The sequence below is a fragment of the Bacillus massilinigeriensis genome, from assembly GCF_900111815.1.
Classification (GTDB): Bacteria; Bacillota; Bacilli; order Bacillales; family Cytobacillaceae; genus Mesobacillus_C; species Mesobacillus_C mediterraneensis.
This window is the reverse complement of the sequence record NZ_LT630016.1, coordinates 57,672-114,457: the sequence shown is the minus strand read 5'-3', so window position 1 is coordinate 114,457 and position 56,786 is coordinate 57,672. Positions and strand designations below refer to the sequence as shown.

General features: G+C 41.6%; 59 protein-coding genes, 3 pseudogenes and 1 riboswitch. Of the genes and pseudogenes, 42 read left to right on the top strand and 20 right to left on the bottom strand.

Annotation, left to right across the window (positions count from 1 at the left end; all coding sequences use genetic code 11):
• The 3 genes and pseudogenes from BQ5796_RS16840 to BQ5796_RS16830 all read right to left on the bottom strand — a co-directional run.
• Positions 1 to 723 (bottom strand): DUF1672 family protein (locus BQ5796_RS16840; RefSeq protein WP_071461522.1); only part of this gene is annotated, 723 nt, incomplete at its 3' end.
• Positions 724 to 991: 268 nt separating this feature from the next.
• Entirely contained in the window at positions 992 to 1,936 is a 945-nt protein-coding gene (locus tag BQ5796_RS16835; RefSeq protein ID WP_071461336.1) for a DUF1672 family protein, read from the bottom strand.
• Between the two features lie 227 nt (positions 1,937 to 2,163).
• Positions 2,164 to 2,482, bottom strand: a pseudogene (locus BQ5796_RS16830) (SA1320 family protein); the annotation flags it as partial.
• A 127-nt stretch (positions 2,483 to 2,609) separates the two neighbouring features.
• Here BQ5796_RS16830 and BQ5796_RS16825 point away from each other — a divergent pair.
• Positions 2,610 to 3,962, top strand: coding sequence for an IS5/IS1182 family transposase (locus tag BQ5796_RS16825; protein WP_071461520.1), 1,353 nt, complete (start codon positions 2,610 to 2,612; stop codon positions 3,960 to 3,962).
• Between the two features lie 81 nt (positions 3,963 to 4,043).
• Here the strand turns inward: BQ5796_RS16825 and BQ5796_RS18220 are convergent, their stop codons facing one another.
• Both BQ5796_RS18220 and BQ5796_RS16820 read right to left on the bottom strand, forming a co-directional pair.
• Complete coding sequence (locus BQ5796_RS18220; RefSeq protein WP_159431019.1) at positions 4,044 to 4,220, bottom strand: hypothetical protein; 177 nt, start codon at positions 4,218 to 4,220, stop codon at positions 4,044 to 4,046.
• A 12-nt stretch (positions 4,221 to 4,232) separates the two neighbouring features.
• Positions 4,233 to 5,174: a DUF1672 family protein gene (locus BQ5796_RS16820; protein ID WP_071461519.1), complete on the bottom strand. Its 942-nt coding sequence runs from the start codon at positions 5,172 to 5,174 to the stop codon at positions 4,233 to 4,235.
• A gap of 389 nt (positions 5,175 to 5,563) precedes the next feature.
• Between BQ5796_RS16820 and BQ5796_RS16815 the strand changes: the two genes are divergently transcribed.
• Positions 5,564 to 6,421, top strand: coding sequence for a hypothetical protein (locus BQ5796_RS16815; RefSeq protein WP_071461518.1), 858 nt, complete (start codon positions 5,564 to 5,566; stop codon positions 6,419 to 6,421).
• A gap of 158 nt (positions 6,422 to 6,579) precedes the next feature.
• On the opposite strand, the gene BQ5796_RS16810 is transcribed toward BQ5796_RS16815, so the two are convergent.
• Positions 6,580 to 7,077: a DinB family protein gene (locus tag BQ5796_RS16810; protein ID WP_159431018.1), complete on the bottom strand. Its 498-nt coding sequence runs from the start codon at positions 7,075 to 7,077 to the stop codon at positions 6,580 to 6,582.
• Between the two features lie 391 nt (positions 7,078 to 7,468).
• Here BQ5796_RS16810 and BQ5796_RS16805 point away from each other — a divergent pair, with 391 nt between their 5' ends.
• The gene (locus BQ5796_RS16805; protein WP_071461516.1) at positions 7,469 to 9,391 is read left to right on the top strand and encodes an acyltransferase family protein; all 1,923 of its coding nucleotides are present in this window, start codon (positions 7,469 to 7,471) and stop codon (positions 9,389 to 9,391) included.
• A gap of 168 nt (positions 9,392 to 9,559) precedes the next feature.
• Entirely contained in the window at positions 9,560 to 11,014 is a 1,455-nt protein-coding gene (locus tag BQ5796_RS16800; RefSeq protein WP_071461515.1) for a protein adenylyltransferase SelO, read from the top strand.
• A 63-nt stretch (positions 11,015 to 11,077) separates the two neighbouring features.
• Here the strand turns inward: BQ5796_RS16800 and BQ5796_RS16795 are convergent, their stop codons facing one another.
• From BQ5796_RS16795 to BQ5796_RS16780, 4 genes are all read right to left on the bottom strand, one after another.
• Positions 11,078 to 11,887 carry an alpha/beta fold hydrolase gene (locus BQ5796_RS16795; RefSeq protein WP_234969412.1) on the bottom strand — a complete coding sequence of 270 codons (810 nt, stop codon included), beginning with the start codon at positions 11,885 to 11,887 and terminating at the stop codon, positions 11,078 to 11,080.
• Positions 11,888 to 12,215: 328 nt separating this feature from the next.
• On the bottom strand, positions 12,216 to 12,584 hold the full coding sequence (locus BQ5796_RS16790; protein WP_071461514.1) for a DUF805 domain-containing protein: 369 nt from the start codon (positions 12,582 to 12,584) through the stop codon (positions 12,216 to 12,218).
• 167 nt (positions 12,585 to 12,751) lie between these two features.
• The gene (locus BQ5796_RS16785) at positions 12,752 to 13,519 is read right to left on the bottom strand and encodes an HAAS domain-containing protein (protein ID WP_071461513.1); all 768 of its coding nucleotides are present in this window, start codon (positions 13,517 to 13,519) and stop codon (positions 12,752 to 12,754) included.
• Between the two features lie 4 nt (positions 13,520 to 13,523).
• Entirely contained in the window at positions 13,524 to 13,850 is a 327-nt protein-coding gene (locus BQ5796_RS16780) for a PadR family transcriptional regulator (RefSeq protein ID WP_071461512.1), read from the bottom strand.
• Between the two features lie 313 nt (positions 13,851 to 14,163).
• Here BQ5796_RS16780 and BQ5796_RS16775 point away from each other — a divergent pair, with 313 nt between their 5' ends.
• From BQ5796_RS16775 to BQ5796_RS16705, 17 genes are all read left to right on the top strand, one after another.
• Positions 14,164 to 14,496, top strand: coding sequence for a hypothetical protein (locus tag BQ5796_RS16775; RefSeq protein ID WP_071461511.1), 333 nt, complete (start codon positions 14,164 to 14,166; stop codon positions 14,494 to 14,496).
• A 17-nt stretch (positions 14,497 to 14,513) separates the two neighbouring features.
• Positions 14,514 to 14,795 (top strand): DUF5344 family protein, encoded by a 282-nt coding sequence (locus tag BQ5796_RS16770; protein WP_071461510.1) that lies wholly within the window; start codon positions 14,514 to 14,516, stop codon positions 14,793 to 14,795.
• Positions 14,795 to 15,310, top strand: a complete 516-nt coding sequence (locus BQ5796_RS16765) for a T7SS effector LXG polymorphic toxin (protein WP_071461509.1) — start codon at positions 14,795 to 14,797, stop codon at positions 15,308 to 15,310. Before BQ5796_RS16770 ends, BQ5796_RS16765 begins: the two co-directional genes overlap by 1 nt.
• Before the next feature lie 5 nt (positions 15,311 to 15,315).
• Positions 15,316 to 15,654, top strand: coding sequence for a hypothetical protein (locus tag BQ5796_RS16760; RefSeq protein WP_071461508.1), 339 nt, complete (start codon positions 15,316 to 15,318; stop codon positions 15,652 to 15,654).
• Positions 15,655 to 15,956: 302 nt separating this feature from the next.
• Positions 15,957 to 16,106 (top strand): hypothetical protein, encoded by a 150-nt coding sequence (locus BQ5796_RS18215; RefSeq protein ID WP_159431017.1) that lies wholly within the window; start codon positions 15,957 to 15,959, stop codon positions 16,104 to 16,106.
• Positions 16,107 to 16,128: 22 nt separating this feature from the next.
• Positions 16,129 to 16,863, top strand: a complete 735-nt coding sequence (locus tag BQ5796_RS16755) for a hypothetical protein (protein ID WP_071461507.1) — start codon at positions 16,129 to 16,131, stop codon at positions 16,861 to 16,863.
• The gene (locus BQ5796_RS16750; protein ID WP_071461506.1) at positions 16,856 to 17,125 is read left to right on the top strand and encodes a DUF4176 domain-containing protein; all 270 of its coding nucleotides are present in this window, start codon (positions 16,856 to 16,858) and stop codon (positions 17,123 to 17,125) included. The genes BQ5796_RS16755 and BQ5796_RS16750 overlap by 8 nt, the downstream gene beginning before the upstream one ends.
• A 319-nt stretch (positions 17,126 to 17,444) precedes the next feature.
• A complete protein-coding gene (locus BQ5796_RS18575; RefSeq protein ID WP_074034066.1) occupies positions 17,445 to 17,744 on the top strand; it encodes a DUF6431 domain-containing protein in 300 nt (99 codons plus the stop codon).
• Between the two features lie 47 nt (positions 17,745 to 17,791).
• Positions 17,792 to 18,133: a zinc ribbon domain-containing protein YjdM gene (locus tag BQ5796_RS16745; protein ID WP_071461505.1), complete on the top strand. Its 342-nt coding sequence runs from the start codon at positions 17,792 to 17,794 to the stop codon at positions 18,131 to 18,133.
• A gap of 226 nt (positions 18,134 to 18,359) precedes the next feature.
• Entirely contained in the window at positions 18,360 to 18,941 is a 582-nt protein-coding gene (locus BQ5796_RS16740; protein ID WP_071461504.1) for a hypothetical protein, read from the top strand.
• Positions 18,942 to 19,062: 121 nt separating this feature from the next.
• Entirely contained in the window at positions 19,063 to 19,692 is a 630-nt protein-coding gene (locus tag BQ5796_RS16735) for a hypothetical protein (RefSeq protein WP_071461503.1), read from the top strand.
• Positions 19,693 to 19,753: 61 nt separating this feature from the next.
• A riboswitch (TPP riboswitch) is annotated at positions 19,754 to 19,860 on the top strand.
• A gap of 119 nt (positions 19,861 to 19,979) precedes the next feature.
• Positions 19,980 to 21,734, top strand: coding sequence for a phosphomethylpyrimidine synthase ThiC (thiC, locus tag BQ5796_RS16730; protein ID WP_071461502.1), 1,755 nt, complete (start codon positions 19,980 to 19,982; stop codon positions 21,732 to 21,734).
• A gap of 543 nt (positions 21,735 to 22,277) precedes the next feature.
• Positions 22,278 to 22,835: a hypothetical protein gene (locus BQ5796_RS16725; protein WP_071461501.1), complete on the top strand. Its 558-nt coding sequence runs from the start codon at positions 22,278 to 22,280 to the stop codon at positions 22,833 to 22,835.
• Between the two features lie 64 nt (positions 22,836 to 22,899).
• A complete protein-coding gene (locus tag BQ5796_RS16720) occupies positions 22,900 to 23,361 on the top strand; it encodes a hypothetical protein (protein WP_071461500.1) in 462 nt (153 codons plus the stop codon).
• Positions 23,362 to 23,471: 110 nt separating this feature from the next.
• Entirely contained in the window at positions 23,472 to 23,813 is a 342-nt protein-coding gene (locus BQ5796_RS16715) for a hypothetical protein (RefSeq protein WP_071461499.1), read from the top strand.
• A 69-nt stretch (positions 23,814 to 23,882) separates the two neighbouring features.
• Positions 23,883 to 24,161, top strand: a complete 279-nt coding sequence (locus tag BQ5796_RS16710) for a DUF5344 family protein (protein WP_071461498.1) — start codon at positions 23,883 to 23,885, stop codon at positions 24,159 to 24,161.
• A gap of 4 nt (positions 24,162 to 24,165) precedes the next feature.
• A complete protein-coding gene (locus BQ5796_RS16705; RefSeq protein ID WP_071461497.1) occupies positions 24,166 to 25,101 on the top strand; it encodes a T7SS effector LXG polymorphic toxin in 936 nt (311 codons plus the stop codon).
• Here BQ5796_RS16705 and BQ5796_RS16700 read toward each other — a convergent pair.
• A pseudogene (locus BQ5796_RS16700) lies at positions 25,098 to 26,218 on the bottom strand (IS3 family transposase). The gene BQ5796_RS16705 and the pseudogene BQ5796_RS16700 overlap by 4 nt on opposite strands.
• Before the next feature lie 207 nt (positions 26,219 to 26,425).
• Here BQ5796_RS16700 and BQ5796_RS16690 point away from each other — a divergent pair.
• From BQ5796_RS16690 to BQ5796_RS18555, 6 genes and pseudogenes are all read left to right on the top strand, one after another.
• Positions 26,426 to 26,797: a hypothetical protein gene (locus tag BQ5796_RS16690; RefSeq protein ID WP_071461496.1), complete on the top strand. Its 372-nt coding sequence runs from the start codon at positions 26,426 to 26,428 to the stop codon at positions 26,795 to 26,797.
• Between the two features lie 26 nt (positions 26,798 to 26,823).
• The gene (locus BQ5796_RS16685; protein ID WP_071461495.1) at positions 26,824 to 27,132 is read left to right on the top strand and encodes a DUF4176 domain-containing protein; all 309 of its coding nucleotides are present in this window, start codon (positions 26,824 to 26,826) and stop codon (positions 27,130 to 27,132) included.
• A 357-nt stretch (positions 27,133 to 27,489) separates the two neighbouring features.
• Positions 27,490 to 28,050 (top strand): hypothetical protein, encoded by a 561-nt coding sequence (locus tag BQ5796_RS16675; protein ID WP_071461493.1) that lies wholly within the window; start codon positions 27,490 to 27,492, stop codon positions 28,048 to 28,050.
• A gap of 256 nt (positions 28,051 to 28,306) precedes the next feature.
• A complete protein-coding gene (locus BQ5796_RS18570; RefSeq protein ID WP_071461492.1) occupies positions 28,307 to 28,513 on the top strand; it encodes a hypothetical protein in 207 nt (68 codons plus the stop codon).
• A pseudogene (locus BQ5796_RS18560) lies at positions 28,438 to 29,327 on the top strand (amino acid permease). Before BQ5796_RS18570 ends, BQ5796_RS18560 begins: the two are co-directional and overlap by 76 nt.
• On the top strand, positions 29,311 to 29,649 hold the full coding sequence (locus BQ5796_RS18555) for an APC family permease (RefSeq protein WP_071461489.1): 339 nt from the start codon (positions 29,311 to 29,313) through the stop codon (positions 29,647 to 29,649). Before BQ5796_RS18560 ends, BQ5796_RS18555 begins: the two are co-directional and overlap by 17 nt.
• Before the next feature lie 493 nt (positions 29,650 to 30,142).
• Here BQ5796_RS18555 and BQ5796_RS16650 read toward each other — a convergent pair whose 3' ends face one another.
• Positions 30,143 to 31,036, bottom strand: coding sequence for a LysR substrate-binding domain-containing protein (locus BQ5796_RS16650; protein ID WP_071461488.1), 894 nt, complete (start codon positions 31,034 to 31,036; stop codon positions 30,143 to 30,145).
• A gap of 112 nt (positions 31,037 to 31,148) precedes the next feature.
• Here BQ5796_RS16650 and BQ5796_RS16645 point away from each other — a divergent pair, with 112 nt between their 5' ends.
• The gene (locus BQ5796_RS16645) at positions 31,149 to 32,165 is read left to right on the top strand and encodes a YeiH family protein (RefSeq protein WP_071461487.1); all 1,017 of its coding nucleotides are present in this window, start codon (positions 31,149 to 31,151) and stop codon (positions 32,163 to 32,165) included.
• A gap of 157 nt (positions 32,166 to 32,322) precedes the next feature.
• Here the strand turns inward: BQ5796_RS16645 and rluF are convergent, their stop codons facing one another.
• The 3 genes from rluF to BQ5796_RS16630 form a co-directional block, all read right to left on the bottom strand.
• Positions 32,323 to 33,030, bottom strand: coding sequence for a 23S rRNA pseudouridine(2604) synthase RluF (rluF, locus tag BQ5796_RS16640; protein ID WP_071461486.1), 708 nt, complete (start codon positions 33,028 to 33,030; stop codon positions 32,323 to 32,325).
• A gap of 142 nt (positions 33,031 to 33,172) precedes the next feature.
• Entirely contained in the window at positions 33,173 to 33,370 is a 198-nt protein-coding gene (locus BQ5796_RS17760) for a thioredoxin family protein (RefSeq protein WP_141769963.1), read from the bottom strand.
• Between the two features lie 145 nt (positions 33,371 to 33,515).
• Positions 33,516 to 34,697, bottom strand: a complete 1,182-nt coding sequence (locus tag BQ5796_RS16630; protein WP_071461485.1) for an MFS transporter — start codon at positions 34,695 to 34,697, stop codon at positions 33,516 to 33,518.
• 763 nt (positions 34,698 to 35,460) lie between these two features.
• Here BQ5796_RS16630 and BQ5796_RS16625 point away from each other — a divergent pair.
• Complete coding sequence (locus BQ5796_RS16625) at positions 35,461 to 36,633, top strand: ParM/StbA family protein (protein ID WP_071461484.1); 1,173 nt, start codon at positions 35,461 to 35,463, stop codon at positions 36,631 to 36,633.
• Between the two features lie 15 nt (positions 36,634 to 36,648).
• Positions 36,649 to 37,251 carry a hypothetical protein gene (locus tag BQ5796_RS16620; protein ID WP_071461483.1) on the top strand — a complete coding sequence of 201 codons (603 nt, stop codon included), beginning with the start codon at positions 36,649 to 36,651 and terminating at the stop codon, positions 37,249 to 37,251.
• Between the two features lie 50 nt (positions 37,252 to 37,301).
• Here the strand turns inward: BQ5796_RS16620 and BQ5796_RS16615 are convergent, their stop codons facing one another.
• Genes BQ5796_RS16615 through BQ5796_RS16600 form a run of 4 tightly spaced genes read right to left on the bottom strand, consistent with a single transcriptional unit; the run spans position 37,302 to position 41,079 of the window.
• The gene (locus tag BQ5796_RS16615; RefSeq protein ID WP_071461482.1) at positions 37,302 to 38,375 is read right to left on the bottom strand and encodes an ABC transporter substrate-binding protein; all 1,074 of its coding nucleotides are present in this window, start codon (positions 38,373 to 38,375) and stop codon (positions 37,302 to 37,304) included.
• Entirely contained in the window at positions 38,372 to 39,175 is an 804-nt protein-coding gene (locus BQ5796_RS16610) for an ABC transporter permease (protein WP_071461481.1), read from the bottom strand. The genes BQ5796_RS16615 and BQ5796_RS16610 overlap by 4 nt, the downstream gene beginning before the upstream one ends.
• A gap of 1 nt (position 39,176) precedes the next feature.
• A complete protein-coding gene (locus tag BQ5796_RS16605) occupies positions 39,177 to 39,980 on the bottom strand; it encodes an ABC transporter permease (RefSeq protein ID WP_071461480.1) in 804 nt (267 codons plus the stop codon).
• Positions 39,970 to 41,079 carry an ABC transporter ATP-binding protein gene (locus BQ5796_RS16600; protein ID WP_071461479.1) on the bottom strand — a complete coding sequence of 370 codons (1,110 nt, stop codon included), beginning with the start codon at positions 41,077 to 41,079 and terminating at the stop codon, positions 39,970 to 39,972. Before BQ5796_RS16600 ends, BQ5796_RS16605 begins: the two co-directional genes overlap by 11 nt.
• A 226-nt stretch (positions 41,080 to 41,305) precedes the next feature.
• On the opposite strand from BQ5796_RS16600, the gene htpG reads away from it, so the two are divergent.
• The 9 genes from htpG (at position 41,306) to BQ5796_RS16555 (ending at position 52,428) form a co-directional block, all read left to right on the top strand.
• Positions 41,306 to 43,189, top strand: a complete 1,884-nt coding sequence (gene htpG / locus BQ5796_RS16595) for a molecular chaperone HtpG (RefSeq protein WP_071461478.1) — start codon at positions 41,306 to 41,308, stop codon at positions 43,187 to 43,189.
• Between the two features lie 248 nt (positions 43,190 to 43,437).
• A complete protein-coding gene (locus tag BQ5796_RS16590; RefSeq protein ID WP_071461477.1) occupies positions 43,438 to 44,502 on the top strand; it encodes a M14 family zinc carboxypeptidase in 1,065 nt (354 codons plus the stop codon).
• A gap of 93 nt (positions 44,503 to 44,595) precedes the next feature.
• Positions 44,596 to 45,711, top strand: a complete 1,116-nt coding sequence (locus BQ5796_RS16585) for an NAD(P)/FAD-dependent oxidoreductase (RefSeq protein WP_071461529.1) — start codon at positions 44,596 to 44,598, stop codon at positions 45,709 to 45,711.
• 85 nt (positions 45,712 to 45,796) lie between these two features.
• The gene (gene ypfJ / locus BQ5796_RS16580) at positions 45,797 to 46,645 is read left to right on the top strand and encodes a KPN_02809 family neutral zinc metallopeptidase (protein WP_071461476.1); all 849 of its coding nucleotides are present in this window, start codon (positions 45,797 to 45,799) and stop codon (positions 46,643 to 46,645) included.
• 519 nt (positions 46,646 to 47,164) lie between these two features.
• Complete coding sequence (locus tag BQ5796_RS16575) at positions 47,165 to 47,788, top strand: TetR/AcrR family transcriptional regulator (protein WP_071461475.1); 624 nt, start codon at positions 47,165 to 47,167, stop codon at positions 47,786 to 47,788.
• Between the two features lie 18 nt (positions 47,789 to 47,806).
• Entirely contained in the window at positions 47,807 to 48,685 is an 879-nt protein-coding gene (locus tag BQ5796_RS16570; RefSeq protein WP_071461474.1) for an ABC transporter ATP-binding protein, read from the top strand.
• Positions 48,686 to 48,697: 12 nt separating this feature from the next.
• A complete protein-coding gene (locus BQ5796_RS16565) occupies positions 48,698 to 49,498 on the top strand; it encodes an ABC transporter permease subunit (RefSeq protein ID WP_071461473.1) in 801 nt (266 codons plus the stop codon).
• 18 nt (positions 49,499 to 49,516) lie between these two features.
• Entirely contained in the window at positions 49,517 to 50,311 is a 795-nt protein-coding gene (locus tag BQ5796_RS16560; RefSeq protein WP_071461472.1) for an ABC transporter permease subunit, read from the top strand.
• Between the two features lie 431 nt (positions 50,312 to 50,742).
• Positions 50,743 to 52,428, top strand: a complete 1,686-nt coding sequence (locus BQ5796_RS16555) for a glycoside hydrolase family 13 protein (protein WP_071461471.1) — start codon at positions 50,743 to 50,745, stop codon at positions 52,426 to 52,428.
• Positions 52,429 to 52,450: 22 nt separating this feature from the next.
• Here BQ5796_RS16555 and pepT read toward each other — a convergent pair whose 3' ends face one another.
• A complete protein-coding gene (pepT, locus tag BQ5796_RS16550) occupies positions 52,451 to 53,698 on the bottom strand; it encodes a peptidase T (protein ID WP_071461470.1) in 1,248 nt (415 codons plus the stop codon).
• 195 nt (positions 53,699 to 53,893) lie between these two features.
• On the opposite strand from pepT, the gene BQ5796_RS16545 reads away from it, so the two are divergent.
• From BQ5796_RS16545 to BQ5796_RS16540, 3 genes are read left to right on the top strand one after another with little or no spacing between them, the layout of a single operon-like run.
• Positions 53,894 to 54,586 (top strand): response regulator transcription factor, encoded by a 693-nt coding sequence (locus BQ5796_RS16545; protein WP_071461469.1) that lies wholly within the window; start codon positions 53,894 to 53,896, stop codon positions 54,584 to 54,586.
• Positions 54,564 to 55,067: a hypothetical protein gene (locus BQ5796_RS17755; RefSeq protein WP_083413206.1), complete on the top strand. Its 504-nt coding sequence runs from the start codon at positions 54,564 to 54,566 to the stop codon at positions 55,065 to 55,067. The genes BQ5796_RS16545 and BQ5796_RS17755 overlap by 23 nt, the downstream gene beginning before the upstream one ends.
• A gap of 32 nt (positions 55,068 to 55,099) precedes the next feature.
• Positions 55,100 to 56,740 (top strand): sensor histidine kinase, encoded by a 1,641-nt coding sequence (locus tag BQ5796_RS16540; protein ID WP_141769962.1) that lies wholly within the window; start codon positions 55,100 to 55,102, stop codon positions 56,738 to 56,740.
• The last annotated feature ends 46 nt before the right edge of the window (positions 56,741 to 56,786 follow it).

The window sequence follows — 56,786 nt, the reverse complement described above, 5'->3', positions numbered from 1 at the left end:
ATCTTCAGTTTTAAATTTATTAGAGGTGTAAGCCTTTTTGATTTCATCTTCTGAGATATTGGGGTTTTTTAAGTATTCTTCTAATAATGGCTTAAGAGCATGGTTTCGAATACCTATATAAAAAAAGGGTGTAACATAACCGGTGTATGCGAATTTTTGTGTGAATTCAGGGTTCTCTCCTACAATAGGATATTTTTTTGGAAAATTCGCTGTGAGTTTTTGAAGTTGATCGAACGCTTCTTTGTTTGATATTTGATAAAGGGCTGTTTGCATAGCTCTTTCTACATCTCCAGGTTGCGATCGGACCTTATTATAAAAAACCTTGTTTTCTTTGTCGTTAATAGGAACGATTGCATATGTATGGAAATCAAGTAGACCTTTTGATTTTACAAAAACTGTAGCCGCACCATCTGCACCAATCATATGCTGGACTTCTACTTCTGTTTTGTATTGATCTAGAAAAAACTCTTTGACAGCCTTTTCAATTTCTTCTCTGTTTTTTTTCGCAATCTTTTCTTCTTCCTCTCCGCCCTTCATGCGATAGCCTTCGCCGGTATAATCTTGGACGCTGACGTATCGCTCGTCGGTGTGAGTGTTTTTGCTTGTAGCTTTTGGTTTGTCCTCGTTCTGGTTAGTGTTTGATGTGTCCATATTTAAGCAGCCTGCCATTAATAAAGCAGATCCAATGCTTGCGATTAACAAACGCTTTTTATTTTTTGACATAGGTCCTCCTTGGACATAAATGATGTAGTTTAAATATGAGTAAATACGACCCTTTTATCCAATAATTGTATAAGAAAAGGGATTGATTGTATATTAACATGGTAACTGTCTATGCTTATCAAGCAATAAACAGTAACAAAGGCCTAAACTAATGGCTTTATAAATATGAAGTTGATTGTATAGGATTCATTACTTAATCGAGAAAGTGCAGATTACAGCATAGTGGGATTTTTTTATCAAAACAATCTATATACTTTGATAAACCCGCTTACTCCTTCACTATTAGGTGGTTATAATTTGTATCAAGAGAGCCTTTTTTACTTCCAAGGCCAGAAAGTTTGTTTACATAATTATCGTGCAGATGAATCCTGTAGGATCCATCAGGGATGTTATTAGCGTTTTTAATCTCTTCACTGATTTTGTTAAAAACATTAACATCTGGTTTTGCACTTTTTTCCTTCATGAAAAATTGGATAGAAACAAGAATATCATCAGGTTTCAATTTGATAGAATTATTGTAAATGTTTATAATCTCATTTTTTGTTATAACTGGATTATCTAAGTAGGCTTCTAATAAAGGTTTAAGGGAGTCGTTACGAACATTTAAATAGAAGCAAGGTGTAACATATCCAGTATATGCAAACTTCCGTGTAAGCTCAGGATTCTCTCCAACGATAGGATATTTTTTTGAAAAATCATCTGTAAGTTTTTGAAGATTAGTAAATGCTTCTTCGTTTACTATTTGATAAAGTGCTGATTGTATAGACCTCTCCACAGCTCCGTCTTCTGACCCAACCTTGTTATAAAAAACCTTGTTTTCTTTGTCGTTAATAGGAACGATCGCATATGTATGGAAATTGAGAAGTCCTTTTGATTTTACAAAAACAGTAGCGGCACCATCTGCACCAATCATATGCTGTACTTCAACTTCTGTTTTATATTTATCTAGGAAAAACTCTTTAACAGCCTTTTCAATTTCTTCTCTGTTTTTTTTCGCAATCTTTTCTTCTTCCTCGCCGCCCTTCATACGATAACCTTCACCGGTATAATCTTGAACACTAACGTACCGTTCATCGGTTTGGGTATTATTGCTTGTAGCTTTTGGTTTTTCCTCGTTTTGATTTGTGTTTGATGTGTCCATATTTAAGCAGCCTCCCATTAATAAAGCAGATCCAATGCTTGCGATTAATAATCGTTTTTTATTTTTTGACATAGGTCCTCCTTGGATGGTACATAAATGATGTAGTTTAAATGAGTAAATACGATCCTTTTATCCAATAATTGTATATGAAAAGAGCTGGTTGTATACAAATATGGTGACACTGTTTCCGTATTATTCAGTAATTTAGTGACGCACCATCACTTGCTTTTCCATTGCAGAAGCGAGCAAATCTAACTCGTCCTTATTGATTGATATCAATATCTCAGAAAGCCCCTGTGCAACACATTTAAATGTGGATTCTGTACCCCAACGGCAAGTGACAATCCACCGCCAAGAGAATTGCCCGTAATCGAAGAAATCTCGTATTTTTCCGACATCTCTTTATAATAAGCCCGTGCAGCTTTGATTTGTCTCGGCTCTATAGGACTTAGCAACTGAATATCCGTTAAAATATCCTGATTCCCATATTTACCCGCTGCATCTGTGCCAACGAAGACGATTGTTACTTCCTTTGTGACCTCATTCCTAACTGTCATAGCATCTAAGCCGGTGGGATGTTCATATCGAGTATCCAACAACCGTATATTCAATATTATTGAATCAATTTCATAAATCTGAGCCCTTGTCTATCAAGGTTTTTTAGGCATCAAAAAAGGAGTACCTCCCCAAAATCTCGAATTTGTTAAGTAGGACCAAAACAATAGAGATTGGAGGAAGTCTCCCTATGCCTATTATAAGACAAGGAAGCCTGTTTGGTATACAAGATTTATATGATTTGGAACCTACCCAACGATTCCAAGCTGTTTTTTCTGCGATAAACCTGGATTCTGCTGTTTTTGCCGTTTCAAAAAAATCTTGGCGCGGTGCTCCTGCCGAGCTAAATTACGCTGCAATGATCTGTTCTTTGGTCGCCAGACTGGTGGAGCGCATCCCAACTATTAAGGATCTCGTAAAAAGGTTGAAACATGATCTTATCTTTCGCCTTGAATGTGGATTTCTCGTTTCGGACCAGGTCCCTTCCGAAGCGTCCTATTCCCGTTTAATCGATAGACTTTCGGCATCCAACATATTGGAAAAAGAAAAGGAGTCGCTTCTTCTTCAAGCGATAAAGGAAGGCTTTGTCGACGACGAAAATGTGGCAATCGATGCCTCCCACTTCGAGGCTAGGGATCAGTCACCTGCCGCAGAAAAGAAACCTAAGCCGGAACCTAAAAAGCGCGGTCGCAAAAAGAAAGAAGAAAAAGAAAAGTACGACCAGCAAAAAAGGGAAGAAGAACAGAATAAAACCTTGTACGAAAAGACCATCGCCGATCAGTTGGATGTTTCCCTGGAAGAACTTCGCTCGGAAATGCCAGTTGAACCTGCCTGGGGCATCAAGAAAAACAGCGAAGGGAAAAACGTTTTCTGGTACGGATACAAAGCCCATCTAGCTGTCGGGACAAAAAGCCAGTATATTCTTCAGTCCATCATGAGTTCGGGAAACTTGAATGACGGCAAGGCTGCGATTTCTCTTTTAAAGGGCGTTCAAAAGCTGCCCCTTTCTATTCAGCATGGATGCATGGATGCCGGTTATGATTTCGTTCCGGTTTACCAACAACTTTTCGCGATGAAAGCCCACTCCGTCATCGCCTACAACAAACGCGGCGAGGGCGAGTGGGCCGGCTATGACGAGCATTTTGCCCCTACTTGCGTCAGGGAGCATTCGTATCGTTATGACAGCTATGATAAGAAACACCAATCTCTAAAATACGTCCGGCCAAAAGAGTGTGAAAGCTGCCCTTTGGCGAAGGATTCCTTATGCCAGAAAGTCTATAAAGTCCGTATTAAAACAGACCTCAGACGATATACAGCACCAGCCCGTGGTTCCGAAAAGTGGAAGGCCATTTACGCAGAAAGAACAGCTGTAGAACGAGTAAATGCCTATTTAAAAGAATTCTTCCAGTTGAACAATGTGCGTCATCGGACAGGAAGAAAGGCGAAACTCCATTTTGATTTGGTCACCCTTGTTTACAATGCATCAAAATTGGCTGCCGATCGGATGAACCAACAATTGAGTGGTCAACAAGCAGCTGCTTAATAGAACGTTTGGAAAAGGGTGATTGTTTTCAACCTGTGCAAACAGCTGCTCACATTTACAGAAATCATTTTTAAAAAAGGCTTATTTTCTATCAGGAGTCGTTTTAGCTTTTTTAAAAAGAGCAATTATGAAATTGATTCTATTAACTTCAAATTGAGAATTATCAGGTTTATTCAAATACGCATGGTATCCAGCTAGTTCAACTAAATTGGGATCATTAGTAGATAGTTTATTCGTATCTAAATTTTTTACTGCCATTAAAGCCTCCTCCTATTGTTTAACTATTAAATGGTTAAAATTTGTTTCAAGTGAATTCTCTTTATTCCCAAGGCCTGTTAATTTGTTTACATAATTATCGTGTAGATGAATTCTGTAAGATCCACTAGGGATAGCAGCAGCATTTGTAATTTCATCACTAAGCTGTTTGAAGATTTTGGGATCAGGTTTTTCAGTTTTTTCTTTCATATATAAATGGATTGAAAAAATAATATTTTCAGTCTCGAATTGCTTAGAATTGTAAAGCCTTATAATTTCTTCTTCTGATATATTTGGATTATTTAAATATGTTTCTAATAAAGGCTTAAGAGCATGGTTTCGAATACCTATATAAAAAAAGGGTGTAACATAACCGGTGTATGAGAATTTTTGTGTGAATTCAGGGTTCTCTCCTACAATAGGATATTTTTTTGGAAAATTCGCTGTGAGTTTTTGAAGTTGATCGAACTCTTCTTTGTTTGATATTTGATAAAGGGCTGTTTGCATAGCTCTTTCTACATCTCCAGGTTGCGATCGGACCTTATTATAAAAAACCTTGTTTTCTTTGTCGTTAATAGGAACGATCGCATATGTATGGAAATTAAGAAGTCCTTTTGATTTTACAAAAACGGTGGCGGCACCATTTGCACCAATCATATGCTGGACTTCTACTTCTGTTTTGTATTGATCTAGAAAAAACTCTTTGACAGCCTTTTCAATTTCTTCTCTGTTTTTTTTCGCAATCTTTTCTTCTTCCTCTCCGCCCTTCATGCGATAGCCTTCGCCGGTATAATCTTGGACGCTGACGTATCGCTCGTCGGTGTGAGTGTTTTTGCTTGTAGCTTTTGGTTTGTCCTCGTTCTGGTTAGTGTTTGATGTGTCCATATTTAAGCAGCCTGCCATTAATAAAGCAGATCCAATGCTTGCGATTAACAAACGCTTTTTATTTTTTGACATAGGTCCTCCTTGGACATAAATGATGTAGTTTAAATATGAGTAAATACGACCCTTTTATCCAATAATTGTATAAGAAAAGGGATTGATTGTATATTAACATGGTAACTGTCTATGCTTATCAAGCAATAAACAGTAACAAAGGCCTAAACTAATGGCTTTATAAATATGAAGTTGATTGTATAGGATTCATTACTTAATCGAGAAAGTGCAGATTACAGTAAAGAGGGATTTCATGTAGGTGAAACCTGTAGGATCCAAAATATGAGCAAATGTTTGTTGTATAGAAACAAGATTATGGTTGGTAAGGGAAAATCTATTTAATCTAAAAATGGATTATTTTTCAATTGGGATTTATAATCATATTTAAAGAAATCAAGGGAGGGAGCAGGGTGAATCGGTTCAAAACTTTGGCGTTAGCTGGGGTAATGATTATGCTCCTAATTAGTGCCTCAATTTGGTGGTCGAACTCTAAGAGTGGAGATCCTAATGACCCGCTGAATATGCCTTATGCCTTTGTATACAAGGGTGGAAACGGTGATTTTTACTGGTTTGATATAACAAAGCGAAGTGGGAAGGTGAAGGGGAAGTTCCACCAACTGAATGTGGTTGAAGAGAAATCTTCTATTAAAGAAACAGCGTATCCCGTAACCGGGAAGAAAACCGGGAAGGGATATGAAATCAAGATAAGTTTTAAAGGCAAAAAGCAGAGGAGCGATGTTCATTTTTCCGGTAAGAATCTCTTGGTAAAAGAAAAACAGGGAAAGTTTGAGAGATTATATAGAGCGGTCGACAAAAAAGAGTTTGATAGAGTGATAGAGAATTTTCAAGATGAAGCAAAGAGAGCCAACTATAATGAAGAACAATTTTTCAATCATCACTTAGATACCTTTTTCTCGGAATTAGATCGTACTTTCGGCTATCTGTACGCTCGGAAAAATGAATCGCTTCAGCTGCTTCTTAAAATAGACGAGTGGACACGTGAAGGAGATGTGTCAGGTTCACTCCTTGTGAGTACTCGCAGCGATAACAAAAAACCGTACGAGGAAACGAAATATGAAGTCGTGGGAATAACCGATGGAAGCATACTTCAGCTTTATACGAAAGTAGACGGAAAGGAAACCAGGCTAATCGGGCATTTTCATGGAAATGCTTCCAAATTGGAACTATCTTTTTGGAAGACGAAGCATCGTCTAATTTACCGTGCCGTCACAGAGGAAGAATTCAATAAGATAAAAGCACAGAGATAAAATGGAGGAGCTAAACATCATTCGGACGGGTATGCATATTCCGTTCCAACAAGCTTCTGTTTGTTATACTGCTATAGAAATGCTATCTCAAAATAGTATAAATCAGGAGAGGCAAACCATAAAACACCCCAACTAGCTATGCTGGGGTTTCAAAAAAATTAACCTTCTTCTTGCTCTAGCTCTTGCTTAATCTCCTCAATCTGTTCGAGGTGCCGCTTTTCGTGCCAGCCGATAAATTCAATCCATTGTTTTACGTTCAAGTCGCCGAAGGCCGGGTGGAGAAAGGACCGCTGAAGCATTTTTCCTTTATCCGCCCCTGCTACAAATGCTTCTAATGAGTTTCTAGAAGCGTGCAGTTTTTCTTTCATCTCTGCGAGCGTAATGAATTGTTCAGTAGGTTCAAGAATGGAAGGAGCGGAAATTTTACGCTTTCGATCCGTTGATAGGTGAATTGGCTTTGCGTCAGTGTTCGTTTCCTTATCGCTGGCCATTACTTTCTCCACTTGTTTCAGGACGAACCGCTCAACCAAATTTAGATGTTCAAGTACCTGCATGATGCTCCACTTTTCTGCGGAAGGTTTTACATTCAATTCAGAATCGCTTAACCCCATAACACTTTGCAATATTTCTTCCCGTACTTTATGATTATGTTCCAAATTATTACCTCCCTTTTTCCTCATTATGGCATATGCGGACTTGTCCCTACTATTTTAAAGTTCGCATTCGAGCAGATGTTCTTTTTTCACCGCCTACATAGGCATTTTTTGTTTCCCCTAATGATGCGGAAATTTTCCAGCTTGAGTCAGCATACAATGAAAATAGTAAAATATTTCCTCGCAAAAGTTGAAATTTAGATATTTAAGATTAGTATGCAGAGGGTATTTTCAAATGACTTGTTTTTTAAAAAAACAAGGTGAAATTTTTCTGCAAAAAATGCTACTTTTCTACATGCATTGTCGTCATATAAGAGGTAGACTAGAATTTGTGAGATTTTTATAGCCAGCCGTCCACAAGATGAAGTTGCCTAGATACTGGAGGAATTATTTAATGAAAGGGAAAACCCACAAAACCCGTTATATTGCTGGATTGGATGGCCTTAGAGCCATAGCCGTACTGTCTGTCATTGCCTATCACTTTCATTTCAGCTGGGCCAGTGGAGGATTTTTAGGTGTTGATATTTTTTTCGTGCTTTCAGGCTATTTAATTACTTCGATTATTTTGCCTAATCACGATGATCCATTTTCCTTTAGTTTGAAGCAATTTTGGATTGGACGTATTAGACGCTTGCTTCCTGCCGCCTATATGATGATAGCAACATCGTTCGTCTGGGTCGTTTTGTTTCAGCGAGATATGCTGGAAACAGTCCGCGGCGATACGATTGCCTCCATTTTCTATTCAAGCAACTGGTGGTTTATCTTCCATGAGCTTTCTTATTTTGACAGTATGGGTTCACCTTCGCCGTTGAAAAACCTTTGGTCTCTTGCCATTGAAGAACAGTTTTACGTTATCTGGCCGCTTGTGCTTCTTGGCGGATTTTATATATTGAAGGATCGAAGCAAGTTTGCAGCAGTCGTCCTTGGAGGAGCTGCATGCTCGGCATTATGGATGGCGTTTCTATATGAACCTGGAGCCGACCCGAGCCGGATATACTATGGAACGGATACACGTTCATTTGAATTGCTCATTGGCTGCTGGCTCGCCCTTGTCTGGCCAATGAAGCGCTTGTCGGCCAGAAAAGTGCCGCCGCAGCTGAAAAACTCTTTGAATATAGCGAGCTTCGTATCCTTGCTTATTTTTATCCTTTGTGTTGTTTTTGTCGATGAATACCAAAGCTTCCTTTATCGTGGAGGAATGCTCTTTGTTTGCTTGAATGCCGCCGTCCTCATCGCATGTGTCTGCCATCCGAGCAGCACTCTCGGAAGAATGCTTGCTTGGAAGCCGCTTATGTGGGTTGGCACAAGATCATATGGGATTTATCTCTGGCATTATCCGGTAATCGTGCTTGGGACACCTGTTTATGAAATCGGCCATCCAGTTTTGTGGCGGGTAGCGATTCAACTTGCACTTACATTTGGAATTGCGGAGCTATCCTATCGCTACATCGAAATGCCCATCCGCAAAAAAGGATTTCGTGCATTTTTCCGTCAGCTCAAGCCGTCACTGGAATGGAAGCAAGCTTCAGTTGTCCGCCGTGCAGCTACCGTAACCTTAGCTGCATTTCTCCTAGTATTCACGGCAGGTATTACTGGTGTGGTCAAAGGGGAAGGCAATGACAGGGAAGGTGCCCCGAGCAAGCTGAAAATAAAGAATGCCAGCCCGGACTCATCAGAAGTTGAGACCGCTGGAAGCAATGTTTCTAGGAAGCAAAGTGAGAAGGGAAAATCCGAAAAAAAAGATTCAACACAGGAAATTAAAGACGAGAAAGAGTCTGTCCGTAAGAATAAGAATGCCTCTAAGGAAAATACAAAGCAGGATAAGAAGAAGGGTGTTGCCCTTCCTGCTGCTATGAACAAGGAAATACTGGCAATTGGCGACTCCGTCATGCTAGATGCGGCCCAAAGTCTCTTGAACCGGTTTCCAAACATGACGATTGACGCGGAAGTAGGCAGGCAAGTATCACAGGCTATCGGACTTGCCCCGGACTATGCTTCCTTCAATCAACCTGAAAAAGCGGTCATCATCCAGCTCGGAACAAACGGCTATTTCACTGATGAACAAATGGAAGCATTGCTGGATCATTTTCCGAATGCTGAAATTTACCTTGTCAATACCCGTGTCCCTCGTCCATGGGAGCGAAAAGTCAATGAATCCATTGAGAGGATGGCTGCAAAACACGACCATATCACGCTGGTGGATTGGCACGAAACAGGGATTAATCATCCAGAATATTTCGCTCCGGACGGTGTCCATGTAGGTAAAAAAGGTGCGGAAGCTTTAACTGATTTGATTGTCGAGGCAATGACTAAATAAGAAAGCGTTGGAGCAAGCAGCAGGCAGAAGTGGTCTGCTGCTTTTTTCATCATTCATGGTTCCCTATAGTAAAACGGGTATAATAAATGGAAGTGGAAAATGTTAAATAGGTCAGCATAGGTTGATGTATCTACAATCAATATCAAATGCGAAAAAGGAGCTGGGTTGATGGAGAGCAGTGCGGGGTGGAAGCTGGAAAACAGCTATGTAAAACTGCCGAAAATATTTTTTTCTAATATTAAACCAACACCTGTAGAGTCTCCAGAAATGGTGATTCTAAATGAAGAACTTGCATTATCGCTTGGTTTAAATCCGGATGCGCTTAGGAGTGAAAAAGGTGTTGCCGTCTTTGCGGGGAATGACATTCCGAAAGGCGGGGTTCCGATAGCCCAAGCTTATGCCGGACACCAATTTGGCCATTTTACCATGCTCGGTGATGGCAGGGCAGTATTACTCGGAGAGCAGAAGACAACAGAAGGAGTATTGGTGGACATCCAGCTGAAGGGACCAGGAAGAACACCATACTCCCGTAGAGGAGACGGCAGGGCTGCGCTTGGACCGATGCTGCGCGAGTATATCATCAGCGAGGCAATGCACGCGCTCGGAATACCGACGACGAGGAGCTTAGCGGTGGTAACGACAGGGGAAGCTGTCATTCGTGAGCGAAAGCTACCAGGAGCGGTCCTCACTAGGGTAGCTGCAAGCCATCTTCGTGTTGGTACGTTTCAGTTTGCTGCCAATTGGGGAGACATTGACAAGTTAAGGGCGCTTACCGACTTTGCTTTAGAGCGCCATTATCCGCGAGTTGAGAGGAATGAGAACCGCTACTTGCAGCTCCTCCGTGAAGTAATCGATCGTCAAGCTGAACTCATTGCCAAATGGCAGCTTGTTGGTTTCGTCCATGGGGTGATGAATACGGACAACATGACGATCAGCGGAGAAACGATTGATTATGGACCTTGCGCTTTCATGGATCAATATGACCCTGCAACGGTTTTCAGCTCGATAGATCGGGAAGGCCGCTATGCTTACGGCAACCAGCCTGTAATCGGCGGCTGGAACCTTGCCCGTTTTGCTGAAAGCTTGTTGCCATTGCTCCACAAAGAGGAAGAAGAAGCAGTGAAAATTGCCCAGGCAGAAATCTCTCGTTACATGGAAAGATTCCGCAGCTATTGGCTGAAGGGGATGAGGGAGAAGCTAGGGATATTTAATGAGGAAAAAGAAGATATAGCATTGGTGGAAAATCTTCTTGAATTGATGCATAAGTATAAGGCGGATTACACGAACACGTTTGTCGCATTGACTTTTCAAAAGGCGAAACATACGACGCTGTTTCAAAGTGAAGATTTCGCTAAATGGCAAGGCGAATGGCATGCGAGACTTGATAGGCAGAAGGAGTCGAAAGCAGATTCGGAAAAGCTCATGCAGCTCAGCAACCCTGCGGTTATTCCGCGTAATCACAGAGTGGAAGAGACGCTAGAAGCAGCGGAGCGCGGCGACTACAGTGTAATGGAGAGATTGCTGCAAGTGTTGCGTAACCCATACGAGCATGCTCCAGAGCAAGCAGCATACACAACGGTGCCAGAATGCTCCTCACCTTATCGCACTTACTGCGGAACATGAAGAGCCATACAAAGAGGGAAACCCCGCTATCGGGGTTTCCCTTTTAGTGTGCAAGTGAAGATATTAACCGTTGATTGCTTCATTGAGGCGATTGTCCTGTTCCTTAATGAAAGCAATGGAAATGTCGTTGAATTCCTTGTCTTTTTCAATATTACAGACATGGCCGGTATTGGAGAGAATGCTCAATGATATATTTTTATCGCCGCCATAACGTTTTTTGATGTAAGGCAAAAACATATAATCTTCACTACCCATGATATAGATGGAGGGAACTGGATGCTGTTCTTTTTCATGAGTGAAGAGCTTGTTTACTTCCATATGAAGAACACGGTACCAGCAGAAGAATTCGCGCTGTCCTAGTTTGATAGCTTCTCTGATGAAGGTTTTTCGCGCCTCAGCATGGTGTTCTTTTGGCATGAGAATCCAAGCAACGAGCCGGTATACCCACATATATGGGATGAAGTGCTTGATTCCTTCTACAAGCTTTGCGAGCAGAACAAGCGGCGGATGGATGCGTTCGACGGAACCTCCAAGGACCATTGAAGCTACTCTTTCAGGGGAGAAGCGAGCAATATACCGAATAACCAGCGTACCGAGGGAAACTCCGACAAAATGAGCTTGCTTGATCCCAAGGTGATCAAGAAGGTCGGTGACTCGATCGGCAATCGCTTCAAACGATTGATGCTCCATATCCTTGAGACCAGTTTTATTTCCTCCGTGGCCAGGCAAATCGACAAGAAGGAGATTAAAGTGCTTCCGGTATTCTTTAATTTGTTTGAACCAAATGGACGAACTTCCGCCAATTCCATGAACCAAAACCACCCATTCTTTAGAGGCAGAATGGGAAAATATTTTATGATGTAGGATTTCCAAAGCTAGCTCCTTTATAAATAGAAATATTAGGACCATTATACCGGTTTTTACGCTACGTCACCACTATGGGAATAGAGGTAATGAATAGTATTTATTTTATGATGGTATTTGCAGCTCGTACAGAATAATAATATTTGTATATTTGAATCATGGCGGCTTTTTGGCGGGGAAAGGAAGATGCGGATTCTATTTTTGTAAAAAAATACAGCTGCTGTAAAAATCAAAAATTCTATTGCTTCTTTAATAAAACAAGCAAATGAGTAAAATAAACCTATTTTCTTTATCTTTTTCAATATGAAAAGCGCTCCGGATGGAACGCCTTTAGCAGTTATGCAGCAGATGATTGGTTTTCTTTAGGGTTCGGACCATACTTATTGTCGCCAGGCTGGCTGTCAGTACAAGTAGACACGAGCAAGAAGATCGTTCCGACAATAGGTATGTAATACGTTAGTAAGAACCACCCGCTTTTGCCTATATCGTGCAACCTTCGAACATTAACGGCAAAGACTGGTATAAGGGTACCGAGAAAGTAAATACCAAAAATAACATAAGAAATAGTGGTATCTGTAATATCTGCTACAGTAGCTAGCAAAGCTAAAAAAATCATGTAGAACAAATAAAACATCCAGTACTCTTTACGACGCGCACGGCCCTTAAAGTTAGCATAATTCTTAAAACCTTTTATAAACCATTCCATGCTACCTCCTCCTTTCGCATTAATTTATGTCCAAAATGAGACAATATGAATACATAATGGAAAAGGTGCCAACTTTGATGGAAGATTAGCCGATTGTATCCACAAATTCAAAGAAGCTTGGTACTTCTAACTCTTGACGGCCTTTTCATGGTGATATATTTGAAAATTTACTGTTCAGTTAACTTTTTATCTTTGCTTTTCTCCAACTTCAAAACGGTGAGGGCATAAGCAGCAAAGCAAACTGGGGGAATAATTCCGCTTAAAATTATTTTTGTGCTCTCTTCAAGACTGAATTTATTTATAATAAATTCTGGCAAGAATAAAATTATCGGAAGAATAATAGATACCCATGTTTTGCTCCAAATCGCAATTCCAACGAAAACTACAATTGAAAAAACAATTGCAATAAAATTTCCAATAACCCCAAACTGAATAGTTGGTGTATCATAAAATCTATCCAGAAAGATTAGTGCAATAAATAAAGGCAATGGAGTAGAACCAACGATTCCAAACAATAACCACTCTTTGGTTTTTGTGATTTTGTTGCTTGCAACATATTTAAATAAAACAGATGTAAGTAATAAAGAAAGTAAGAAGATAAATGGATAACCAATCATATCAATTAATGAGTATTCCAATTCTCCCCGTATGGCATCTCCCATTAAAATATATGAAAATGCACCTATAACGATAATCTGTATATATTTTAACAAACCCTTAATATCAACAGGCATTTCATTTGCTATTTGTTCCATGTACTCTTTAGGACTTTTACCAATTATATCTTCAACGTTCTTCCCGTTCTGTTCAGCTTCAGATAAATGATCTTCTAATTCGCCAATTATTTCTTCTATTTCCTTTTCCTTTTTACCACTTGAAATTAAATAAAACCTTAAATTTTCTAAAAACTCTCGGCTTTCACTTGAAATTTCCATAACATTAACCTTCCTCTCCCAATAAATTATTTACACTGTTAGCGATATCACTCCAACGCTCTCTGAACGCTTCTAATTCCTCTTTTCCTTTAGCTGTTAAGGAATAATATTTTCTCTTTGGACCTCCCGAAGGAAGTTCTTTTTGGCTTGTCGTGACAAGCCCCTCTTTTTTCATACGAAGTAATAAAGGATATATACTGCCTTCGCTTACCATTGTAAAACCATAGCCATTTAATTTTTCCATCATTTCATAACCATAGGTTTCTCCTTTAGCAATAATTGATAGAAGACAGCCCTCTAAAATTCCTTTTAGTATCTGACTGGAAGACATATAATCCCTCCTTTACGACAACTAACTTGTAATACAATATAGTTCTGCGGAAAAAATGTATTGCAACTACTTTGCAATACAAGTTAGTTAAAACTTAACATAATACAAACTTTCGTTCAAGGTATTTTTTAAATTTTTAATACCAATAATCTTTGTGGGGATTGCCTCCGATAGCAATTATCTAATGCTTTTATCATGTGCTATTTGGCTTAATTTTATCTTGTAGGCTTTATGATAAGGGAAAATGAAATACACCTGTGATTTAATGGAACAATAGGGAATTATAACTATTTATTATAGGTAGGTGCATCGAATGTTATTTGGTCCATCGGTTGAATCTTTAAGGAGCGATTTAAGGAAAAAGGAAGCGGATCTTGAAAAAATGAAACATGTGCTTGGTGAATTAGTAGAGATATATAATCTGCTCATAAATCATATTCCTACACCACCAACGTTAGGATCAAATACTTGGAAAGGCAAGTTTGCGAGCGATTATATACAATTTGGTTATAGTTATCTAACTAAAAATTATTATTCTGTACTTGAAGGTGCAGGAATGAGAATTGATATTTTAAGAAAAAAAATGAATAAAGTGATTGAAGAGATCAATTCATTATTAGCAGATATTGAAAACGCTAAATCTTAAAATATGTGGAGGAAAAAATGGGTAAACAAATTAGTATTAATTATCAGGCGGTGGAAGAAGCATTAAATACGTTAGCTGCATCCATTACTGCTCTTGAAACTAAAGCAGTTGATTTTGAAGGGGAGAAGGGTTTAACTACTATTCATAAGATTTTAGATATTAATGTAAAATTAGCATCTATAGCCGGAGAATATCAAAAACTACTAGAAATGAATGTCTCTGCTACTCGAGAGGCAATTAAATCAATGAAAACAACGGATGAAGATATTGCGCAAAAAGTTAGAAAGGAACATGGTTAATGAAAATACTTGATGTTGCATCTCTAGTTACTTTAATTGAAGGGACAATCACAAAAGTAAATAACCAAGAGGAAGCTGTCGAGAAAATCTATCAGAATATGCAGAAACTAGTAGGTTTAGATAGGGAGTTTAGCGGTAAAGGTGCTGAATCTATTAAATCCTTTTTTAAAGAAAGTCATATGCCCTTTTTAAAATACTATGATAAATTGTTAGGCAATTATCGTAGAGTTTTAAATGGTGTATTAGACGCATATCCAGAAGTAGAACCCCAAAAGGACGGGGTTGTTAGAGAGGAATTCTTAGAACTAGAGAGGGAACAACTTAAAACGCAGAAGACTAAAGTTATAAATTTAATAGATGATTTTAATGAGCAACTAGCAAAAATAAGAGATAACGAAGAAATATCTAAAGTCAGTGACGATAACTATGTAGAGACAATAAAAGATCTTAGACATGGACTCAAAGAGAATAAAGAGAAACTACATAATTTGATGAAGACCAAAAAAAGGACTTAAAGGATGTGGCGCAAGAAGCCCAACTTTTGATAACCTTTATAAGAAACCTCCAAGGCAGGTTTAAAAGCGGTCAAATATCCGTGGGTAACTTCCAAAGCTCAAAGTTGCATAATATGGATAGTTTTAAGAAGATGGATAAAGAGATGAGTAAGGTGGATCTTGAAAATATAGATGCTTTTGGTGCTAAATTTGATGCGTTTGCGCCTGTTTCCTCCGGAGGTAATGGATTTGGTTTTGGTTCAGAAATAGTGGGTCTTGCTGAAACAGCGTACAAGGTAAATAAACATGGGGTAAGCATTGAAAGGCGAGGTAAAAAATTCCATGTTAAAAACGGAAAAAAATAGGAATTAAAGCATCTACTTATCATGTAAATGACGTTAAAGCACAAGCGAAAAAAGGGCATAATACTAATTTAACTAAATTTGTTAGTGTAAAAGGGGCCAGTAAAGCGGCTTTAAAGAGCAAGGCTGGATGGCTAGGAGTAGGCATTACAACCACGGAGAATATAGTTAAAAACTCGAAAGCAAATGCATCTAGTCAAAAAATTATTGGTGATGCTGCTGTAGACATCGGTTTAGGAGTAGTAACTTTAGTAGGTGGAGCTGCAGTAATTGCTGCTGTGGGTAGTTTTGGAGCACCAATTTTATTGGCTACAGGAGCTGGTGTACTTGCTTCAACTCTAATCACGTATGCGTTCGAAGGAATTAAAGTAGGTAAGAACGAAACAAACTTTACAGATGGTATAAAAGGTGGCGTACAAAAAGGGATTAAAACAGTTGCCGGTTGGTTTAAGTGAACTCCAGATAGGATGTGCAAGGATGATACAGTTACCGCAGAATTTAAAACGTAAACAGTTGCCAGGACATATACTCTTCCAATTGGAACCTTTAAGCTACGACGATCATAAGATGCAGATTTCAATGGTAACCTTTTTTCTAATAGACGCATTGCTTATTGCACCATTATTTGTAATATGGGTTAATTGGGCTTCTTTTATAACTTTACCAATGATGATAATAATTAATATTTGGGCTATTGCTTTGTTGTTTAGAAAGTCTATTAATATTGAGATAGAAACCATTCTTTTTGTATGTTATGCAGGCCTAGTTGGTTCCATTTGTTATTTCGTCGCTGGGTTGAAACAAATATATCTCTTAGGTATGGATTCCTTAGGTTTCTATTTAGCCATGGCAGCTATATATTTAGTTGCTACATGTTTATTTGTCTTCCATCAGTTTAAAAAATATTCCCTTGGTTCCAATTTTAAACAGAAGGAAACACCTGCTTGGCATTATGCTGTTGCAAGTATCGCAATACCCGCAGGTTACATTGCTTCTAAATATCTCATGAGATTATCCGAATCTATTATTTCTTTAAGTATAACGGTCGTTTTATTGTTAAGTTCATATGGTTTTATGTGGCTTTTCGCAAAGTACTTCCACAAATACTTTTTTATAAAAAAGAACATTCAGTATGTGAAGCTTGCGAATAAGGAAGTTAAGGATAAATTGATGCATGAATTGGCTAAAAAAGGAGTAAAAAATAATGAATAATAATTTATTACCGAATGGTTCGATTGTTTTGTTAGAGGGTGGAAATGCTAAGCTTATGATTTACGGAAGAAAACAAATTTTAGTAACCGAAGACGAGAATAATGGAATGATGTATGATTACTTGGCTGTACCTTATCCGCAAGGGTTCATTGCTCCTGAACACACGTATGTATTTAACCATAAGAATATTGCTGAAGTTGTTTTTGAGGGATTCTCTGATGAGGACGAGGAAGAGTTTCAACAGATTTTGCAGCAAGCCTAATATTCTATAAAAATATTGAGTTCAAGAGAGCAGGAGAGGATTTTCTTGCTCTCTTTGTTTGTTATGTGTAGGTCTGCTATGCATGCAGATGTTGCTTTGACAGAGTCAGTGAGTATGAGTCTGTTTGTGCAAACAGATTTGCATCATTGCGACCGTTAAAGACGTCTCCTGTATAACTGCTCCAACAGTTATACAGGAGACGTCCCACAAAAAAACATATGATTATTGTATCAGATTATAAGCTGATTAAAAAACATTCTTACTGGAGTTTTTAGTTAGGGGTGCGGGGAGGACTCCTTCCCCATGTTGTGGTAAAGACATGTTGGTTATAGGAACTAAGGATCGAACAGCCATGGACCATTCAGGACTGAGTAAGATTTATAACATCCGGAGGCTTAGATGCACGAATTGCCGAAACATCCATCATGATCAGGACCAGTCAGGGAAACATCCCCCTGGATTTCACGTCCGGAAGTTCAGGGACTGCACTTCAAAATGCTTCCCTTTTATTTTGGACAATGATTCCGTCAGATCCAGGACAATTAACACCGTCAAACATCGGACATACCGGGACGTCATTAACACTAGAGAAATGATTAAGGCAATTTCTAAAATGTAAAGTTTCGGCTATAATATGTCTATCAAAGAAAGAATGGAGAATGAATAATGTCGAATGTTCCTGATTGTCCAAAGTGCAAGTCGCAATACACGTATGAGGACGGCGCTATTTTTGTCTGTCCTGAATGTGCTCATGAATGGAGCGCGGAAAGCGAAGGTAGCACAGAAACAGACGAAAAAATCGTGAAAGATGCGAATGGGAATATCCTTCAGGATGGCGATGCAGTTACGGTTATCAAGGATTTGAAGGTGAAAGGGACTTCTTCTGTCATCAAGATTGGAACGAAAGTAAAGAGCATCCGCCTTGTGGAAGGTGACCATGATATCGATTGTAAAATCGACGGTTTTGGCGCAATGAAGCTGAAATCGGAATTTGTTAAAAAAGCGTAAGGTAGGGCAAATTGCCTTTCCTACGCTTTTTATTTTGTTAATAAAGGCCGACTTGTAAATCGCGATAGCATCATTACAACCTTCGACAATTTCCCCGGAAATACTTCTTTATGAAAAAAACTGCTTGAAAACAACCTGTTATAAAATTTCCCAGTTATGTATTTTCCTTGTTATAATGTCTTTGGGGATATTTTCCTTACAAGAACGACAAAGGGGAAACAAGAAGATGAAAAAGAAAATTGCCATGCTGCTGACTGCCATGCTGCTTATTGTTGGCTGCAACGAGAAAGAAGCAACCGCTCCAAAGAAGCCTGATGCAGAGAAAGAGGTAGAGGAAAAAGAAGAAACAGTATCAGTTAACGTGTCCAATCAGACCGCGATTGTAAGGTTTATCAATGAGGATATTGCGAAAATTTCTAAGTATGAAGAAGAAGCATTTACCGAGCTTGCTGCTGTTTCAGGTTCAAACTTTAAAAATGATGAAGAGTTGCATCGTGTGCTGACCAATACTGCTTTGCCAGCTTATAAAAAGGCATTTGATGAGATACAGACGTTGGAGGCACCGATAAAAGAGCTCGAATTCCCTCTTGTGAAAATCAAGGAGGCAGCTGAGGTATTCTATGATGCGCTTCTCCTCCAAAAAGAAGCGCTTGAAAAAAAGGATTCCATCCTTATTCGTAAAGCGAACGAAAAATCCTTGGAATATAATAAACTAATAGAAGAGTACCATAAAGAAATGGCCAGTATTATGAAAAAATATAAGATTGATTATGAGCCGACTGTTTATGGTCACGACGAGAGCATCTGACAAGCCGGTTTTTTCCTGTATCCTATTAGGGCTCTTCCTTCTTTGACGAAAAATCCACTCTCTGCATACTGTAAAATCGATTCCCTTTTGGGGAAATACGGTTTGAGAGGGCTGGATAATCGTGAAGAAAATAATGTTCTGTGTTGCTGCTGTATTTTTACTGCTCGGAGGCTGCGGCAAAGAGGAAACTGCTGCACCAACAAAGGAAAAAGAAACGGAGAAACTTAATGCAGAAGAAAAGAAGCAGGAAAAGAACATAGAAAGAGAAAAGCCGTTGGAAGAAGAGAAGAAAGATGCATCAAAAACAACAGAATATGAAAAGCAGGAAATGCTTATGAAATTTGTCAATGAGGATATTGCCAGGATCAGTTACTATGAAGAAAAGGCGAACGCCGCACTTTCAACTGTTTCAGGTGCAAATTATACAGGGGACGAAAAGTTATATGATGTGCTCATTAACGAAGTTCTTCCTGCTTACAAGAAAGCAGTAGCAGGGGCCGTGGCGCTCGAACCAGAAATGGAGGAGCTTAAGCCAATCACAGACTTAGTAGTTGAAGCGACCGGAACTTATTACGAGGCATTGCTGTTGGAGAAGGAGGCACTTGAGAAACAGGACATTCTCCTTATTGAGGAAGCGAATGCGAAAGCGGCAGAGTACGAGCAGATGATTAGCGAATATCACAGTCAAATGAAAGAGCTAAGTGAGAAGTACAATGTGATTTACGAAGCAGAAGGAATGGATATTATCTGACTTTACACTTTATTTATATAGGAAACTATGCTATTTTAAATGTAATGCTGAATAGTTTTTAAAGCTCTACTAGGGGTGTCCGTGAGAGGACTGAGAGAAGATGGCATTCTTCGACCCTTTGAACCTGATCTGGATGATACCAGCGTAGGGAAGTAGGAAAGACGGCGCTATATTTTTTGTGCGTTTCTACTTTTTGGTGAATCGGGTTCTGTGAAAACAGGACCTTTTTTATTTGCGCTGATTCCCGGTCGGTTCTGATCCCATTTTTCCGAGGAGGATGTTAGTACATGGAGACAGGAACAAATGTGAAAATCGAATTGAAGTCACAATTGCCAGGAAGCAGGAAGGTATACGTCGAAGGAAGCAAGCCGGATATCAGAGTTCCGATGAGGGAGATTGGTCTCTCAAAGACAGAAGTATCCTATGGTACGGAGGAGAACGCGCCTGTCAGAGTATACGATACAAGCGGACCTTATACTGATGAAAATTATGAAGTTGATATCCGAAAAGGACTGCCGCTTCTACGTAAAGGATGGATTGAAGAGCGCGGTGATGTTGAGGAATATGAAGGAAGAGAAATCAAGCCGGAGGATAACGGGTACGCAAAGGAGGACGGACGTGCTAATCTTGAGTGGTTTCCTAACACTAATACAAGACCGCTCCGAGCCAAGCCAGGGCGTATTGTTACCCAGATGCATTATGCGAAAAAAGGCATTATTACACCGGAAATGGAGTTTGTCGCGATTCGGGAGAAAATGGATCCTGATTTTGTCAGGCAAGAGGTTGCAAGCGGCCGAGCCATCATTCCAGCAAACATCAATCATCCGGAAAGTGAACCAATGATTATCGGCCGGAATTTCCATGTGAAAATCAATGCAAATATTGGGAATTCTGCTGTGACATCTTCCATTGAGCAGGAAGTGGAAAAGATGACATGGGCTACGAGATGGGGGACGGATACAATTATGGATCTGTCCACCGGAAAAAACATCCACACGACTAGAGAATGGATTATCCGAAACTCACCAGTGCCAGTTGGGACTGTTCCAATTTACCAGGCGCTAGAAAAAGTAAATGGCATTGCGGAGGATCTAACATGGGAAGTATACCGCGACACGCTTATTGAGCAGGCAGAACAAGGGGTCGACTACTTCACCATTCATGCAGGCGTACTGCTTCGATATATTCCAATGACTGTTAACAGGATGACAGGAATCGTCTCAAGGGGTGGCTCTATTATGGCGCAATGGTGCCTTGCCCATCATCAGGAAAACTTCCTCTATACGCATTTTGAAGAGATTTGCGAAATATTAAAGCAATACGACATTTCCGTCTCACTGGGAGATGGATTGCGCCCTGGTTCCATCGCAGATGCGAATGATGAGGCGCAGTTTGCTGAGCTAGAAACCCTTGGAGAACTGACGGACATTGCATGGAAGCATGATGTTCAAGTGATGATTGAAGGTCCTGGCCATGTTCCAATGCATAAAATTAAAGAGAACATGGACAAACAGTTGGAAATTTGCAAAGAAGCGCCTTTTTATACGCTTGGACCGCTTACAACAGACATCGCACCAGGGTACGACCATATCACCTCCGCGATTGGTGCAGCGATGATCGGCTGGTACGGGACTGCGATGCTGTGCTATGTTACGCCAAAAGAACACCTTGGCTTGCCGAACAAAGAGGATGTCCGCGAGGGAGTTATTACTTATAAAATCGCAGCGCATGCCGCAGATCTCGCCAAAGGTCACCCTGGTGCTCAGGAAAGAGACGATGCCCTGTCCAAAGCTCGTTTCGAATTCCGCTGGCGTGACCAGTTCCATCTTTCACTAGACCCGGAACGTGCGCAGGATTACCATGACGAAACCCTTCCAGCAGAAGGAGCAAAAGTAGCCCACTTCTGTTCTATGTGCGGTCCGAAATTCTGTTCGATGAGAATTTCCCACGACATCCGTGGCATGGCAGATACCGAAAAGGAAGAAGGAATGAAGGAAAAGGCAAGAGAATTTGTCGAGAAAGGGTCTAGGATTTATCAGTGATTTGATAGTGAACTAGAAAACGAGATCTACCTTTTGAGTAGGTCTCGTTTTTTTGGTAAATCGTGCTGCTCTAGCTTGGTCACGCCCCATTTTATGCTGAAAATCTTAAAAAATTATCATTTTGATTCGTTTTTTGTTAGAAAAGAAGAGTTTTTGTGGAAGAAGAGCAGGGTTTTGTAATGGTTTGTGCTTATGTAACCGATTACACATTAGCTGAAAGCTGCTGCAAAGAAGGTTATCTACGGTAACGGTGCATTTATCTACGGTAAACAGTAATTTATCTACGGTAATCCCCTAAGTATCTACGGTAAACAGTAATTTATCTACAGTTGATTCCTCGTTTTACCAATTCATTTTAAAAAAGCAAAATGAATCAGCTTTTACTTGTAAAATTTCCTGATGCTGGGTATAAACTCCTGGAAGAGAGAGCTAGATAAATCCACCTATTTTATCATTATTCTGAAAATCGTTCATGTTAAAATAGAAATATTGGAAATTACTGCAAAACGAGTTAGATTATTCGAGCGAAACGGAGGAGAAGCAATGAATAAAACATGGGTTGCCGCTGCTGCTTTAGGTTTGCTTTTAACAGGATGCGGATCGGATGAAGAGAGAGCTTCAAAGACAGCAAAAGAGGAAAATGCACCAAAAGAAGAAGTTAAAAAGCAAGAAGCTCCTGTGAAAACTGCGGGTGAAACGAAAGAGGAAAACCCTGAAGCTGTAGGAAACGTTGATAGCAAAGTAGTTGCAGCAATTGAGAAGGACCTTCTTGAAAACATGAAGTATGCGGAAGAGGAAAATATCGAAAAGTATTTAGACACGCTACTCATCTCTGAGCAAGAAAAGGAACTGACAACACAACAGATGGAGCCGCTCTTCCAAAGCACAGATTTGGATTACAATCTTGAATCTATCAAGGTGCTTGAAGCTGCTGATGATATGGCAAAGGTAGAAGCAGTTCAAACAACTGTAGCAAAAAAAGTGGAAGGCAACGGCCAATTCAAAAACAACCGTGTCAGTGCGATCCATACGATGAAGCTGGATAACGGCATGTGGAAAACCGCAGCCACAGAAATCAAGAACGTAGAGTATATGGAATAGAGTATTACACTCGTAACCAAGAGGGCGAATTGCCCTCTTTTTGCTGGTGTTAGGAGGAAGAAGAATGTTCTTTAGGAAAAAGAAGCCGGAGAAAGTAATGGATTGGTATTGTGTTGGTATTTATTATCCGGATGATACAGATGAGGACGACGATGAAAACGATGAAAGATCAGATATGTTAATGGATATTGGCAATGTTGGTGTTGTTACAAACATGTCTATTTGCAGATTGCATGGAGAAGATGGAGTAGCACTAAAAAAGATTGTGCCGGAGCTATACTACGATAGGACGAGCTATGTGGTGTTAAAAATTGATTCTGAAAGAATAGCTGAAGCAACAAAGAAAATGGAGAACGAAAAAAAGTGGAAGAAGTTTTTCGATTTAATTTCGTTAAGTGAATACCTCGATGTCGAGCACGATGCCATGTATGATTTTGATTATTTACTATTGTACACGGATGATCTCCAGGAGGTTATTGAATTTCTAAGTTTAGAAAAACAAAAAAACAACATGATTATAGGTTAAAGTATCTAATATGTTAAATAGATAAATAATCCATAATTACCATTTTTCCATATTTTACACATGATATAATTAGATTGTTAAATTTTTAGTACTGATTATGGGGTGAAGAATTGTCTATACCTTACTATTATAGTGTCTTAAATAAGAGTCAAAGTGAAAAAATAGCTCTACAAAAGGCAAAAATTAAACTGCAATCAATTAAACAAGAAGTCTCAAATTATAAATCAACTATATTGGTTCCTGCTATAGAAGATGGTTGGCGAGGATCTCTTGCAGAAAAATGGGAAAAGAATAGGCGTGAGGATACACTTTCATGCATCGAATCTCTAGAGTCCAATGAATTAACTACTATAATTAATGAAATAAATAATAAAATTCTTGTCTTAGAATCCGAGATTTCTTCAGTCCAAAAGACAATAACCACGCTAAAAAATGAACAGGCAAAGGGTTAAATTTTTTCTGACTGTCTAATAATCAAAGTTGAATGGATGAAAGTATACAATATAAAAGGGAGCTATTATATGGGGGAAATCAAATATAATTATAATGCGATTGATGCAGTAACAAAAAGAATGGAATCTTCCGTAATTTCTTTTGAGGCATCAATGCCTGATAACCTTGGTCATGAGAATAGATTGGACTTAGTTAATAAGCTTAAAGAGACAAATGATTCTTTAGAAGAGATCATGAAAACGTATAAATCAATGTTAGAAAGTAATATTGCCATAGTTAGAGACTCTTCAACTCTCATGAAAGAAACAGATCAATCCTTGAAAACAAATATCAATTTAAAGAGGTAAGATTATGAAAGTTCTTTCTGTTTCAAATTTAAATGATTCTATACAGATTACACTTGATAGCTTAGAGAGGAATTATAATGGACTTCAGAAGATTGATAAAAGTATACAAGAATTAATTAACCTCGAAAACTCTTTCAATGGAAGAGGACCTGAAGCTATAAAGAATTTTTTTCAAGCATGCCATATGCCGTTTATTATAAAGTTGAAACAAATAATTAAGTTATACAAGGTAAACCTGACTGCTTGTAAGAATGCAGTTAATTCACTAGAGCCAGATAGTAATGGATTTATAACAGAGGAATTTCTACTAGAAGAGTTAGTTCAAAAACTAAATTTACATCAACATACATTAAATGAAATTATTGAAGAAGGTAACCATGAACTTGAAAAAATAGGGAATATAATCAATGTTGCATCACTAAATGATAGAATGTTTAATGAGAGCATATTAAGAGCCAAATACTTTATTATCGATACGGCTACTCGTTTAGGGGAGTTTGATTTAGAATGTAGTAAGTTGCTGGATAATGTAAACAGTGAATTAAAAATTTTAAGTTTGTATCTAAATGAACTAAATATTAATTATTGTTCTACCCCTAAGAATCTTGAAAACTTTAATCCGTTACACCTACTATCGACTCCAACTCACTTTAAATTGGTGAACAGTATACAACTTGACAGCGACTATTCTAGCCTGTTAAGCAGACAATCTTCACAATCGATTTTCATGGTGAATAGACATGGACAGTATCCTTATAGATGGTTGGGGATAAATTTTTATTTAAACAATACTAATGTAAAGAATGTTAATTCTAAAGTTACAAAACCAGAAGGCGCAATGGGTGGGTCTGTAACAAAAATGGGTAATGTTACTCTTGAAGTGTCTTCGGGTAAATTCAGAACTGATTGGGTAGGATTTGGTATGTCAACACTAATCTAGACAATTTTTTTAAGGTGTTTTTGCTTGTACTCAATTGGGCTTATGTAGCCTAATGTTCCGTGGATTCGAATGTGATTAAACCAGTGAATATAATCTTGTAATTCTCTTGTTAAATCTTCTAAACTAGCAAAATGCTTACCTTTAACAAACTCTGTTTTAATAATCTTGAAGGTTGCCTCAGCTACTGCGTTATCATACGGACAGCCCTTCATGCTTAATGATCGCTTAATGTCAAATGTCTCCAGAGCTTCGTCCATCAGCTTGTTTTTAAACTCACTTCCCCGGTCTGTATGGAAATATTCAATCTTGCGCAAATCCTTTTGAATGGACGCGAAGGCACGATAAACCAAGGCTGCATCTTTATTTGGACCTGTGCTAAATCCTATCATTTCTCGATTAAAAAGGTCGACAAAGAGACATATATAATGCCATTTTTGATTGACTCTTACATACGTTAAATCGCTTACGACAACCGCTAACTCTTCTTCTTGATCAAATTCACGGTTTAATTCGTTCTTTTGATTAGACTCGTTGCACTTTGAAGAATGAGGCTTGAATTGGGCTACTGTGTACGATGAAACCAACCCCTAATCCTTCATGATCCGTCCAATCCGACGTCTGGATACCTGATGCCCAAGCTTCTTTAGCTCGACCTTAATCTTGCGTGTCCCATAGTTTTGACGGCTGTTTTGAAAGATCTCCACGATTGCAGATGTAACATCGTCTTCTGATTTCCTCTCTTTTGCCTCGTAATAAAACGTGCTTCTTGGAATCTGTAGGACTTTACACAATGCTGATATCGAGTATTTGTGCTGGTTGTTCTTAATCACATTTACTTTCGTCCTAGTATCAGCGCTGCTTGCTTTAAAATGTCATTCTCCATGAGCAGTTGTTTGTTTTCTTTTCGTAGCCTAATTAATTCTTGTGCCTCTGGTGACAAGTTATCTTTTTCTTTAAAGGATCCCGAAGTTTGACTCTGCTTCACCCACTTATCAAGAGCAGAAGGGGTGAGATCATATTCACGAATGATATCCTTCCTCGGTTTGCCGTTCGAATAAAGTTGGACCATTTGTTCTTTAAATTCTGCGGTAAATGTTCGACGATCTTTTTTGGTCATGGTAGGTTCTCCCCTAATGTATTAGTAATAGTCTACTTGACCTTAAAATATCTGTCCAACTAAGTGTAACCTATCCAATTAAAAGGGGAAGATCGAATTGGTGGTGGAGCGTCTTTTAGTGGGTTACATGCCGGTGTTAACCATAACACTAAGGTATTAGACACAAAATTCGAGCAAAATATTTTATTTGTTGAAGGAAAAGCAGCTATGGGCGATAAGGCAGTTCTACCTATTTTAAAAGCAGAAGCATCAATTTATAATGTTGTTCTAGGAACAGAAATTGATAAAGAAGTAAAATTTGCCGGAGGGTTAGCTGTAGAGGGGAATGCCAATATACTTAAGGGCACTGGATATGCGGGGGTTGATGATGGCGCTATTGGACTTGGTCTAAAAGGTTCAATTGCTGAGGCAGAAGCAGGATTAAGTGTTCCTATTCCATTGACTGATTATAAGATTAAAGGAAAAACTGGTGTTTCTGCTTTTGGAGCAGGTGGAGAGTTTAAAATAGGCAAAGAGATAGTCATAGATGTTAGAGGATTACTAGGTGTTAGAATAGAATTAGGTATTGAAAATAGATAACAGAATAATTAGAAGAGGTGCTACTTGTGGATTTAGATATTAATTCGCTGAAAATAGACAAAGGAAGTAATTGGTTACCAATTGGTACAGTTCTATTATTGGAACAACTGGAGCAACCATTAATGATTTACGGTAGATTTCAACAACAGGTAGGGAAGGGTAAAACTTGGGATTATGTAGCCTGCCCTTATCCTCAAGGGCATATTTCAGATGAAACTAATGTGTTTTTTAACCATACTGAGATTAAGAGAATAATATTTAAGGGCTTTGAAAGCGAGGGGGAAATCAAAATGAGGGGAAAATTAGAAATAATTAAGGCGAATATTAGAGTATGAAAAAAATACTAAACTGGTTTTTGGAACCATATAAATTGTTACTGCCAGAAATGAAACATTTGAATAGTTTGAGAAGAAGTAACGAAACTACAAAACAAGAGCAGCTAAGAATATTAAAGCTAATGGCGTATAACATAATGGCTCTGTTAGTGTATTCAATTTTTTTAATAGCATTTATAGGCTATTTTTTCACAGTTTTTGTAGTAGGATGGCCAATACTAATCATGGAGGCTTGCATTTTGCTCTTGGTAATTAGTTTAAGACAGAGTACAAAGCATATATATTTTAAAATACGTGACGGGTATATCAAGAATGACCCTACTCAAGTGAAGAACTGGTATTAGAAAGGATTATTATATGAGAAAATATAGTTTTTTGATATTAATATTCATGCTTTTATTAGTCGGTTGCAATGATAAAAAGAATGTCAACTCTGAAAATAAAAGTGCTAATAACAAAGAAGTAACGGAAGAAAAAATGTCAAATTTTGAAAAGCAACAAGCAATTATTCATTTTATTAATAAGGATCTCTCAAAGTTAAACGAGTATGAACAGGAAGCAAAGTTGGCTTTTTTAAGTGTAACTGGTGAGAATTTTACAAATGATCAAGAAGTATATGACGCTTTGAATGAGGAAATTATTCCAAAATATAAAAAAGCGGTGGATGAAGCTGAGAATTTAGATGTGAAAATGAAGGAACTAAAGCCAATAAAGGAAGAATTGGAGTTAGCAACTAGTTATTTTTATGAATCAATGGTAATGAAAAGGAAAGCTGTCGAACAGCAAGATCGACAGCTAGCCGAAGACTCTGATAAGAAACTATTAGAGCATAATGATACTATTATGCAATATCATAAGGACTTAGAGACATTAGCTAAAAAATATAATGTGAAATATGAACCTGCAACTTTGAAATAATAAAAAATTAAAACTTAAATTCACCAAGAGGGCGCATAGCTCTCTTTTATTTTTGCCCTTCGGCAGTAGGTTTTCATTTTATAAGGTTAATCCCCCACTGCCCCCCAAGAAAAAAATCCTCTATTACAATCAGTTTTCTTCCCTAACCCCTTTGTTTGCTAAGGAAATGAATAATTTTCAAGTTTTGAAAATATAATTGACATCATCGATTTCTCATGCTCTTTTTTCAACCGAAAAAGAGCGGGAGGGGAATGATATGCCGGAAGAGAAAAAACTGAACCTTGGTGCCCCCACAGCATTGGTTATCAGCTCCATGATCGGTGCCGGTATATTTAACCTAATATCAGATATGGCCTCACAAGCGTCGCCAGGTTCCATCACAATCGGGTGGATTGTCACAGGACTTGGAATGGCTCATTGGCCTTTTCTTTCAAAAATCTTAGCGAAAAAAGGCCAGATCTAGATGCGGGGATTTATAGTTATGCGAAAGATGGTTTCGGAGATTATATGGGCTTCAACTCAGCATGGGGTTATTGGGTTTCCGCTTTCCTCGGAAACGTCGCATTTGGTACGTTGACCTTCAGTGCCCTTGGCTATTTCTTTGATCTGTTCGGAAACGGGCAAAATATTTATTCAATCATTGGGGCTTCTCTTGTATTATGGACGATTCACTATATCACGTCAGGGGCGCACACAGCGCATCTTTAGTGGATTTCATCGTAACTGTCGCGAAAGTCGTACCTATTTTGCTGTTCATTGTCTGTGTCATCATTGCATTTAAAGTGGATATCTTTTCGCTTGATTTCTGGGGGACAGGCTCTGGAGGCTTTGAGCTTCAATCCGTTGTTAGCCAGGTAAAAAATACATTGCTGACAACAGTATGGGTATTTATCGGTGTAGAAGGGGCTATCATTTATTCGGTCAGGGCAAAAAAATCTAGCGATATCGGAAAAGCCACATTGATTGCATTTCTATCAGTCCTAATGCTCTATGCGCTAGTTACTATCTTGAGTTTTGGTATCATGTCGCAGGCTGAACTGTCAGAGCTGCCAAAGCCTTCGATGGCATATGTTCTCGAAAGCATTATCGGGAAGACTGGTGCGATTATCATCAATATTGGGGTAATCATTTCGATTATTGGCTGCTGGCTTGCCACTACTATGTATGCCGGTGAAGTGCCGTTTCAAGCATCCCAGACGAAAAACTTTCCGAAGTTCTTCTCCAAGACGAACGAACACGGTGCTCCAACAACAGCACTTCTTGTTACAACATTTTGATTCAGCTGTTCTTGTTCTCTTTTTTGATCAACGACTTGCATATAATTTCATGTATTCTCTGTCGTCGTCCGCCATCCTGCTGCCGTATGCGCTCATTGCTTTTTATCAAGTGAAAGTGTCACTGAAGGAAGAAAAAGGAACGAAAAATCGCGTCAAGAATATTATACTCGGAGGGATTGCAAGTATCTTTATCCTTTGGGTAACGTACGCTTCAGGCTTAGAGTATATCCTTCTGATGACAATGCTCTTTGCGGCAGGTTTGTTTGTCTTCATCTGGGTGCAAAAAGAAAACAAGCGAAAAATACTCACAGCGAAAGAGTGAATTTTTGCTGGCGTCATACTTGCTCTGTTTCTCTTGTGTATCTACCAGACTACGATTGAGCTATCGATTTGCAGACAATATAACTTGAATTTGGAAAAATCAAGGCCTATTTTCCAGGTGCTCGTTGATTTTCCTTTCTTTTCGGGTATAATGAAATTGTAGATACTGTATATATTAAAAAAAGACCGCTGGTGCTGGAACACCAAACGGTCGGCAATAGACTGGTTCCCCTCCGGGGCGGTCAGCACAAAACGGAAATAATCCACCTTATGCTTGCAGGCTCAAGGGTGGATTATTTTTTGTGGTTTTTATCAAACGACAGCACAGCGAGGATCAGGCTTGTGAATGTACAAGCGAACATCAAAGCTTCAAACACCGTCACAGCACCACCCCCTTTCTTTTGGGGATGAGCTGACCACCCTTGAGGTACCTATTCTATTGCTGTTTCTATTATAACAGCACCAGGAAAAAAAGGATGGTACTTTTGGTTTAGTTAGTTTCTTTTTACTGGATGTTTCTCTCGAAGGATTCTGATGAAATTTTCAACGCTACGTTTATTTTTCATAGTGGGTGACTGGATGTATGAAAAGGTCCTCTTGAAGCATTTTCCTTTAAGTGGAATAACGGCAAGCTCCCCATATTTCAATTCTTTTTCAATCACGCTTCCAGACAATAGTGAAAGTCCCATTCCATTAAGGATACTTTCCTTAATGCCTTGATTACTGCTGATCGTAAGGACAGATGTGACGGCAAGGGCATTGGAGCGGATGACGTGGTTCCAATATTCTCTCGTTCCCGAACCTTCCTCTCTAACGACCCATGCCTGATGCTGCAAATCAGCGAAATTTGCTTTTCTTTTTACAAGGTGATGGTTTGGAGCTGCGACCACAAATAGTTCATCTTCCATAAATGGCCGGATGGATAGTTCTTTATCGTTGATCTGTCCCTCAATCAGTCCGATATCAACAGTAAAGGAGCGTACATGATGAGCGATTTCATGCGTATTTCCAATGATGACTTCAAGCTCCAGCTCAGGAAACTCCTTATGTACACTAGCCAGTAAAAACGGCAGAATATACTCCCCAATGGTAAAACTAGCGCCGATGGAAAGTTTGCCTCTAATAGATTGATGATGTTCCAGAATATCCGTTTTAGCCTGTTCGTACAGTCCTAGAATTTGTTTTGCGCGGTGATAGAGAATTTCTCCAGACGGGGTGATCTGCACAGTTTTTGGTGAGCGAACGAAGAGCTCTGTGCCAAACTCTTTCTCCAAGTTTTTTATATGGAGGCTAACCGATGGCTGGGAAATATGAAGGAGCTCGGATGTTTTTGTAAAGTTATTTACTTCTGCGAGCGTTACGAACGTCTTGAGGCTGTCATACTGCATGGCAATCCCGCCTTATGATGAGTTTTTTTAATAATATTGATTAGTTATATGTATTTTACTAATAATAGTTCTCCCATTAAAGTAAAAGTATCAATAAGAAGAAGGTGGAAACATGGAGAATGCAAAACAGCAGAGATCCACTATGTTGCTGGCGGGCATCGGTGTCACACTCATTATTGCTATTGCAGCAAAATATTTAGCGCAGCTGCCTTTTCTATCCATCATGGGGCAGCTTGTCCTGGCGATCTTAGCCGGCATGGCGTGGCGTGCGATATTTGGTGTGCAGGAGACTGTGCTGCCAGGTGCTTCGTTTGCGAGCAAAAAACTGCTTCGCCTTGGCATCATTTTGCTTGGAATGAGATTGAACCTCGCTGATATATACAATGCGGGCTGGGGTGTGTTTGCAACAGCTGCTATTAACCTGGTATTCGCACTCTTAGTTGTTTTTACTCTGACGCGCTGGTTCGGCGTGGAGAAAAAGCTTGGGATATTGACAGCGTGCGGTACGGCAATCTGCGGAGCGGCAGCTGTTATTGCGATTGCACCGCAAATTAAAGCAAAAGATGAGGAAACAGCCATTGCCGCTGCAATCGTCGCTATCCTCGGAACGATTTTTACATTGATTTACACAGTCCTTTATCCATTCTTGCACCTTTCTCCTGAAGGATACGGCGTGTTCGCGGGGGGGACGCTTCACGAAATAGCCCATGTTATTGCTGCAGCTGCTGCGGGCGGAAAAGAAGCGGTGGACCTTGCCGTGATTGTGAAACTGACGCGGGTTGCCTTGCTAGTACCAGTCGCTATCGTTATTGGCTGGATGTTCCGTTCGAAAGAAGAAAAGGGTGACGGGAAGACTGGCATCTCTCTTTCCATTATTCCATGGTTTATCCTTGGGTTCCTTGCCATGAGCGGATTCAATACACTTGGCATCGTTTCAGCCGAGACAGCCGAGCATATCGTGAGCCTTGCTTATCTCCTGCTGGGAATGGCTATGGCAGGCCTTGGGCTAAACGTAGACTTTAAGGTATTCCGCAAGTGGGGATTAAGGCCATTTGCAGCAGGTATTGCCGGTTCGGTCTGCTTGTCGGTTCTCGGGTATGCACTAGTTTTATTTTTTAGGTTGAATTAGAATGTACGGGTTGCCGGGAGGAAAATAGTTGGGGACGAAGAAGAAGGATCGAAATAAGCGAACGTAAAAAAGGGCATCCGTGGCGTCTGGATGCCCTTGTCAAATGACAGAAATCTTTGGTTGAATCACGCTATATCCTACGCCTAAACTCGGAAATTTACCACTCTTTCGGAGTATAGTTTAAATCGCTGAAAAGCTGCCGCTTCTCTTTTTTCGATAAATCGCGCCATTGGCCGTACGGAAGATTGCCTAAGTGGATGTTCATGATCCTGATTCGCTGCAGCCTTGTCACTTCGTATCCAAAGGCAGCACACATCCGCCGAATTTGCCTATTCAACCCTTGCGTTAGGGTGATGTTAAACTCATATTTTGAAATTGGCCTCACTTTGCAAGGAAGCGTCTTCGTATCAAGGATTTCAACACCTGCCTCCATCTTCCGGACAAATTCGTCCGTGATGGGTCTGTCTACTGACACGATGTACTCTTTTTCATGCTTGTTTTCGGCGCGAAGAATTTCGTTGACGATATCCCCGTCGTTTGTGAGCAGAATGAGTCCTTCCGATTCTTTATCGAGGCGGCCGATATTAAAAATTCTTAATGGATGATTAACTAGGTCGACAATGTTGCCCTTCACGTTTTTTTCCGTCGTACTCGTGATGCCGACAGGTTTGTTCAGCGCAAGGTATACGTAGTTGCTCGCCATCCTAATTTGATTGCCATTCACTCGGACATCGTCTCCGGGTTCAACTTGGCTCCCAATTTTCGCCACTTTCCCATTGATGGTGACCCGTCCCTCGCTAATGAGCCTGTCCGCCCCACGCCTTGATGTTTTTCCCGATTCACTAATGAATTTATTAATACGCATGTTCAACACACCTTTATGCGGTAATTTTGTAGTATAACAATAACGTATTTAGAGGGGAAATATCAAAACAAATTCAGACAGAGGGAAAAATTTCTTCTAAAGCAAAAAAAGAGCCGCTCCTGATTTATCGGAGTGGCTCCTCTTACTGTGCCGCATCATATATACGATGAAGGGAGTTTCGCAGCTTTTCGACTGGGACAAAGCGTGCTTCCCGCAACGCTTCCTTGCCATCTACATACAGTACAAGGACTGGTGCAGTAAATGCCATCAGAAATCCTGCCATTTCGGGCACTTTTTCGATATCCACTACCGCAAGCTGGATGTCCGACAACTCGGTCAATACTCCCTCAACCTGAGGAAGGAGAGAGTGGCAGACGCCTCAGTTTTCGGAGAGGACATAGACAAAACTGAATCTGTTATTTTCAATGAAGTTTGCCGTTTCTTCGATGGAACGTAACATCCGCATCTTTCATTCTCCTTCAGCATTAATTTATTAATGTCTGGTTTTGCTGTTTTTTCATCCTTACCGCAAAAACTTGGTAGACAATAAGCGCAATGGCAGACAAAATAATCCCAGAAAGGTACGGCAGTCCAATGGAGATTGAGAAGAGCCAGCCTCCGAGCGGCGGTCCGATAATCCGGCCAAGAGAGTCAAAAGAGGAAAGCAAGCCTGTTGTGCTCCCGTGTCCTGATGTTGATTTTTTTGTTAAAATTGCTGACACACTCGGGCGAATAATCCCATTTCCAATGCCGAAAATGGTCATGTAGACTGCTGATGTGAAAAAGCTGTCGGCCTGAAGAATGAGACCAAAACCAATTGCCGAAATAATAATTCCTGCTTGAATGATTGCACCCTCGCCAAACTTCCGTGTGAGGCGGCCGACGAGTCCGCCTTGGACAATAGCACCGGCAAATCCCATGATCATGAATATATAGCCGAGATGAACGGTATCCATGTTTGCTTTCTCTGCAGCAAAGTAAGCAAACGTTGCTTCCAGGCCTGACAGGGAAAGCGTGATGAACAGCTGCAGAATGAACAGCAGTGAGAGCGGACTGTTAAGTGCATCCAACAAGGATCTTTTTTCCTTCTTCGTACTATGCCTGTGTTCTGGAGAAAGAGACTCTTTTAAAATGAATGCCACGAGCAGGAATGTTAATAGGGAAGACGCCCCTGCAATGAAAAATGGTGTGGATAGGTTGTTCTTGGAGAACAGCCCGCCAATTGCAGGCCCAAAAATAAAGCCAAGGCCGACAGCAGCGCCAATGATCCCCATTCCTTTGCCGCGGTCCTCGTCAGAAGTGACATCTGCAACATATGCCATAACGGTAGGCATATTAGCTGAGGAAAGCAAACCACCAATGATCCGTGCGGCAAAAAGCATCCAAAGACTCGTCGAGAAAGCCATCAGGAAGAACGAAAGCGCTAGCCCCGCAATTCCGACCATGATGACAGGCTTCCTGCCAATACGGTCAGAGACCCTTCCCCACATTGGTGCAAACAATAGCTGCATCAACGAGTATACAGCCATGAGAAGGCCAAGCTGAGTAGGCGAAGCGCCTAATTCTTCCGCGTAGAATGGCATGACAGGTATAATGATGCCAAAGCCGACCATGACGAGAAACATGACGGCGAATAGCAACGGCAATGCTCCCTTTTTTGTTTCCAAAATAATTACCTCCGGTTTCAACTGAATGCTTGTAGTTTCTTAATTATATATATTTTTGGCTTTTAACTCGAAGCCATAAACCCTGCAGACGGAAAAAAAGGTTTCTAATCAATAAAGTACTCCTTGTATTCGTTTGCAGTCAAGCTGATTGCTTCCTGTTTATTGTCTTTTAGATTTCATGAAAATAGATAAAAAGTTGTTGGTGTATGAGGAAGAGGGGGGGAGAGTCGTATGGAATGTATCCTGAATTAAAATGGAGGTTTATCCAATTTGAGTGACTGAATCTTGCAAAAGTAGTAGACAGAAACAAGGGCGCTTTTTATTTATTGACATAGGTTAACAGTTAGATTAAAATAAAATTAGAACAAATGTTCCTATAATCTATCTGGAACTCTTCTCCTATTGAGCTGATTAAACAGCTTCCCCAAATGGAAATTCTCCTTGTAGTTGTATACAAAAACCTGTTGTAAACAAATTTGTGTACATGTAATCAATTTGTTTACGTGATGTTTACAATTGTGTTTACAAGTATACAAACACGTACACATGCCGTTGTAGCAACATGTATACGAATTGCAGTTAATGCATACGATTTTGTATACAAAAAATACCCAAGTTTACAGAATGTTTACAGGTTTACGTTTGTGTATCTTTTTCACTGGTTCCATTGTGAAAACTCTTTTCCACCTTTAACCTTTAGATAGGCAAAGTAGTACTTTACATAGCCCATTTCATCTATTAAACAAGCAAAGGGGACAGACCAATGACAAAATCGAGAATTGCCGCAATTGATGTAGGGAACGATTCGATCAAAGCGATTTTTGGCAAAATGGATTACGAGTTGAACATTCCGAACATCATCGCGAGGGATACGGAAGACCGACCTGTCATCGGAATTGAAGAGCTTGACGAGAAGAACCCGCTTGAGGGTATCCATATCAAGGTTCACTCTCCTGCTTTAAAAGAAAACAACGCTATATACCGAATTGGACATCTTGCTACGAAAAGCCAAAATGCAACAGAGCTTGACCCTGGCAGCAGTAAATCTGAGGAAGATCAGACACTTATTATGCTTTTTGCGACGCTCGCATTAGACGCAGCACGCGAGGAAAACAAAAGCATTTTCAATCGCAATAAAAATGTTATAGATGCTAGCTATCTGCTGGGAACAGGCCTTCCGCTGCGCGAAGTGAAGGAAGGAAAGGACGCAGGTTACCGTTCAAAGCTGACAGGAAATGTCCATCAAGTCGAATTCCTAGTGACTCCAAAATACCAAGGGATCAAAGTAAATATTAAATTTGATGAAGTGAAAGTTTATCCTGAGGGCTTTGCTGCCTTTATCAACCTTGTGATGGACAATGACTCGAAAATCATCAACAAAGATTTGATTGATAAGCGAATTCTCATTCAGGATATCGGCGGTTTGTCCACAGATATCGCGGTTATTAAGAACCGCAATGTGGATGATGATAAGGCGCAGGGCTTCAACCTGGGCGTGTCAGAATCGCTTGAAGCCATTCGCGAAGAAATTCGCACAAAACATGGGGTGGAACTGGACAGCCGCAGGGATGTCGTGGAAATCATCACAAAGAAAAACGACCGCAATCATATTATGGTGAAAGGCAGCAGGACAAGCGTCCACGATATTACGGACCGCATCCTGCTAGACCTTGCGAAGAAGCAATACCGTTTGCTTCGGAACGTATGGCAGAAGAACTCCCAGACAGAAATTTGCTACTTTGTCGGGGGCGGGGCAATTGTGCTGAAAGAGTATATCAAAACGCTGAATAACAGCCTTGATGGTTATAATATTGACTTCTTTGAAGATGAAAAAGAAAGCATCTGGATGATGGCAAACGCATACTATAAGCTTATCCACGATTTTGCTCGGCGGACGGAAAAACAGCAAGAGGCAAAACAGCCGGTAAAGAACTGAGAATAGGGTGGTCCTATGAATAAAAGCAATGCAAGCGAGGTCAAAAGAGGCCAAACGATATCGTTCCGGGTCCCTTCTGATATCCCGGATCACCTCTTGAGGCAGCTCCAAAAACTGAAAGAGACTGAACGGCGCAATTTTTCCAGCAAGATCGCTGAGTTCGTTGTTCAAGGGGTTGGAACCTCTTACGGGAAGGAAAAAGAAACGATTACCGTCCCCTTGCCCGGCAGGCTGACAAAGGTGCAGCGAGATTGGTTGAAGCATGAGCATTCGGAAGCTTTGCTCGGAAGCATTGTTTACCAGCTTCTTCAGAATCCCGTTCGGTCCGCTTCACTGCTTGCCTCAATGAACAGCAATCGGACTGATATCGACGAAGCGCTGTATCTCCAAGAAGAGAGCCCTGAGAAGCGAACTAACAAATCGGCTTTCGAACCGCATGAAGATCAGGCTGCAGCTACGAGGGAATCCCTTATGGAGAGCGATGATCTAGATAGTTTTGACTGGGAATCTATCCACAAGGAGAACAAGCAGCAGGAAGAACCAAAGCAAGAAGCGCTAGGAAGCGAGGCAGGTCTTGACGACCTGCTTGGTGATTTCCTTGCAAGAATGAATGATTAAGAACAAGCGAAATAGACGGACAACGCTTAAGCCGCGCTGTCCGTCTTTTTTTATTTCCGGTGCATTTTGAACTGCAAGAACAATTCGTTGTAATACGCAAGATTTTTCTTCCCAAGGTTTTCGTACACTTCGAGCTTTTTGGTCAGTTCTTCAGAAGGATAAAAGCGTTCGTCTTCGACCATTTCCTTTGGCATATGTTCCAAAGCTGCTTTATTCGGTGTTGAATAGCTGACATACTCGGTGTTTTGAGCGTTTACCTTTGGATCTAGCATAAAATTGATGAACTGATGGGCGCCATCCACGTTTTTAGCTGTTTTTGGAATGACCATATTGTCGAACCAAAGGTTGGAACCTTCTTTTGGGACAACATATTCCAGATTCTCGTTTTCCGCCATGATTTCGGAGGCGACTCCTGACCAGACAACGCCAACGGCAGCTTCTTCATTTTCCAAAAGGAGACGGATTTCGTCTCCAACAATCGCTTTGACATTCGGTGTCAGCGTATCAAGCTTGTTTTTAGCCTGTAACAGATGGTTTCTATCTGTATCATTCAGCGAGTATCCGAGGCTGTTCAATCCCATTCCGATTACTTCCCTCGCCCCGTCCACGAATAAAATTTGATTCTCAAGCTTTGGATTCCAAAGGTCTGCCCAGCTGTCAATCTGCATGCCACCCAGCATTTTTGAGTTATAGGCAATCCCGACCGTTCCCCAAAAGTACGGGACGGAATAATGATTTTTTGGGTCAAAAGGTAAATCCATAAACCGCTTATCCACATTTTTCAGGTTTGGGATTTTGGAATGGTCTAGCTTGACCAGCAAGTCTTCTTTTCTCATTTTGTCGATCATGTATTCGGAAGGAATTGCGATATCGTAATGGGTTCCTCCTTGGCGAATCTTTGTCATCATTGCTTCATTGGAATCAAAAGTTTCGTAGATGACTTTCATTCCGGTTTCTTTTTCAAACTGTTTGATCAAGTCGGTGTCAATATAATCGCCCCAATTGTAAATGGTGAGCGTATTTCCGCCGGAATAGCCTTGATCGGAATTAAGGCTGGAAATCGAATAGAGCAGCACCGCAGATACGGCAGCAATGCCTATAAAAAAACGTACTATCCTGCTCATTTTCGAACCCCCATTCCGTTCGGCTTATAGCGCTGCGTGATGAAGTAGTAAATAACCACTAGGAGCATAGTGAACAGGAACAGCAGTGCAGACAGCGCGTTAATATGCAGGGATATCCCTTGCCGTGCCATCGAATAGATTTCTACTGACAGCGTAGAAAAGCCGTTTCCTGTTACAAAAAAAGTAACGGCAAAGTCATCAAAAGAATATGTCAGCGCCATGAAAAAGCCTGCGAATATTCCCGGTGAAATATAAGGAATGATGACTTTTGCAAAAACATCCCATGTGCTTGCGCCAAGATCGCGCGCTGCATCGATGAGTGACGGGCTCATTTCCGACAGCTTCGGCAGCACCATCAATACAACGATTGGAATACAGAAAGCAATATGACTGAGCAGCACAGAATAGAAGCCGAGCTTGATTCCAGCCAATGTGAACAGGATTAAAAAAGATGCGCCGATGATGACATCAGGACTGACGATTAGCACATTGTTCAACGAAAGAAGCGCGTTTTTGGCCTTTCTCTTTCGTGCGTTATGGATTGCCAGGGCGCCAAGCACTCCAATAATTGTGGAGATGAGTGCCGCCAGCAGGGCAACAACGATTGTGTTCAGCACAATGATCAACAGGCGGGTATCCTGGAACAGCTCCTTGTACCAGTCAAGCGTGAACCCTTTGAAGTTGTACATCGTCTCGCCGCTGTTAAAAGAATAGAAAACCAAGAACATGATTGGCGCATAGAGAATAAAAAAGATAATCGCCAAGTAAATTTTTGATACGGGTGTCAGTTTCCTGTCCAACTTATGCACCCCGCTTTCTAGTGCCTGTCAGAACCATGATCAGGACCATCGTAATCATCAAGAAGACGGAAATCATTGAGCCCATTCCCCAATCTTCTGTCACGAGGAAATGTTGTTCGATTGCCGTACCTAGAGTAATGACCCGGTTTCCGGCAATCAGCCTTGTCAGCATGAACAGCGACAGTGCTGGGATGAAAACAACCTGGCATCCTGACTTTACCCCATCGATGGTCAATGGGAAAATGACTCGTCGGAAAGTGGTCCACTTTGAAGCGCCAAGGTCGTTGGCTGCATCAAGCAATGTCGGATTCAAGTCGTTCAAAGAGTTAAAGATTGGTAGAATCATAAACGGGATGAAAATATAGACCGAAACGAACACGAAGCTAAAGTCAGTGAACAATATTTGCTGCGATCCAATCCCAATTGCCTCCAGAAAACTGTTTGCAGCTCCGTAAGTACCGAAGATTCCTAGGAATGCGTACGCCTTCAGAAGCAGGTTGATCCAAGATGGCGTGATGATTAACAGAAGCCATAGCTGTTTATGCGTTGTTTTTGTCAGCAGGTACGCAGCAGGGTAAGCCACAAGAAGCGTGATGGCTGTAATCAGGAAGGCATACCAAAAGGAGCTGACAATCATTTTTAAATAGACTGGCGTAAAGAATTTTTCATAGTTATCAAACGATAATTGCCCATCAATATTGAAAAAAGAATAGTAGAGAACGAGCAATATCGGCGCCACGACAAACAGTACAATCCAAAGCATATAAGGAACGGCATAGAGGGTGCGAGTGAGTTTATTTTCCATCCTGGTCCACATCCGCATATGCTTCAAGCCGCTTATCGAATTCTTCTTCCGTTTCGCCTAGACGCATAACATGGATGGCTTCAGGATCGAAGAAGAGGCCGATTTCTGTGCCGACTGCTGCTTTTTTGGTGGAATGGACGAGCCACTCGTTGCCGTCCTGGTCGTAGCAGCTGAGCTCATAGTGGACGCCGCGGAACAGGATAGAATCGACTTTCACTTTCAGTTTGCCTTGTTCAATCGAAGTGATTTCAAGGTCCTCCGGACGAATGACGATCTCGACAGGCTCGTTTTTATCAAGGCCCTGATCGACACATTCAAATTGGCGTCCGACGAACTCCACGAGATAGTCTTCGATCATGTTTCCTTTGACGATATTTGATTCGCCGATGAAGTCCGCAACGAAACGGTTGATCGGTTCATCGTAAATGTCCGTTGGAGTCCCGCTCTGCTGGATTTTTCCTTTGTTCAAAACAAAGATTTCATCAGACATGGCCAAAGCTTCTTCCTGGTCATGCGTAACAAAAATGAAAGTGATACCGAGCCGGCGCTGAAGCTCGCGAAGCTCGTACTGCATCTCTGTCCGAAGCTTGAGGTCAAGCGCGGATAGCGGTTCATCGAGCAGAATAACTTCCGGTTCGTTTACGATTGCTCTTGCGATTGCGACACGTTGGCGCTGGCCGCCTGACATTTCGCGGATTTCCCGGTTTTCATAGCCTTTTAAGTTGACGAAGTTCAAGGCTTCTTTCACTTTTGCCTCGATCACAGGCTGCTTCATTTTTTTGATTCGCAGTCCGAAGGCAACATTTTCAAAAACGTTGAGATGAGGAAACAACGCGTAATCCTGGAAAACAGTATTCACTTGCCGCTTGTTTGCAGGGACGGTGTTGATTTTTTTTCCGTTAAAAAAGATTTCCCCTTCGGAAGCTTCTGTAAAGCCAGCAATCAGACGAAGGATAGTCGTTTTTCCGCAGCCGGATGGGCCGAGGAGGGTATAAAATTTTCCGCGCTCGATCTCGAAGCTTACATCGTTGAGAACGGGCGGATCATTATCATATTGTTTGGTTACGCGATGGAACTGAATAATTGGTACGTTTCCCAATAGAGGCACCTACTTTCTTCTACATAAATGACCCTTACATGCACAAGGATAATTATACTAAAAAATAATGGTTACGTTACTGTTATGAAAAATATTAAACGGAAAAAGTCGGAAGAATACATGTATTGACACGATCCTTCCATGTATGATATTAAATGTATGGTTAGCACTCTAAGAGTAAGAGTGCTAAAATAAATCTATACTATCGGGAAAGGGTGAATCCTTTATGGAAAAAAAGCAATTTCAAGCTGAATCCAAACGTCTGATGGAAATGATGATCCATTCGATTTACTCCAACAAAGAGATTTTTCTTCGGGAATTAATTTCGAATGCAAGCGATGCCATCGACAAAATTTACTACAAGGCACTAACCGATGATTCTCTGACTTTTAACAAGGACAGTTACTACATAAAATTGATTCCGAATAAAGAGGAAGGGACGCTTACTCTTATAGATACGGGAATCGGTATGACTAAGGACGAGCTGGAATCAAATCTTGGAACTATTGCCCGAAGCGGATCGCTTGCGTTTAAGGCAGAAAATGAAGTGAAGGATGGCCATGATATTATTGGCCAGTTCGGGGTAGGATTCTACTCTGCATTCATGGTTGCAGATAAAGTTACTGTCATCAGTAAGGCTCTCGGCAGCGAGGAAGCATACAAATGGGAATCTGAAGGTACGGAAGGCTATACAATTGAGCCAGCTTCCAAAGATTCTGTGGGAACAGAGATTACTTTGAAAATCAAGGAGAACACTGAAGAAGAGCAATACAGCGAATACTTGGAAGAGTATCGTCTTAGGTCCATCATCAAGAAATACTCTGACTTCATTCGCTACCCGATTAAGATGGAGGTCACTTCCAGCAAGCTGAAGGAAGGTTCCGATAGCGAATATGAAGAGTTTAAAGAAGAACAAACAATCAACAGCATGGTGCCAATTTGGCGGAAGAACAAAAGTGAGTTGACGGAAGAAGACTACGAGAATTTTTACCAGGAGAAGCGCTACGGTTTTGATAAGCCGCTGAAGCATGTGCATGTAAGCGTTGATGGATCAATCCGCTACAATGCAATTCTGTTCATTCCTGAAAATATGCCTTTCGATTATTATTCGAAGGAATATGAAAAAGGATTGGAGCTTTACTCCAACGGCGTATTAATCATGGAGAAATGCGGAGATCTTCTCCCTGATCACTTCAGCTTTGTAAAAGGGATGGTAGATTCAGAGGACCTTTCCCTGAATATCTCCCGGGAAATCCTCCAACAGGATCGCCAATTAAAGCTGATTGCGAAAAATATTGCGAAGAAAATCAAGAGTGAGCTCCTTGGCATGCTGAAAAATGAACGCGAGAAATATGAGACCTTCTACAAGGCTTTCGGCCGTCAGTTAAAGTACGGCGTCTACAGTGACTTTGGCATGAACAAAGAGGCGCTGCAGGATCTCTTATTGTTCCACTCTTCCAAAGAGAAAAAGCTTGTCAGCCTTGATGAATATGTTTCCCGCATGCCGGAAGAACAAAAGTATATTTATTATGCTACTGGCGAATCTGTTGAGCGGATCGAAAAACTTCCACAAACGGAAATGGTTGCAGACAAAGGCTATGAAATCTTTTATTTCACAGAGGAAATTGATGAGTTTGCCATCAAGATGCTAATGAACTACAAAGAGAAGGAGTTCAAGTCGGTTGCGAGCGGCGACCTTGGTATTGAGGATAACGACAGCAAAGAAGAGGCGGAAGCTTCCGAGAAAGAACATAAAGAACTGTTCGCAGCAATGAAAGAAGCGCTGGGAGATGCAGTGAAGGAAGTGCGTGCATCCAAGCGGCTGAAATCTCATCCAGTCTGCCTTTCTGCTGATGGTGAGATTACGATTGAAATGGAAAAAGTATTGCAGGCAATGCCTAACAGCCAAGATGTTAAAGCAGAAAAAGTCCTCGAAATCAACGCGAATCACGGTGTTTTCACATCGCTGAAAGAAGCTTTTGAAGCGGAAGACAAGGAAAAAGTCAGCCTTTATACGAAGCTGCTATACAACCAGGCTCTACTCATTGAAGGCCTGCCAATTCAGGATCCTGTCGAATTCACTAACGACATGTGCAAAATCATGGTCTAATTTAGCGCACTAATCTATTAAACAGTGCCAGGCACGCTTTAGTTTCCTAAAGCGTGCCTGGCACTGTTTTGCGCTTTAAAGCATAAATGCCTATTTTCTCTGAAAAGTCATCCTTCAAACTGCTTCGAAGGGCTGGTTTTTGCGCGTTCGATTTATCTAAAAATTAAGCATTTGTTTCTATTAACTTCCTGGTGTTTCCCTTATAAACTATTAATATATGTTATAAAGTAGAAGGGGGATAATGAAGCATGACAATAAAAAGGAAAGCGCTTACCGTATCTTTGTCCGGTATGATGGCATTTGGCATTTTTGGAGGAGCGGCTCTTCCAGCAGGGGCTGTGGGAAATGGACCAAATGCAGGAACAGGCTCGATTCAGACTTCTATTTTACATACTTATGAATCAATGGCCGCATATTTAAAGGACCAGGATGCAAGGCAAGATGCGATGCAGCTTGAAGTGATCGGAAAAACGGTAAAGGGCCGAGACATCATGATGGCAAAATATATCACGAATCCCTCTAATCCTACAATCCTATTTTTGACTCAGCAGCACGGAAACGAGCAGCTGACAACAGAAGGAGCTCTTCAATTCATCAAGCATCTTGGAACAGGGAAAACGAGGGGTGTTTTGAAAGATGTGAATATCCTTGTCATTCCAATGCTTAATGCAGATGGTGCGATGGGAGATGTTGACTTTTCGCTGGATGATTATCATGCTGACGGAAATCGCCATCTGACTCGCTATAATGCGAACAAGGTAGACTTGAACCGTGAACACGCCAAATCAATTGCAGAAATGGAACCAGAAGCAAGAGCGCTTTACGAGAATGTCTTTAATAAATACAAAATCGACTATATGATCGATCTTCATCACCAAGGTACACTTAGTGAGACAGACGGCAAGCTTGTATCGGGGTCGATTCTTTACCCAACCAATGCCAATGTAAAGCCGGAAGTACTCGAAAGATCGAAGAAGCTCGGCTCAATCGTCTACCATGAGCTTGAGAAAAAAGGCTGGGGTCACATCGGAAAGTATGAAGGCGGATCTGGTGCGAATATCGGCCGCAATGGGGCTGCTATCCGCTATGATATTTCCACGCTTCTTTTTGAAATGCGTGGAATGTCCGACCATTATATCGAGTCCTATGCCCTTGGCCAAAAGAGCAATGGCTATTTGATTAAGCAAACGATTGAAACGCTTGATGCGACGGTGCGTTCCATCGGAGATGATTCAATCGAATCAGCTGATACCAGCTTCTGGGATACCCTTCCGACCCAGTCGACAAGAGGCGGAGGCGAAGCGGACGAATAGAAGGTTGAACCCGTATTCCTGGATGCGGGTTTTTTGTTCTTCCTAACAATCTTGGCTACAATGAGGAAAAAGAAGAAACAGGTGAACGACGTCATGAAAAAAATTATCGTAATTGGAGCAGGTATCCTTGGTGCTTCGACAGCGTACCATCTAGCACGAAGCGGAGCCGAGGTCACAATAATTGATCGAAAAGACGCTGGTCAGGCAACCGACGCTGCGGCTGGCATCATTTGCCCATGGCTCTCGCAGCGCCGAAACAAGGCATGGTATGCATTAGCGAAAGGCGGAGCAGCTTATTATCAGAACCTTGTCAAAATGCTTGAGGAGGATGGAGAGCAGAATACAGGCTACAGTCAGGTAGGTGCCATCAGCATTCACGAGGATAAAGGTAAGCTGGAGAAAATGATGGAGCGGGCTGCAGCGAGGCGGGAAGACGCCCCAGAAATAGGGGATATTGCAATGCTATCCCGGGAGCAAACGACCGAAGCTTTCCCTCTGCTAGCAGAAGAATTTGCTTCTGTCGCCATCAGTGGCGGGGCCCGCGTTAATGGACGCGCTATGAGAGACGCTCTGATTCGTGGAGCTGAAAAAAACGGAGCGGTAACCATTGTAGCTTCTGCGCAACTGGAGTATGAGCAAAGCTCTGTGAAAGCTGTCCTTGCAGACGGAAGGTGTTATAAGGCCGATGTGATTATCGTAACGGCTGGTGCTTGGGCGGGAGAGCTTTTTAAACAACTTGGACTTGAGCTTGCAGTAACTTCCCAAAAAGCACAGATTGTCCATCTTAGGATACAAGAGAAGGAAACCGACTCCTGGCCCGTGGTGATGCCTCCGAATGATCAGTATATCCTTAGCTTTGAGGAAGGAAGGGTTGTTGTTGGAGCAACGCATGAAAACGAAAAGGGCTTTGATGACAGACTGACGGCAGGCGGGCTGCATGAAGTGCTCGATAAAGCACTGAGCGTTGCTCCTGGGCTTCATGATGGCGAATTTCTTGAAGCGAGAGTCGGATACCGACCGTACACTCCAGGATTCCTCCCAGTTATCGGACCCGTTCCGGGATTCGATAATCTCCTTTTTGCCAATGGTTTGGGGGCTTCCGGCCTGACAGCGGGACCGTTTCTAGGCAGCGAACTGGCAAAATTGGCGCTTGGAGAGAGGAACAGCATTGACTTAAAGTTGTATGAAGTTTCCCAGGCAATAGTATGAAAAAGAGATTCCTTCCAGGTTCATAAAAACGACTAGCGGGTATAGAGCTAGTAACTATTTTCGTGATACAAGGGGAGGAACACGGATGAAGTGGCAAGGAAGAAGAGGAAGTAATAATGTTGAGGATAGAAGGGGAATGGGCGGCGGCAAGATGGTGTTCGGCGGCGGAATCGGCGGTGTCGTCATTCTGCTGCTTGTGGCGCTGCTAGGCGGAAATCCCGGCGAGCTTTTAAATAGCATGCAGGGAATGACAGGAACAGAATCTAGCGCCCCTTACGAAGAGACGGCGAAAGAAAAAGAACAGGCCGAATTTGTCTCTGTTGTGCTAGCGGATACAGAAGAAGTCTGGAAAGAGGTTTTTGAAAAGAAAGGGATGCAATACAGGGAGCCGAAGCTTGTGCTTTATACAGGCAGCGTCCAATCAGCATGCGGTGCGGCTTCTTCTGCGGTTGGCCCTTTTTACTGTCCCGGCGACCAAAAGCTCTATATTGATTTAAGTTTTTATGATGAACTTCAAAGTAAGTTTGAGGCACCCGGCGACTTTGCGATGGCATATGTGATTGCGCACGAGGTTGGACACCATGTACAGACACTTGAAGGAACGATGGACAAGCTCGCGCCACTCCGCCAAAAGCTGAGCGAGCAAGAGTACAATAAGTACCAAGTAAGGCTCGAGCTGCAAGCGGATTACTACGCAGGCGTATGGGCGCATCATGCCAAAGGAATGGATATCCTTGAAGAAGGCGATCTCGAAGAAGCGTTGAACGCAGCGACGGCAGTGGGGGATGACACCCTTCAAAAAAAAGGTCAAGGCTATGTCGTACCTGAGAGTTTTACCCACGGAACGTCTGCTCAGCGGAAGCGCTGGTTCTACAAAGGCTTCAAGACAGGGAAAATGGAGCAGGGTGACACCTTCAAGGCTGGAAAGCTGTGAGCAGAGATAGATGGCTGTCGAGTTTGTTTCGGCAGCTATTTTTGTAGAAAAGGTATAAATGACAATTTTTAAGCTTTGGTGGAAGAGCAGTAGATTGCGGGTTGATTTACAGAAATTTTCTCATATGGGTCCTGTTAAATAGCTACTGTAGATAAATGATAGATTACCGTAGATAAAGAGTAATTTACCGTAGATAAATTGCCTATTACCGTAGATAAATGGGCCGTTACCGTAGATAACCATATCTAAGAGGCTTCGGGAGGAGCGCAGGAATCGTGTGGAATCGGTTTCACAATGGCACCTTTCGAAAAAAAAACTCCAAAGCACCAAAAACTCCCCCATAAACCCGAGAAAACCAAATGAAAATGACAATTTTTAAGGTTTTTGTGGGGAAAGAGGATGCTGTGTGAAAAGCTCCTGTTCGTCTCAAAATTCATTACTCTTCCCTATTGACCACTGCAGTCAAAATAGAATATAATGGAATTGACCAAAATGGTCAACGCAGAAAGGATGCATATTATGTTTGATAAGTTTCACAGTATCGATGAAGTTAAGCAGGAACGAATTCTGTCTGCTGCCATGAGGGAATTCGCAGAGCAGGGGTACGAGAAGGCTTCGACCAATGCCATTGTGAAGGCTGCAGGTATCTCGAAGGGGCTGCTGTTCCATTATTTTCGCAATAAGAAAGAACTGTATCTTTATTTGTACGATCACTTTTCCGACATTCTAAAAACCGAACTATATGAAAAAATTGACTGGGAGGAAGAGGATCTGCTTTTAAAACTAAGGTCTGTCACGCTGCTAAAATTCGGCCTTGTGAAGAAGTATCCGGAGCTGTTCCATTTTCTTCGTCAAATTTATGAAGAAAAATCGCCTGAGGTTCGACATCTATTAGAAGAGCGCAATAACAATATGACGGAAGAAGCTTTTTCTCGGCTGTTTGCCACTATCGATCCCAATACATTCAAAGAAGGAATCGACATTAAGGCAGCAATAAACATGATTATTTGGACGATCGAAGGTTTTGGCCAAGAATTGCAGCGGAAAGTAAAGGGCGTTCCTGTCGATAAAATCAGTCAAGAAGAAGTCCTTCAAGAAATGGATATTTACCTGGATTTGCTGAAAACCGCATTATATAAGTGATGAGGGGAGTGGGCATACATGAAGGTGATGGAGTTAGAGAACCTGACGAAAAGGTATGGAAAGGCACGAGGAATTGAAGATGTGAGCTTTTCCGTAGAAGAAGGAGAGATTTTTGGCTTTATTGGTCCGAACGGGGCTGGCAAGTCGACGACCATTCGGACGCTTTTATCACTTATCTATCCAACAAGCGGAAGTGCGAAGATTTTCGGAAAGGATTGCGTGAAGTTCGCACCGGAAATTAAGCAGGAAATCGGCTATCTGCCATCAGAGGTTTTTTATTATGACAGCATGAAGGTAATCGACCTTCTGAAGTACTCCGCAAGTTTTTACAAAAAAGATTGCACTGCGAGAATTACGGAGTTAGCGGATGCGATGAATCTTGACCTTGGCAGAAAAATCGGCGATTTATCGCTTGGCAACAAAAAGAAAGTCGGCATTGTCCAGGCGTTGCTTCATTCACCGAAGCTGCTCGTCCTTGATGAACCTACAAGCGGGCTCGATCCGCTCATGCAGCAAAAATTCTTTTCCCTTCTGCGTGAAGAAAACAAGCGCGGCGTGACCATTCTTTTCTCCTCACATGTACTGGGCGAAGTCCAGAAGCTTTGCAGCAGGGTCGCCATTATTAAGGAAGGCAAGATCATCAAAGTGGAAACGATGTCCGTATTGAAAGAAAACAATTATAAAAAGTTCAGGATTGAAACTGGCTCTCCTGTTGCTGAGGATGATTTCAAAATCAGCGGAATTCGCGACTTTGCAGTAAAGGACAATGTGATTACATTCCTCTTTAAAGGCAATCTCAATGAAGTAACCGTGCTGATGGCGAGTCTTGATATTCGTAATCTCCTTGTTGAGGAGCCTGACTTGGAAGAAATCTTTCTCCATTACTATGAGAAGTAGGAGGAGCCCATAATGAATATGTACTTTCATGAGTTAAAGGCGCTTAGAAAGTCCACGATTTTGTGGGCGCTGTCTTTTTCAGCAATTGTTGTCGTGTTCCTATCCCTTTTTCCGTCGATTTCCGCGGATGCAGCAGACTTCAAAGAAATGCTAGCGAGTTATCCTGAATCTGTGCGAAAAGCTGTGGGACTTGAACTTGAAACATTCTTCTCGTTTTTAGGCTATTATTCGTACACTTTTGTTTACATCTCGCTGTGCGGATCTGTGCAGGCAATGAATCTTGGGTTGTCTGTTCTCTCGAAAGAATCTAGGGAAAAAACAGCCGACTTTTTGCTCACTAAACCGGTCAAACGATCGGAAATATACACAGCAAAGGTAATGGCTGCATTGACTTCCATTGCTGCTACAAACGTAGTTTATCAGGCTGCTGCTTGGCTGATGGCATCGCAGGTAGCGGAGGAAGGGTACAACCGAATGGCGTTTTTTCAAATCTCTCTCATTCTTTTCTTTCTCCAGCTGATTTTCCTTTTCCTTGGGCTGATGCTGTCTGTCCTTATAAAAAGAATGAAGGCTGTTCTGACTGTTTCGCTCGGAGTAACTTTTGGTTTCTTTATCTTATCAATGTTGATCGCTACAGGAGATGGCGGGGAAGCAAAACGGTTCCTCACACCGTTCCAGTATTTCGATCCACTCTATACCATTTCCAACGGCTGGTATGACACTCCATACTTGGCAGCTGGTGTGATAATCGTGCTGTTCGCATTTGCAGCATCCTTGTATCTTTATTGGCGTAATGATATTCATTCGGTCTAACGGAAGGGAGGAAGCAAGATGAATATCGTCAGGCGTGAATCAAAAGCCAATGCTAAATCGCTCATTTTATGGTCTGTCGGTTCCGTTATAATGGTAGCTACAGGTATGGCGAAATATGCGGGAATGGCTGGTTCAGGAGACTCAATGAACAAGCTTGTTGCGAGTATGCCAAAGTCGCTCCAGGCAATTATGGGGACCGCCTCATTTGACTTATCAAAGGCAAGCGGCTATTACGGTCTCCTGTTTCTATACTTGCTTGTCATGGGAACCATTCACGCAGCAATGCTTGGGGCTGGCATTATAGCGAAAGAAGAGCGCGATAAAACGGCTGAGTTTTTATTCGCAAAGCCTGTTTCGCGAACAAAAGCCCTCTCAGAGAAATTGCTCGCAGCTGTGGGAAACCTTCTAATATTTAACGCGGTTACACTCTTATCTTCCATTGCTTTTATAAGGATGTACGGAAATGGTGAGCGCTTTGAAGAAACGATCGTTTTACTGATGGCGGCGTTGCTTTTTGGTCAGCTCTTATTCCTTTCGCTCGGAGCCTTTATTGCTGCTATTTTGAAAAGACCTAGTGCAGCAGGGGCTTGTGCAGCGGGAATGCTGCTTTTCACATTCCTGCTTTCGATTGCCGTCAATATGAAAGAAGAACTCCATCTCCTTCGCTACTTGACGCCATTTCAATATTTTGAAGCTTCTAAGATTATGGATGCCGGCTTGGACCCTGTTTTTATCTCACTATCCTTGTTTCTTACAGTAGGATTCACTACGCTTGCGTATTATTTCTATAATCGGAAGGATTTGGGAAGTTAGGAGGCCGTCCTTGTTGAGCCGACCTTCCTTTTTTTACGAAAAAAAAGATTGCATGCGTAGTGCGATAATACTGCTGAATAAAAAAGATTTCTCTTGGTATAATTTATATTAATAGGAAAAAATCGTTATTTTTTTAGCAGCATGTGCAAACGCTTTACTTTGGAGAGTGCACAAAACAGTGGCATCTAGCTCTACCAGGATTAACAATCGGAATCGTACCGGTTATTATTGCATACTTCTTTGCCCAGCGTGAAATCATTAAAGGCATTTCTGAAAGGAGCAGTGAAGTAGGTTAGGACACTCCGCTCTTCCCGCTCAGCAGGCCTTCCGGCAACAATGAATGGAAATCCAGTTGATCGTGCACTGCAAGGAACGCGCTAAGCCAGAACGTAATGAAATAGATGAAAGCAAATAAGGATGAGAGGTCAGCTATGGACAATTTATGGTGGAAAGAAGCCGTTGCCTATCAAATTTATCCTCGGAGCTTCATGGACCATGATGGGGACGGAATTGGCGATATAACCGGAATTATTTCGAAGCTCGACTATTTGAAGGAGCTAGGGATCGATGTCATTTGGGTATGCCCGATGTATGATTCTCCAAACGATGATAACGGCTACGATATCAGTGATTATCATGCAATCATGAAAGAATTCGGAACGATGGATGACTTCAACCTCCTGCTTGAGGAAGTGCATGCAAGGGGAATGAAGCTGATTCTTGACCTTGTCATCAATCATACGAGCGATGAGCATCCATGGTTCATTGAGTCAGCATCATCAAAAGACAGCCAGAAGCGCGACTGGTATATTTGGCGTGATGGCAAGGACGGCAAGGAGCCGAATAACTGGGAAAGCATTTTTGGCGGATCAGCATGGAAGTATCATGAAGGTACGGGTCAATATTACCTTCACATTTTCTCGAAAAAACAGCCGGATCTCAATTGGGAGAACAGGGAAGTGAGAGAAGCTCTCTATGAAATGGTGAACTGGTGGCTGGACAAGGGGATTGACGGTTTTCGCGTCGATGCGATCAGCCATATTAAAAAAGAAGAAGGTCTCCTTGATATGCCAAATCCAGAAGGATTGCAGTATGTGTCCTCTTTCCCGAAGCATATGAATGTTAAAGGAATCCACCGCTTTTTGAAGGAGCTGAAGGAAGAGACCTTCGCAAAGCATGACATCATGACGGTCGGCGAAGCGAACGGCGTCAGCGTCGAGGATATTGATCTATGGGTAGGAAATGAAAAAGGGAAATTCAACATGGTGTTTCAGTTTGAGCACTTGTCGCTTTGGGATGCCGAAACGAAAAAAGAGCTTGATATTAGGGCATTCAAAGAAGTGCTGACTCGCTGGCAGAAAGGGATGGAAGGGAAAGGGTGGAATGCGCTTTTCATTGAAAATCACGATAAGCCGAGGGCGGTTTCGAGCTGGGGAGATGACGGCAAGTACTGGCGTGAAAGTGCGACAGCTTTTGCGGCGTTGTACTTTCTCATGCAAGGCACGCCGTTCATCTACCAAGGACAGGAAATCGGCATGACGAATGTCCAGTTTGAATCGATTGAGGATTATAATGATGTTGCGACGATTAATTTGTATAACCAAGGGATAGCTGATGGCAAGTCTCATAGTGAAATGATGGAGATTATCTGGGCTTCGAGCCGAGATAATTCCCGAACGCCGATGCAATGGTCGGGAGCAGAAAACGGCGGTTTTTCAACAGGAACGCCGTGGATGAAGGTGAATCCGAATTTCCGCGAAATCAATGTCGAAGCGCAGGTTAACGAGGAGCGTTCTGTTTTAGCTTTTTACAAAGCGTTGATTAGGCTAAGGAAAAACAGCGATCTATTCGTCTATGGAAGTTACGAAGTCAGAGACGAAGAGAATCCGCAAACTTTTGTCTATACGAGGGAACAGAATGGAGAAAAGGCTGTGGTGATCACCAATCTTTCCGGACAGCAGGCTAGCTTCACTTGCGGCATGGGGGAAAGCCTTGCATTTGAAGATTTGCTTTTAAGCAATTATGAAATTGAAGACCACGCGCCCCTTCACCATGTGGAATTAAAGCCTTATGAGGCGAGAGTATACAAAATGAAAAAAGCACACGACCAAGGCTGATGCCGAGGGCGTGTGCTTTTTGCTATTGCGCTGAGGATGAAGCTTTTTCTTCGAATAAACGGCAAACTTCAACGATCACGTTGACGCTTTTTTCCATGTTATCGAGGGAAGCGAACTCGTATCTGCCGTGGAAGTTTTCTCCGCCGGTAAAAATATTCGGTGTCGGCAGTCCCATATAGCTTAGCTGGGAGCCGTCCGTGCCGCCTCTAATCGGCTTCACGATTGGTGCGATATCAAGGTTCGTCATTGCTTCGTGAGCGATATCGACAATTTCCTTCACAGGCTCGATTTTGTCTTTCATGTTGTAGTACTGGTCATGCATTTCGATATGGATCGCATCGCTGCCGTATTTCTCTTGGAGCTCCGCTGCGATTTTTTTCATCGTGTTCTTCCGCTCTTCAAAAGCAGCCTTGTCAAAGTCGCGAATGATATAGTCTAGGATCGTTTCTTCAACATCTCCATGGAAGGAGGATAAATGATAGAACCCTTCGTAGCCTTCCGTATGTTCCGGAGCGTCTAGGGCAGGGAGCTTGCTGTTGAACTCCATTGCGAGCTTCGTCGAGTTGACCATTTTATTTTTCGCCGTGCCAGGATGGACGTTTTGTCCTTTGAACGTAATTTTTGCAGCAGCCGCGTTGAAGCTTTCGTATTCAAGTTCGCCAAGCGGGCCGCCATCGATTGTATAAGCGAATTTGGCGCCGAACCTTTCGACATCAAATTTATGCGGGCCGCGGCCAATTTCTTCGTCAGGAGTAAAGGCAACGCGGATTTTTCCATGCTTGATTTCTGGATGCTGTATGAGATAGTCCATCGCTGTCATAATCTCAGCGACACCTGCTTTGTTGTCTGCTCCAAGAAGCGTAGTGCCGTCTGTTGTGATCAGCGTGTGGCCCTTGTAGGAAGGGAGCGCTGGGAAGCTTGATGGAGAAAGCGTAATCCCCAGCTCTTTGTTCAGGATGATGTCGTTCCCATCGTAGTTCTCGACTACTTGTGGGTTCACATTTTTACCGGTAAAATCTGTCGCCGTGTCCACATGCGCCAAAAACCCGATGACTGGCACATCCTTATCGGTGTTAGCCGGAAGAGTCGCCATTACATAGCCATTTTCATCCATGCCCACATCCTTCATGCCCAATGCTTCTAATTCTTTGACAAGCTGGCGAGCTAGTATCAGCTGCCCTGGTGTCGATGGCGTTGTGCTGCTTTCTTCGTTAGACTGCGTGTCTACTTTTACATAGGAAATGAACCTTTCCAGTAACGCTTCTTTCATTTTCTTCAGCTCCCTTACCGAGTATGTAACGAACGGAAAACCTTATTGTTTCCAATAGTCACATTATATAATAGATGCTAGCATAGACGTTCGTTTTTTCAGAAAAAAAAGAACTTAAGAAAATCTTAAGAAGTATGCCGAGAGAATATTAAGATATTCCGGCTAAGATAGTGTCAGGTAAAGGAGAGGTTAGCAATGGAAAAGTATACGGTGCTGGTGGTCGATGACGAGAAGGAAATTCGCGAGGCGATCGGAATTTACCTGCGTAACGAAGGGTATGAGGTCATTTTTGCAGAGGATGGGATGGAAGCGATTGAGGTGCTTCACAGTAGCAAGGTTCACTTAATCATCCTAGATGTCATGATGCCAAGGCAGGACGGAATCTCGACAACGTTTAAGATTCGCGAGGAAAAGAATATCCCAATTATCATGCTGAGCGCAAAGAGCGAAGACACTGATAAAATTCTCGGCCTTCAAGTAGGTGCCGATGATTATATCACGAAGCCTTTCAACCCGCTTGAACTAATCGCAAGGGTGAAATCGCAGCTCCGTCGGTATGTGAAGCTCGGAAAATATGAAGGTGGGGAAAGTGTGATTGACTTGCGTGGGCTTTGCCTTTATAAAAGGGCAAAGGAAGTGACGGTGGACGGAGAAGCAGTGAAGCTTACGCCAATCGAATACCGGATCGTTGAATTGTTAATGACGAATGCAGGCCGTGTGTTTTCCATCGATGAGATTTATGAGCGAGTGTGGAAGGAGCCGGGGTTCAACGCAGAGAATACCGTTGCCGTTCATATCCGGAAAATTCGCGAAAAAATCGAAATTAACCCGAAGAATCCGAAATATTTAAAGGTGGTGTGGGGAATTGGATACAAGATGGAAAAATAGACTGCTGTTTTTCGGATGGGCTCTGCTGTTTGTTATTGGCTTATGCGGTCCAGTGGCAGCTTACTTTTATCAGGAGTACTTTAATAGCAGCTACTTTCACACAAAGCAATTTGAGATGGAACTGGAGCAATTTATCTATGACAATGCTGCCTTGGAATGGAATGGCATGACATGGGAGGAAGCAAAAAAAGAATTAATCAAGGTGAAAGAAGAGGAATTAAGCGAGTACCGTATAGAAAAAGGCGAATATAATGAACAGCTTTCAAATATTAAGGCAGAATATGAAAGGAAAATTGGTGAAGCTAACATTTCCGGGAATAAAGAAGCTGCGGATTATTATCAAAAAGAACGTGACGCCAAATTGGATGATGTAACAAAAGTGTTCAATGATGACGAATACCTTCGAAAAAAATCACCAAAGAGAAAGAAAAAGAAATTGATCGTAATTATCAGTCGCTGGGCAGCATCAGGGGAGACGTAGAAAAATTAGCGACCGCCTACAAATATTATTTGGTGGATGATAAAACGGGTGAAGCTTTTACAAATATTAGGGCGAAATCCGTTAGTGAAGCAAAGGATATCCTAGACAAGGATAGCATGCTGTTTGTCCAAGATTATGATGGTTTTTCGTTATCTGATATTTACTGGGAAAGAACGGGAACACTGCCTATGGGTATCCGCAATACAATGGACAGAACGCTGGAAGGGAGGATCGCTGTAACAAAATCTGCGCCTGACTCCAATCCATTAATCGTTTCTTATCACGATTTTAAAAAAACACAAAAGACCTTCTGGATTCTTATCACTACAAGCATTCTTGCACTTATTGGCTGCCTTCTTACGTTTAAAAAATTGAGGCTGCATGGACTATCTTTCTTAGACCGAATTCCTGTCGATATTAGGATTGGTGCTGCGGCTGGGGTGAGTTTGCTAGTCTTTGCCTGTACGGCAGTCATCAGTCAAAATATACTTTTCACATGGAGAGTAGACTGGATGGAGACAATCTTCTGCTTGTTCATCGGAGCGTTATTTGCTGCTTTTGCTGTCTGGCTGTGGAGAAGGATATTTGTTAGGTTAAATTCCACTAACGGCTTCAGCGAAGAAGTGAATGGAAGTCTTACTGTAAAAACATTGAACGGTCTGAAAGATGTTTTCCTCGATCGGAGCATTGGATTCCAGATGTTTTTCCTCCTCGGATTGGTATTTTTCATGGGCGGGGTATTGGCGGTAACCATACTGCATCAAGAGATTGTACTGCTATTATTCGGAACAATGCTCATAGCAGTCCCAGCAGCAATCATTTTGTTGAAACGAACAAGTTATTTTAACCGAATTGTCGCTAGTGCTGCTGATATTGCCGCAGGAAGGCCGGGGCCTGATTTGCCTGTAAAGGGAAAATCAGCGTTTGCGAGGCTTGCAGAATCGATCAATAAAATAAAGTCAGGTGTGGAAATTTCGCAGAATGAACAGGCGAAAAGTGAAAGGCTGAAGACGGAACTCATTACCAATGTCAGCCATGACTTGAGGACGCCTTTGACTTCAATCATTACGTACACGGAATTGCTGAAGAATGATCAAGTCAGCGAGAGTGAACGCGTCGACTATATGGAGATCATTGACCGGAAGTCAAAGCGGCTAAAGGTGCTGATCGATGATTTGTTTGAAGCTTCTAAAATGGCTAGTGGAAATGTCGATCTCGAAAGGCAAAAAGTCGACATCGTTCAGCTGTTGCAGCAGGCGCTAGCTGAGCATGACGAAAAGATTGCAGCTTCCCCGCTTACCTTTAGGGTGAACGCTCCGGAAACTCCTGTGTTTGCAGCAGTAGACGGGCAGAAACTCTGGCGCGTGTTCGACAATCTGATAGGCAATATCCTGAAGTATTCCTTGGACAATACGAGAGTGTTTGTTTCTCTCAGCAAGGAAGGCAATGACGCAGTCCTCGCATTCAAAAATACAACAAAGTACGAATTAAGCGAAAATGTAGATGAACTGTTTGAGCGTTTCAAGCGCGGTGACGAATCGCGCCATACAGAAGGATCAGGCCTAGGACTCGCTATTGCTAAATCAATTGTTGACCTGCACGGCGGAAGCATGGAAATCAGCGTCGATGGCGACCTGTTCAAAGTGCTGATAACACTAAAGTTAATAGCTTAAACGAAGGAAAAGCTCTTGCACAGTTGAGGTGTACAGGGGCTTTTTG

Excerpts from the sequence above, each read along its gene's own strand:
- BQ5796_RS16835 (WP_071461336.1), bottom strand. The coding sequence starts at position 1,936 with ATGTCAAAAAATAAAAAACGATTATTAATCGCAAGCATTGGATCTGCT.
- BQ5796_RS16825 (WP_071461520.1), top strand. The coding sequence starts at position 2,610 with ATGCCTATTATAAGACAAGGAAGCCTGTTTGGTATACAAGATTTATAT.
- BQ5796_RS18220 (WP_159431019.1), bottom strand. The coding sequence starts at position 4,220 with ATGGCAGTAAAAAATTTAGATACGAATAAACTATCTACTAATGATCCC.
- BQ5796_RS16820 (WP_071461519.1), bottom strand. The coding sequence starts at position 5,174 with ATGTCAAAAAATAAAAAGCGTTTGTTAATCGCAAGCATTGGATCTGCT.
- BQ5796_RS16805 (WP_071461516.1), top strand. The coding sequence starts at position 7,469 with ATGAAAGGGAAAACCCACAAAACCCGTTATATTGCTGGATTGGATGGC.
- BQ5796_RS16800 (WP_071461515.1), top strand. The coding sequence starts at position 9,560 with ATGGAGAGCAGTGCGGGGTGGAAGCTGGAAAACAGCTATGTAAAACTG.
- BQ5796_RS16790 (WP_071461514.1), bottom strand. The coding sequence starts at position 12,584 with ATGGAATGGTTTATAAAAGGTTTTAAGAATTATGCTAACTTTAAGGGC.
- BQ5796_RS16785 (WP_071461513.1), bottom strand. The coding sequence starts at position 13,519 with ATGGAAATTTCAAGTGAAAGCCGAGAGTTTTTAGAAAATTTAAGGTTT.
- BQ5796_RS16780 (WP_071461512.1), bottom strand. The coding sequence starts at position 13,850 with ATGTCTTCCAGTCAGATACTAAAAGGAATTTTAGAGGGCTGTCTTCTA.
- BQ5796_RS16775 (WP_071461511.1), top strand. The coding sequence starts at position 14,164 with ATGTTATTTGGTCCATCGGTTGAATCTTTAAGGAGCGATTTAAGGAAA.
- BQ5796_RS16770 (WP_071461510.1), top strand. The coding sequence starts at position 14,514 with ATGGGTAAACAAATTAGTATTAATTATCAGGCGGTGGAAGAAGCATTA.
- BQ5796_RS16765 (WP_071461509.1), top strand. The coding sequence starts at position 14,795 with ATGAAAATACTTGATGTTGCATCTCTAGTTACTTTAATTGAAGGGACA.
- BQ5796_RS16755 (WP_071461507.1), top strand. The coding sequence starts at position 16,129 with ATGATACAGTTACCGCAGAATTTAAAACGTAAACAGTTGCCAGGACAT.
- BQ5796_RS16750 (WP_071461506.1), top strand. The coding sequence starts at position 16,856 with ATGAATAATAATTTATTACCGAATGGTTCGATTGTTTTGTTAGAGGGT.
- BQ5796_RS18575 (WP_074034066.1), top strand. The coding sequence starts at position 17,445 with ATGTTGGTTATAGGAACTAAGGATCGAACAGCCATGGACCATTCAGGA.
- BQ5796_RS16745 (WP_071461505.1), top strand. The coding sequence starts at position 17,792 with ATGTCGAATGTTCCTGATTGTCCAAAGTGCAAGTCGCAATACACGTAT.
- BQ5796_RS16740 (WP_071461504.1), top strand. The coding sequence starts at position 18,360 with ATGAAAAAGAAAATTGCCATGCTGCTGACTGCCATGCTGCTTATTGTT.
- thiC (WP_071461502.1), top strand. The coding sequence starts at position 19,980 with ATGGAGACAGGAACAAATGTGAAAATCGAATTGAAGTCACAATTGCCA.
- BQ5796_RS16725 (WP_071461501.1), top strand. The coding sequence starts at position 22,278 with ATGAATAAAACATGGGTTGCCGCTGCTGCTTTAGGTTTGCTTTTAACA.
- BQ5796_RS16720 (WP_071461500.1), top strand. The coding sequence starts at position 22,900 with ATGTTCTTTAGGAAAAAGAAGCCGGAGAAAGTAATGGATTGGTATTGT.
- BQ5796_RS16710 (WP_071461498.1), top strand. The coding sequence starts at position 23,883 with ATGGGGGAAATCAAATATAATTATAATGCGATTGATGCAGTAACAAAA.
- BQ5796_RS16705 (WP_071461497.1), top strand. The coding sequence starts at position 24,166 with ATGAAAGTTCTTTCTGTTTCAAATTTAAATGATTCTATACAGATTACA.
- BQ5796_RS16690 (WP_071461496.1), top strand. The coding sequence starts at position 26,426 with ATGGGCGATAAGGCAGTTCTACCTATTTTAAAAGCAGAAGCATCAATT.
- BQ5796_RS16675 (WP_071461493.1), top strand. The coding sequence starts at position 27,490 with ATGAGAAAATATAGTTTTTTGATATTAATATTCATGCTTTTATTAGTC.
- BQ5796_RS18570 (WP_071461492.1), top strand. The coding sequence starts at position 28,307 with ATGCCGGAAGAGAAAAAACTGAACCTTGGTGCCCCCACAGCATTGGTT.
- BQ5796_RS16650 (WP_071461488.1), bottom strand. The coding sequence starts at position 31,036 with ATGCAGTATGACAGCCTCAAGACGTTCGTAACGCTCGCAGAAGTAAAT.
- BQ5796_RS16645 (WP_071461487.1), top strand. The coding sequence starts at position 31,149 with ATGGAGAATGCAAAACAGCAGAGATCCACTATGTTGCTGGCGGGCATC.
- rluF (WP_071461486.1), bottom strand. The coding sequence starts at position 33,030 with ATGCGTATTAATAAATTCATTAGTGAATCGGGAAAAACATCAAGGCGT.
- BQ5796_RS16625 (WP_071461484.1), top strand. The coding sequence starts at position 35,461 with ATGACAAAATCGAGAATTGCCGCAATTGATGTAGGGAACGATTCGATC.
- BQ5796_RS16620 (WP_071461483.1), top strand. The coding sequence starts at position 36,649 with ATGAATAAAAGCAATGCAAGCGAGGTCAAAAGAGGCCAAACGATATCG.
- BQ5796_RS16615 (WP_071461482.1), bottom strand. The coding sequence starts at position 38,375 with ATGAGCAGGATAGTACGTTTTTTTATAGGCATTGCTGCCGTATCTGCG.
- BQ5796_RS16605 (WP_071461480.1), bottom strand. The coding sequence starts at position 39,980 with ATGGAAAATAAACTCACTCGCACCCTCTATGCCGTTCCTTATATGCTT.
- htpG (WP_071461478.1), top strand. The coding sequence starts at position 41,306 with ATGGAAAAAAAGCAATTTCAAGCTGAATCCAAACGTCTGATGGAAATG.
- BQ5796_RS16590 (WP_071461477.1), top strand. The coding sequence starts at position 43,438 with ATGACAATAAAAAGGAAAGCGCTTACCGTATCTTTGTCCGGTATGATG.
- BQ5796_RS16585 (WP_071461529.1), top strand. The coding sequence starts at position 44,596 with ATGAAAAAAATTATCGTAATTGGAGCAGGTATCCTTGGTGCTTCGACA.
- ypfJ (WP_071461476.1), top strand. The coding sequence starts at position 45,797 with ATGAAGTGGCAAGGAAGAAGAGGAAGTAATAATGTTGAGGATAGAAGG.
- BQ5796_RS16575 (WP_071461475.1), top strand. The coding sequence starts at position 47,165 with ATGTTTGATAAGTTTCACAGTATCGATGAAGTTAAGCAGGAACGAATT.
- BQ5796_RS16570 (WP_071461474.1), top strand. The coding sequence starts at position 47,807 with ATGAAGGTGATGGAGTTAGAGAACCTGACGAAAAGGTATGGAAAGGCA.
- BQ5796_RS16565 (WP_071461473.1), top strand. The coding sequence starts at position 48,698 with ATGAATATGTACTTTCATGAGTTAAAGGCGCTTAGAAAGTCCACGATT.
- BQ5796_RS16560 (WP_071461472.1), top strand. The coding sequence starts at position 49,517 with ATGAATATCGTCAGGCGTGAATCAAAAGCCAATGCTAAATCGCTCATT.
- BQ5796_RS16555 (WP_071461471.1), top strand. The coding sequence starts at position 50,743 with ATGGACAATTTATGGTGGAAAGAAGCCGTTGCCTATCAAATTTATCCT.
- pepT (WP_071461470.1), bottom strand. The coding sequence starts at position 53,698 with ATGAAAGAAGCGTTACTGGAAAGGTTCATTTCCTATGTAAAAGTAGAC.
- BQ5796_RS16545 (WP_071461469.1), top strand. The coding sequence starts at position 53,894 with ATGGAAAAGTATACGGTGCTGGTGGTCGATGACGAGAAGGAAATTCGC.